Source organism: Bacteroides stercorirosoris, from assembly GCF_900142015.1.
Lineage (GTDB): Bacteria > Bacteroidota > Bacteroidia > Bacteroidales > Bacteroidaceae > Bacteroides > Bacteroides stercorirosoris.
This window is the reverse complement of the sequence record NZ_FQZN01000002.1, coordinates 1-57,671: the sequence shown is the minus strand read 5'-3', so window position 1 is coordinate 57,671 and position 57,671 is coordinate 1. Positions and strand designations below refer to the sequence as shown.

Annotated in this window: 51 protein-coding genes and 2 pseudogenes (1 of these 53 running past the window's edge); 11 read left to right on the top strand and 42 right to left on the bottom strand. The window is 41.1% G+C overall.

From position 1 onward, the window contains the following. Nucleotides 1–251: the end of an RluA family pseudouridine synthase gene (locus tag BUC01_RS01750; protein ID WP_369862964.1), read on the top strand. 595 nt of this gene lie to the left of the window's left edge; 251 of the gene's 846 nt are visible here — the last part of the coding sequence; its start codon lies beyond the left edge, outside the window; the stop codon is at nucleotides 249–251. Between the two features lie 28 nt (nucleotides 252–279). Here BUC01_RS01750 and BUC01_RS01745 read toward each other — a convergent pair whose 3' ends face one another. The 3 genes from BUC01_RS01745 to araJ are packed head-to-tail and all read right to left on the bottom strand — an operon-like array spanning nucleotide 280 to nucleotide 2,325. Beyond that, on the bottom strand, nucleotides 280–687 hold the full coding sequence (locus BUC01_RS01745; RefSeq protein WP_073312655.1) for a hypothetical protein: 408 nt from the start codon (nucleotides 685–687) through the stop codon (nucleotides 280–282). Between the two features lie 11 nt (nucleotides 688–698). Then, entirely contained in the window at nucleotides 699–1,124 is a 426-nt protein-coding gene (locus tag BUC01_RS01740; RefSeq protein WP_025835922.1) for a hypothetical protein, read from the bottom strand. A gap of 58 nt (nucleotides 1,125–1,182) precedes the next feature. Beyond that, nucleotides 1,183–2,325, bottom strand: a complete 1,143-nt coding sequence (gene araJ, locus BUC01_RS01735) for an MFS transporter AraJ (RefSeq protein WP_073312536.1) — start codon at nucleotides 2,323–2,325, stop codon at nucleotides 1,183–1,185. 118 nt (nucleotides 2,326–2,443) lie between these two features. Between araJ and BUC01_RS01730 the strand changes: the two genes are divergently transcribed. Further along, entirely contained in the window at nucleotides 2,444–2,983 is a 540-nt protein-coding gene (locus BUC01_RS01730; protein WP_025835920.1) for a glutathione peroxidase, read from the top strand. Between the two features lie 123 nt (nucleotides 2,984–3,106). Here BUC01_RS01730 and BUC01_RS01725 read toward each other — a convergent pair whose 3' ends face one another. The 21 genes and pseudogenes from BUC01_RS01725 to BUC01_RS01625 all read right to left on the bottom strand — a co-directional run bounded on the left by BUC01_RS01725 (nucleotide 3,107) and on the right by BUC01_RS01625 (nucleotide 25,482). Further along, on the bottom strand, nucleotides 3,107–4,246 hold the full coding sequence (locus tag BUC01_RS01725; RefSeq protein WP_025835919.1) for a DegT/DnrJ/EryC1/StrS family aminotransferase: 1,140 nt from the start codon (nucleotides 4,244–4,246) through the stop codon (nucleotides 3,107–3,109). A gap of 101 nt (nucleotides 4,247–4,347) precedes the next feature. Then, nucleotides 4,348–4,938 carry a sugar transferase gene (locus BUC01_RS01720; protein ID WP_025835918.1) on the bottom strand — a complete coding sequence of 197 codons (591 nt, stop codon included), beginning with the start codon at nucleotides 4,936–4,938 and terminating at the stop codon, nucleotides 4,348–4,350. Between the two features lie 11 nt (nucleotides 4,939–4,949). Next, entirely contained in the window at nucleotides 4,950–5,936 is a 987-nt protein-coding gene (locus BUC01_RS01715) for a glycosyltransferase family 2 protein (protein WP_025835916.1), read from the bottom strand. Beyond that, nucleotides 5,936–7,216: a nucleotide sugar dehydrogenase gene (locus BUC01_RS01710; protein ID WP_073312534.1), complete on the bottom strand. Its 1,281-nt coding sequence runs from the start codon at nucleotides 7,214–7,216 to the stop codon at nucleotides 5,936–5,938. Before BUC01_RS01710 ends, BUC01_RS01715 begins: the two co-directional genes overlap by 1 nt. 58 nt (nucleotides 7,217–7,274) lie before the next feature. Next, entirely contained in the window at nucleotides 7,275–7,820 is a 546-nt protein-coding gene (locus tag BUC01_RS01705) for a glycosyltransferase (RefSeq protein WP_025835915.1), read from the bottom strand. Then, entirely contained in the window at nucleotides 7,817–8,851 is a 1,035-nt protein-coding gene (locus BUC01_RS01700; protein ID WP_073312532.1) for a glycosyltransferase, read from the bottom strand. Before BUC01_RS01700 ends, BUC01_RS01705 begins: the two co-directional genes overlap by 4 nt. After that, the gene (locus tag BUC01_RS01695) at nucleotides 8,848–10,206 is read right to left on the bottom strand and encodes a hypothetical protein (protein ID WP_025835332.1); all 1,359 of its coding nucleotides are present in this window, start codon (nucleotides 10,204–10,206) and stop codon (nucleotides 8,848–8,850) included. The genes BUC01_RS01700 and BUC01_RS01695 overlap by 4 nt, the downstream gene beginning before the upstream one ends. Further along, the gene (gene murJ / locus BUC01_RS01690) at nucleotides 10,203–11,729 is read right to left on the bottom strand and encodes a murein biosynthesis integral membrane protein MurJ (RefSeq protein WP_034524729.1); all 1,527 of its coding nucleotides are present in this window, start codon (nucleotides 11,727–11,729) and stop codon (nucleotides 10,203–10,205) included. Before murJ ends, BUC01_RS01695 begins: the two co-directional genes overlap by 4 nt. A 44-nt stretch (nucleotides 11,730–11,773) precedes the next feature. Further along, entirely contained in the window at nucleotides 11,774–13,051 is a 1,278-nt protein-coding gene (locus BUC01_RS01685) for a hypothetical protein (RefSeq protein ID WP_073312530.1), read from the bottom strand. A gap of 53 nt (nucleotides 13,052–13,104) precedes the next feature. After that, entirely contained in the window at nucleotides 13,105–13,836 is a 732-nt protein-coding gene (locus BUC01_RS01680; protein ID WP_025835338.1) for an SDR family NAD(P)-dependent oxidoreductase, read from the bottom strand. An 11-nt stretch (nucleotides 13,837–13,847) separates the two neighbouring features. After that, nucleotides 13,848–15,194 (bottom strand): Gfo/Idh/MocA family oxidoreductase, encoded by a 1,347-nt coding sequence (locus BUC01_RS01675; RefSeq protein WP_025835339.1) that lies wholly within the window; start codon nucleotides 15,192–15,194, stop codon nucleotides 13,848–13,850. A 6-nt stretch (nucleotides 15,195–15,200) separates the two neighbouring features. Further along, on the bottom strand, nucleotides 15,201–16,493 hold the full coding sequence (locus BUC01_RS01670) for a glycosyltransferase (protein WP_073312528.1): 1,293 nt from the start codon (nucleotides 16,491–16,493) through the stop codon (nucleotides 15,201–15,203). Nucleotides 16,494–16,637: 144 nt separating this feature from the next. Then, nucleotides 16,638–17,933 carry a hypothetical protein gene (locus tag BUC01_RS01665; protein ID WP_025835344.1) on the bottom strand — a complete coding sequence of 432 codons (1,296 nt, stop codon included), beginning with the start codon at nucleotides 17,931–17,933 and terminating at the stop codon, nucleotides 16,638–16,640. Between the two features lie 13 nt (nucleotides 17,934–17,946). Continuing rightward, nucleotides 17,947–18,984: a porin gene (locus BUC01_RS01660; RefSeq protein ID WP_139261784.1), complete on the bottom strand. Its 1,038-nt coding sequence runs from the start codon at nucleotides 18,982–18,984 to the stop codon at nucleotides 17,947–17,949. A gap of 89 nt (nucleotides 18,985–19,073) precedes the next feature. Next, the gene (locus BUC01_RS01655) at nucleotides 19,074–20,351 is read right to left on the bottom strand and encodes an ATP-grasp domain-containing protein (RefSeq protein WP_025835346.1); all 1,278 of its coding nucleotides are present in this window, start codon (nucleotides 20,349–20,351) and stop codon (nucleotides 19,074–19,076) included. Between the two features lie 168 nt (nucleotides 20,352–20,519). Next, complete coding sequence (locus tag BUC01_RS01650) at nucleotides 20,520–21,473, bottom strand: hypothetical protein (protein ID WP_025835348.1); 954 nt, start codon at nucleotides 21,471–21,473, stop codon at nucleotides 20,520–20,522. Further along, the gene (locus tag BUC01_RS01645) at nucleotides 21,470–22,678 is read right to left on the bottom strand and encodes an ATP-binding protein (protein WP_051568872.1); all 1,209 of its coding nucleotides are present in this window, start codon (nucleotides 22,676–22,678) and stop codon (nucleotides 21,470–21,472) included. The genes BUC01_RS01650 and BUC01_RS01645 overlap by 4 nt, the downstream gene beginning before the upstream one ends. 15 nt (nucleotides 22,679–22,693) lie before the next feature. After that, entirely contained in the window at nucleotides 22,694–23,803 is a 1,110-nt protein-coding gene (locus BUC01_RS01640; protein WP_025835351.1) for a DegT/DnrJ/EryC1/StrS family aminotransferase, read from the bottom strand. 4 nt (nucleotides 23,804–23,807) lie between these two features. After that, nucleotides 23,808–24,218: pseudogene (locus tag BUC01_RS25725) on the bottom strand (N-acetylmuramidase domain-containing protein). Between the two features lie 151 nt (nucleotides 24,219–24,369). After that, nucleotides 24,370–24,858: a UpxZ family transcription anti-terminator antagonist gene (locus BUC01_RS01630; protein WP_025835353.1), complete on the bottom strand. Its 489-nt coding sequence runs from the start codon at nucleotides 24,856–24,858 to the stop codon at nucleotides 24,370–24,372. Between the two features lie 75 nt (nucleotides 24,859–24,933). Then, nucleotides 24,934–25,482 (bottom strand): UpxY family transcription antiterminator, encoded by a 549-nt coding sequence (locus BUC01_RS01625; protein WP_025835355.1) that lies wholly within the window; start codon nucleotides 25,480–25,482, stop codon nucleotides 24,934–24,936. Nucleotides 25,483–26,184: 702 nt separating this feature from the next. Here BUC01_RS01625 and BUC01_RS01620 point away from each other — a divergent pair. Both BUC01_RS01620 and BUC01_RS01615 read left to right on the top strand, forming a co-directional pair. After that, the gene (locus BUC01_RS01620) at nucleotides 26,185–26,490 is read left to right on the top strand and encodes a hypothetical protein (protein ID WP_244895724.1); all 306 of its coding nucleotides are present in this window, start codon (nucleotides 26,185–26,187) and stop codon (nucleotides 26,488–26,490) included. A 180-nt stretch (nucleotides 26,491–26,670) separates the two neighbouring features. Continuing rightward, nucleotides 26,671–26,985, top strand: a pseudogene (locus tag BUC01_RS01615) (SH3 beta-barrel fold-containing protein). Nucleotides 26,986–27,201: 216 nt separating this feature from the next. On the opposite strand, the gene BUC01_RS25720 reads toward BUC01_RS01615, so the two are convergent. After that, nucleotides 27,202–30,324 carry an ATP-binding protein gene (locus BUC01_RS25720; protein WP_244895723.1) on the bottom strand — a complete coding sequence of 1,041 codons (3,123 nt, stop codon included), beginning with the start codon at nucleotides 30,322–30,324 and terminating at the stop codon, nucleotides 27,202–27,204. A gap of 251 nt (nucleotides 30,325–30,575) precedes the next feature. Between BUC01_RS25720 and BUC01_RS01605 the strand changes: the two genes are divergently transcribed. The 5 genes from BUC01_RS01605 to xpt all read left to right on the top strand — a co-directional run bounded on the left by BUC01_RS01605 (nucleotide 30,576) and on the right by xpt (nucleotide 38,115). Next, the gene (locus tag BUC01_RS01605; RefSeq protein WP_025834594.1) at nucleotides 30,576–31,793 is read left to right on the top strand and encodes an exonuclease SbcCD subunit D; all 1,218 of its coding nucleotides are present in this window, start codon (nucleotides 30,576–30,578) and stop codon (nucleotides 31,791–31,793) included. A 22-nt stretch (nucleotides 31,794–31,815) separates the two neighbouring features. Beyond that, the gene (locus BUC01_RS01600; RefSeq protein WP_025834593.1) at nucleotides 31,816–35,235 is read left to right on the top strand and encodes an AAA family ATPase; all 3,420 of its coding nucleotides are present in this window, start codon (nucleotides 31,816–31,818) and stop codon (nucleotides 35,233–35,235) included. Between the two features lie 70 nt (nucleotides 35,236–35,305). Then, nucleotides 35,306–36,160, top strand: coding sequence for a type I methionyl aminopeptidase (map, locus tag BUC01_RS01595; RefSeq protein ID WP_025834592.1), 855 nt, complete (start codon nucleotides 35,306–35,308; stop codon nucleotides 36,158–36,160). A 2-nt stretch (nucleotides 36,161–36,162) separates the two neighbouring features. Further along, nucleotides 36,163–37,521, top strand: a complete 1,359-nt coding sequence (locus BUC01_RS01590) for a DNA recombination protein RmuC (RefSeq protein WP_025834590.1) — start codon at nucleotides 36,163–36,165, stop codon at nucleotides 37,519–37,521. A 27-nt stretch (nucleotides 37,522–37,548) separates the two neighbouring features. Then, on the top strand, nucleotides 37,549–38,115 hold the full coding sequence (gene xpt, locus BUC01_RS01585) for a xanthine phosphoribosyltransferase (RefSeq protein WP_073312526.1): 567 nt from the start codon (nucleotides 37,549–37,551) through the stop codon (nucleotides 38,113–38,115). Between the two features lie 79 nt (nucleotides 38,116–38,194). Here the strand turns inward: xpt and BUC01_RS01580 are convergent, their stop codons facing one another. From BUC01_RS01580 to lepA, 5 genes are all read right to left on the bottom strand, one after another. Further along, nucleotides 38,195–39,892: a M56 family metallopeptidase gene (locus BUC01_RS01580; RefSeq protein ID WP_025834588.1), complete on the bottom strand. Its 1,698-nt coding sequence runs from the start codon at nucleotides 39,890–39,892 to the stop codon at nucleotides 38,195–38,197. A 30-nt stretch (nucleotides 39,893–39,922) separates the two neighbouring features. Further along, nucleotides 39,923–40,291: a BlaI/MecI/CopY family transcriptional regulator gene (locus BUC01_RS01575; RefSeq protein ID WP_025834586.1), complete on the bottom strand. Its 369-nt coding sequence runs from the start codon at nucleotides 40,289–40,291 to the stop codon at nucleotides 39,923–39,925. Between the two features lie 142 nt (nucleotides 40,292–40,433). Continuing rightward, nucleotides 40,434–41,753: a Na+/H+ antiporter NhaA gene (nhaA, locus tag BUC01_RS01570; protein ID WP_025834585.1), complete on the bottom strand. Its 1,320-nt coding sequence runs from the start codon at nucleotides 41,751–41,753 to the stop codon at nucleotides 40,434–40,436. A gap of 56 nt (nucleotides 41,754–41,809) precedes the next feature. Further along, nucleotides 41,810–42,988, bottom strand: a complete 1,179-nt coding sequence (locus BUC01_RS01565) for a cation:proton antiporter family protein (RefSeq protein WP_025834583.1) — start codon at nucleotides 42,986–42,988, stop codon at nucleotides 41,810–41,812. Between the two features lie 106 nt (nucleotides 42,989–43,094). Beyond that, complete coding sequence (gene lepA / locus BUC01_RS01560; RefSeq protein ID WP_025834581.1) at nucleotides 43,095–44,876, bottom strand: translation elongation factor 4; 1,782 nt, start codon at nucleotides 44,874–44,876, stop codon at nucleotides 43,095–43,097. 198 nt (nucleotides 44,877–45,074) lie between these two features. Here lepA and BUC01_RS01555 point away from each other — a divergent pair, with 198 nt between their 5' ends. Beyond that, nucleotides 45,075–46,010: a fimbrillin family protein gene (locus tag BUC01_RS01555; protein WP_159106533.1), complete on the top strand. Its 936-nt coding sequence runs from the start codon at nucleotides 45,075–45,077 to the stop codon at nucleotides 46,008–46,010. Nucleotides 46,011–46,059: 49 nt separating this feature from the next. Further along, a complete protein-coding gene (gene pdxH / locus BUC01_RS01550) occupies nucleotides 46,060–46,704 on the top strand; it encodes a pyridoxamine 5'-phosphate oxidase (RefSeq protein WP_025834578.1) in 645 nt (214 codons plus the stop codon). A gap of 93 nt (nucleotides 46,705–46,797) precedes the next feature. On the opposite strand, the gene BUC01_RS01545 is transcribed toward pdxH, so the two are convergent. The 12 genes from BUC01_RS01545 to BUC01_RS01495 form a co-directional block, all read right to left on the bottom strand. After that, entirely contained in the window at nucleotides 46,798–46,998 is a 201-nt protein-coding gene (locus BUC01_RS01545; protein ID WP_009128350.1) for a winged helix-turn-helix domain-containing protein, read from the bottom strand. A 255-nt stretch (nucleotides 46,999–47,253) separates the two neighbouring features. Continuing rightward, nucleotides 47,254–47,715 (bottom strand): C-GCAxxG-C-C family protein, encoded by a 462-nt coding sequence (locus BUC01_RS01540; RefSeq protein WP_073312524.1) that lies wholly within the window; start codon nucleotides 47,713–47,715, stop codon nucleotides 47,254–47,256. Between the two features lie 16 nt (nucleotides 47,716–47,731). Continuing rightward, the gene (locus tag BUC01_RS01535; RefSeq protein WP_025834573.1) at nucleotides 47,732–48,496 is read right to left on the bottom strand and encodes an exodeoxyribonuclease III; all 765 of its coding nucleotides are present in this window, start codon (nucleotides 48,494–48,496) and stop codon (nucleotides 47,732–47,734) included. Nucleotides 48,497–48,568: 72 nt separating this feature from the next. Then, the gene (locus BUC01_RS01530; RefSeq protein WP_073312522.1) at nucleotides 48,569–49,831 is read right to left on the bottom strand and encodes an Nramp family divalent metal transporter; all 1,263 of its coding nucleotides are present in this window, start codon (nucleotides 49,829–49,831) and stop codon (nucleotides 48,569–48,571) included. Between the two features lie 129 nt (nucleotides 49,832–49,960). After that, on the bottom strand, nucleotides 49,961–50,206 hold the full coding sequence (locus tag BUC01_RS01525) for a TIGR03905 family TSCPD domain-containing protein (RefSeq protein WP_025834572.1): 246 nt from the start codon (nucleotides 50,204–50,206) through the stop codon (nucleotides 49,961–49,963). Next, nucleotides 50,206–50,943 carry a YebC/PmpR family DNA-binding transcriptional regulator gene (locus BUC01_RS01520; RefSeq protein WP_025834570.1) on the bottom strand — a complete coding sequence of 246 codons (738 nt, stop codon included), beginning with the start codon at nucleotides 50,941–50,943 and terminating at the stop codon, nucleotides 50,206–50,208. Before BUC01_RS01520 ends, BUC01_RS01525 begins: the two co-directional genes overlap by 1 nt. A 38-nt stretch (nucleotides 50,944–50,981) precedes the next feature. Then, a complete protein-coding gene (gene pheT / locus BUC01_RS01515; RefSeq protein ID WP_025834568.1) occupies nucleotides 50,982–53,444 on the bottom strand; it encodes a phenylalanine--tRNA ligase subunit beta in 2,463 nt (820 codons plus the stop codon). A 162-nt stretch (nucleotides 53,445–53,606) separates the two neighbouring features. After that, nucleotides 53,607–55,166 (bottom strand): replicative DNA helicase, encoded by a 1,560-nt coding sequence (gene dnaB / locus BUC01_RS01510; protein ID WP_025834567.1) that lies wholly within the window; start codon nucleotides 55,164–55,166, stop codon nucleotides 53,607–53,609. Between the two features lie 175 nt (nucleotides 55,167–55,341). After that, the gene (locus BUC01_RS25365) at nucleotides 55,342–55,437 is read right to left on the bottom strand and encodes a smalltalk protein (protein ID WP_009128363.1); all 96 of its coding nucleotides are present in this window, start codon (nucleotides 55,435–55,437) and stop codon (nucleotides 55,342–55,344) included. 28 nt (nucleotides 55,438–55,465) lie between these two features. Further along, nucleotides 55,466–55,972 carry an HU family DNA-binding protein gene (locus BUC01_RS01505; RefSeq protein ID WP_025834566.1) on the bottom strand — a complete coding sequence of 169 codons (507 nt, stop codon included), beginning with the start codon at nucleotides 55,970–55,972 and terminating at the stop codon, nucleotides 55,466–55,468. Nucleotides 55,973–56,418: 446 nt separating this feature from the next. Beyond that, nucleotides 56,419–57,006, bottom strand: a complete 588-nt coding sequence (locus tag BUC01_RS01500) for a sugar transferase (protein ID WP_025834565.1) — start codon at nucleotides 57,004–57,006, stop codon at nucleotides 56,419–56,421. Further along, a partial coding sequence (locus BUC01_RS01495) for a DegT/DnrJ/EryC1/StrS family aminotransferase (RefSeq protein WP_175560850.1) occupies nucleotides 57,006–57,671 on the bottom strand: 666 nt, incomplete at its 5' end. The genes BUC01_RS01495 and BUC01_RS01500, both read right to left, overlap by 1 nt.

Sequence of the window (57,671 nt, the reverse complement as noted above, 5' to 3'; positions counted from 1 at the left end):
GTGCCAATGGCTATTCTCTCGTAGAACTGAATCTTGAAACGGGACGCAAAAATCAAATCCGCGTACATATGCAGGATTTGGGACATCCTATCGTTGGTGACGGACGCTACGGACTGGAAGATGTCAATCCTATCGGACGCCTGGCACTACACGCTTTTAAACTCTGTTTCTATCATCCGATAACGGGAGAGTTGATGCAGTTTGAAACACCTTATCCGAATGACTTTAAGAAGTTGTTTCTGAAGAAATAAAAAAAGCGGAACAAATGTTCCGCTTTTTTTAATATCTATATAATGTAATTGGTCCATCTCGTAGTCCATCTACATATAGTACACCGGACAACTCATCTCCAAAGACATATACATCATATATTTCCAGCAAAGGATAATCATTACCATAATCCAACGAAAGAATACCACCATTTATCACCCAACGAAAAGGTAATGAATATATAATTTCCCCATTTGGGTCATCATAATAGCATTGCGCATCAGTTCCAAAACCGTTCCCATCAAAATACAGCCCACTTTCCAACGGCCCATATCTGTCAGCAAATCCCAGATCTCCCACCCATTCATAACCAACAATACGATCAAAAACAGTTTCATCATCTTCACACGAAGTTAAACCTATTATAATACTTAAACATAGGAAAAGCGACTTCGTATATTTCAATATATTATTCATCAGCATACATTTTATTTATAATAACTTGCATCAACAAACATCACAACTATTCCATCCAATTTACCTGAGAGATTATGTTCACGCACCCACACATTATCAAAAAAGACACGATCATCAGCACCATAATCCAGTATCAAACCTTCCATAGTCTTATCTATCCAAGACCAATCAAAACGGTAAGAACTCTCATAAGGTTTACGCCCATCTTTCGGATTATACTTAAAGGTTTCTTTACCACTACCATTTCGCGAAAATTCAAGATAATGCTCACAAACCTCATTATTATCAGTCTCATACTCCTCTACCCAGATCTTACTACATAGCTTTTCATCACTATTCCTCAAATAATCATCCGTATAATATTCATCGCCGCACGACGATAACCCTACGACAATCATCAGTAAAAAAAGTATTTTTCCAACATTCAAAGTTTTCATAATTTATATCGTTTAGTTAATACTTGCGGACAAAAATACAAAAACATATCGTAATGTTTTAATATTTCGCCTGATATTTCTTGTAGAAGATCAGAAACAGAGTAAAACCAATCAAAGCAAAAGGTACTCCTGCCAATGCCGGATAGCGATAACCGGCACTAATAGCCACTCCACCGGCATAAGCCCCAATTGCATTACCCAGATTGAATGCCACTTGCACACAAGCCGCTCCTAACATCTCCCCTCCCTTAGCCACACGGATGATCAATACCTGCTCCGGACTGGACACTGCAAACAAACCTGCCGTGCAAAGACACATCAACAATGCGGATAACCATGGATAAGGCGACAAGAAAAATATCAGCAACAACACGATACAAATCATCGCTTGTACAACAGTTCCCACTTTCCCGGGAGTATAGCGGTCAGATAGCCGACCACTAATTAAATTCCCTACCACCATACCGAAACCGGCCAATACCATCAACCCGGTAATGCTCTCAGCACTGAATCCGGAGACATTCGTCAGCATTGGATTGATATAGCTATACCAACAGAAGACACCTCCATTCCCTAATGCCGTCGCACCCAGGATAAGCCAGGGAGCCGGTGTCTTCAGAAAACGGAACTGCCCTTTGAACCCCGTATCTTTCAATCCTTCTACATGAGGCACCCAGCGCCAGATATAATAAAGAATAATCACTCCCCAACAGCCTACCAACAAGAAAGTAACCCGCCACGAAATAGAATTGCTCAATGATGTACCCAGTGGAACCCCGAAAAGATTGGCAATAGTCATCCCTGCTATCATAATCGAAACGGCTTCTGAACCTTTCCCCTTATCAGCCAGTTTCTCCGCCACAATGGAGGCAACCCCGAAGTATGCACCATGAGGAAGCCCGGAAACAAAACGCGCCAGCAACAACACCCAATAATTAGGCGCCATTGCCGCACAGATATTCCCCACCACAATCAGTGTCACCAATGCTAATAGGATGTGTTTCAATGGATGCTTACGGGCCAAAATCAAGGTAGGCGCTCCCACGCAAACCCCTAAAGCATATGCAGAAATAAAATGCCCCGCAACGGGAATACTGAGACCCAGGTCCTTAGCCACATCGGGTAGAATACCCATCATGACAAATTCGGCAATCCCCAATCCCAAGGTGCCGAATGCTAATGCGATAAGACTCTTCTTCATACCTATTTTTACCTAAAAAACTAATCTTTTTACCGGGGTGCAAAGGTAGTACTTTTTTCATCTCAGTGATAAACTATTCAAGACTACATTTTGTTTTATAGATAAACAGAATACGAAAATGAAAACAATTATTATAAGTATATTTATGGCAATGACAGCAATCGCCTCCCAGGCACAGCAAAAGAGTTTCTATGACTTCACAGTCAAGACTATTGATGGAAAAGACTTATCCCTTTCCACCTTTAAAGGTAAAAAAGTGCTGGTGGTCAATGTCGCTTCCAAATGCGGATTCACTCCGCAGTATGCCAAACTTGAAGAGTTATATACCAAATATGGAAAAGATAATTTTGTAGTTATTGGTTTCCCGGCCAACAATTTTTTGAATCAGGAACCTGGAAGCAACGAAGAAATCAAAGAATTCTGCACGTTGAATTACGGAGTCACCTTTCCGATGATGGAAAAGATTTCCGTTAAAGGAAAAGATATTGCACCTTTATACAAATGGCTTACTACAAAAAGCGAAAATGGGGTTCAGGATGCCAAGGTAGGCTGGAACTTTCACAAATTTCTGATAGATGAAAACGGAAAGTGGGTAGCCTCGTATGGTTCGACAACAGATCCGCTATCAGAAAAGATAGTGAGCTGGATTGAAGAATAACTCCTATATCCGCCAATTTCAAGTTATTCAAATAAGAAGTCAGCCTATTGACAAAAAAGCCGGAACAACCCATTAGAGAGCATTCCGGCTACCAAAACAACACTATAAATAGTCTGGATATCGTTATTTCTTACAGCACCTTTTTATCTGTTCCACAATATAGGCCACATCTTCATCCGTCACCCAAGGACCGGCAGGAATACATAAACCCATATTAAACAAACGTTCAGAAACACCATTCACATAACGGGGGTTATGGGCATAAACAGGCTGAAGATGCATAGGCTTCCATAAAGGACGAGTCTCAACCCCTTGCTCATCCAGTTTACAGCGGACCTCATCATAGTTAGTACCCGTCTTAGCAGGGTCTATCAAGATAGTAGACAGCCAGTAATTAGCGTTGAAACGATCATCAGGATTAGACTTCAAAGTTATTCCCTCAATACCTTCAAATGCCTTTGCATAAAGGTCATGTACATGACGGTGATGCGCAATATGCTCATCCAATACAGTCATCTGACCACGACCGATACCCGCACAGATATTACTCATACGATAATTGTAGCCAATCTTTTCATGCTGGTAATGAGGGAAAGGTTCACGAGCCTGCGTAGCATAAAACATCGTTTGCTTCTTGGTGCTTTCATCAGGAACAATCAAAGCGCCACCACCCGAAGTAGTGATCATCTTATTACCATTAAAAGACAACACGCCAAAGGCACCGAACGTACCACACTTCTGTCCCTTAAACTCAGACCCTAAAGCTTCCGCAGCATCCTCCAGCACTGGAATATCATATTTAGCAGCTATTGCGCAAATCTCATCAATCCTGGCAGGCATACCATAAAGGTGAACCGGAAGAATAGCTTTAGGTTTCTTACCTGTCTTCGCGATTCTGTCCTTAATGGCTTCTTCCAGCAAAACAGGGTCCATATTCCAGGTATCTTCCTCGCTGTCTATAAACACGGGAGTTGCCCCCTGATAAGCAACAGGATTGGCTGACGCACAGAATGTAAACGACTGGCAGATCACCTCATCACCGGCTCCTACACCAAGTTGAATTAATCCCAGATGGATAGCTGCCGTACCAGCAGACAAAGCAACCACTTCCTTATTCTGTCCTACAAAATGTTTCAGTTTTTCTTCGAAAGCATTTACGTTGGGTCCCAAAGGAACAACCCAGTTAGTATCGAAAGCTTCCTTTATAAAAGCCTGCTCCTTGCCGCTCATGTGAGCAAGGCAAAGATAAATTCTCTTGTCCATTGAATTATTTGATTAAAAAACGATAAATAGAAAAGTAAGAGTATAAAAAGAAAGGTTATTTATGCCATAGATAATAAGGCACAAATAACCATTTTATGAAATTACAAATCTTTTCCAAATATTGTATAAATAATGATTTTAATATCATTCCAGAAAGACCAGTGATTCAAATATTCTATATTAATTCTCACTTTATCAGGAAACAGTACCTCGTCATTGTATTTTTGAGGATCTTCCTGTTGCGCTAATAATTCTTCTTCATTTCGGTATTTCAAACTAGCAGGTCCAGTGATACCTGGTTTTAACAATAGTACCCTTCTATTTTCACCTTCTAATTTATCAGCGTACCCCGGTACATCCGGTCGAGGACCGACAAAACTCATATCACCTATCAATACATTCCATAATTCAGGCAATTCATCCAATTTATATTTCCGCAATTTTGCTCCTAAAGGAGTAATACGACTCTCTCCTTGTACGGAGATTGAACTACCGGAATGGTTGATCATCATGGAACGAAACTTATACATGGTAAATAGTCGTCCGTGCTGCCCCACTCGCTTTTGAGTAAAAATGACAGGACCATCTGGCATTTTGATACGAATTAAAATGCCAACTAGTAATAAAACAGGAAACAAAAAAAACAAACCGAAAAGCGATACACCACGATCAAAAAACACTTTCAATAACATATCTAAAGTTTTTATCCCTTTCTACATATATTCAGTATCCCCATAAATGATCCCCAGCCATACGATAAATGTAATACAATAAAAGAACAGAACAGATAGTAAAAATTCAACTTTCTATTCAGACTAAGTGATAAACATATTGTAGATATACAAAGTGTGTATAGCAATAATGACAATAAAGTTACCAACACTAATGGCATATAAAATATAGATAACACTGTTGGCAGTAAAAGTGAAAGTAAAAAGAACAATGGAACAAAATGTCTGACGGACAATGAGCGGAACTGCTTAGTATAATATACAGTCAAGATATTCCATTTCCCATTCCCAAAATTATTCCTAGCCAATCCTTTAAAAGTTTCACGTGCCAAATAAGTACAGTATGTATCAGGAACTATAAAAATGCATCCACCGCCACGAATTATACGCTTATTCAGTTCTATGTCCTGATTTCGTATTAGTCTTTCATCATAGTCCCCATACTTCTCAAACACTTCTCTGCGCCAACAACCAAAAGGAACAGTATCTACATTCACTGCCTTGTCAACTCCCAACCGAAAAGTAGAATTACCAACACCAAACCTGTTACTTAATACCTCCTTTATGGCAAGCGTTTTTGAATTCCGATTTAGCACATCCGTCCGACAAGCCGCCCCCACATTATCCGCATTCAGTTCAAAAAGTTTTTTCTCCAAAACCGAGAAATAATTTATAGGATATTGAGCGTGGGCATCCAAACGCATTATCACATCACCTTTAGCTACCTTAATGCCTATATTCATTGCAACCGGGACTATTCGCTTTATGTTGTCAACCAAATGGATAAATGGATACTTCGTGGCATAATCCCCAATTATACCTCGAGTACCATCCTCACTCATACCATCCACGAATATTATTTCAAGTCTTTCCTTCGGATAGTCTTGAAGCAAAATAGATTGAATACAGACATCAATATATTTTGCTTCATTATATACCGGACAAACAACAGAGAGCATTACAATCTTCCGTCAATCATTTCACGATTCAGCATACCTTTCACATCATACACCACCCCATTCTCACATTTCAGGAAAGCACGTATATCCTCCTGTTTGAAGGCATCGTGCGCCACACCAAGAATCACGGCATCAAACTTACCTTTCAACTCCTCTAAAGATTTATTAGTCAGTTCAATCTCATATTCATACTTCACGTGCACGCCATTCGCCCACGGGTCATATACAGTGATGTTAGAAGTATATTCACTCAATGTAGAATAAATATCCACAATCTTCGTATTACGAATATCCGGACAATTCTCTTTAAATGTGATACCCAGCAACAGAATCTTCGCATCCTTCACCAGTACCCCTTTCTTGTTCATCAGCTTGATAACCTGATTAGCCACATAATCCCCCATACCATCGTTTAATCGACGAGCCGCTGACATCACTCGAGGAAGCACACCATATACCTGAGCCTTCTGAATCAAATAATAGGGATCCACACTGATGCAATGCCCCCCCACTAAGCCGGGTTTCAATTTGATGAAATTCCACTTGGAAGCGGCGGCATCTATCACATCGTTGGTATCAATGCCCATGGCATTAAAAATCTTAGCCAGTTCATTCATGAAGGCAATATTCACGTCTCTCTGCGAGTTCTCAATAATCTTCGAAGCCTCTGCCACTTTTATAGATGGTGCTTTATGTGTACCATTTACCAAAACAGAATTATACACCTCGTCCACGATGTCCGCAATTTCCGGTGTAGAACCTGAAGTCACTTTCTTGATTTTCTCCACTGTATGCTCCTTGTCACCCGGGTTGATGCGTTCGGGAGAATAGCCGGCAAAGAAATCCGTATTAAATTTCAAGCCGGATACCTTTTCTACTACGGGTAAGCACTCCTCCTCCGTTACTCCCGGATAAACCGTTGATTCATATACCACAATATCCCCTTTGGATATAACCTTACCCACCGTCTCGCTGGCACCCCACAAAGGCTTCAAATCTGGACGGTTATTCGTATCAACAGGAGTAGGTACAGCCACCACATAGAAGTTGCAATCCTTAATATCTTCAAGCTTTGTAGTGCAGATAAAACCATTATTTTGAATCGCATCCTGCAACAATTTATCCGCTACTTCCAATGTTGCATCATGTCCACCCATCAAGGCGTCCACACGCGCTTGGTTCATATCAAAACCTACTGTTTTATACTTTGTTGAGAAAAGACGAGCCAAAGGAAGCCCTACGTAACCGAGACCGATTACGGCAATTTTAATGTTTTGCATAATGATATGATTCGTTTGTATAAAAAAACTATTTTGAACATCTATTTAATTACTGATTTTATTTATTCAAGTTTATGGAATTACCAACATACCCTTGCAACCGCTGTTTTGCATATTCTACTGAATAATACTCACTCGTCCAATAAGCATGTTTCGACATTTGTAATCTCAGATGTTTGTCAAAAAGTATAATTTCTATTGCTTTCAAATAAGATTTTGCATTAAAAGTGTCACAAAGAAATCCATTTACACCATCTATAATAAACTCATCATTATATTTCCAATCAGATGCTATAATTGGTAATCCTACGGACAAAGCCTCAACCAAAATACCCGGACATCCTTCACCTTCATAATGTGACGGAAAAATCAAGACATCATATTGTTTCAATGTAAGCACTACCTCAGACGGTTGTAACTCACCTTTATACTCAAACATTGGATTATCTGATAAGTAGATATCAAAATAGTCATCCTTTTTCTGACCATAAAAATCAATCTTAACCATCTTAGAAAGACCTGAAGCACAAAGACATTTCGAAACTTCAACCAAAGTATCTAACCCCTTACTTTGTTCAATACGAGATAAAAAACAGATTATCAAGCTGTTACCCCCCCCGCAAAAGATATTATTCTATCTAATATAGGAGGCTGAAACTCTTTGCGTTTTATAAGAGCGTTAGCCTGCATAGTATGTAATAACCGTCTGTCCCTTTCTAGTAATATTACTTTATCTATCAATTTTTGCTGTCCATTCTCAAACGGAATGATAAATCCACTCCGTCCGTCCTCCACAAATTCATGAGAATGTTTCCATTCAGTAACAATCACAGGAATACCAGAGATATAAGCATCTACTACAGAACCTGGGAGACCTTCGGTAAAGTAATGTGTAGGAAGAAGCATCACATCATACTGGCTGATTGTATTATAAATCTCTGATGGTTGCAAGACACCCATATAATCCACAAATGGATATTTTGTAATGTTTTCCTCAAAAAATATTCTATCATCTTCAGATATGGGTCCAAAAAAAGTGATTGAAAACTTATCTTGTAGTTTATTTTTGGCGATATAGTCTGCAAGATCGAAAATCCAGTCCAAGCCCTTCATTTTGTTGACACGTGCCATAAATACCAGTCTCAACTTCTCTGAGTCGAAACGCTCAGGATCGAATTCAAAAAAACGGAAGTTTGGAAAGATATCCACATTTTGAAGGTGATAATATTGTTTCAACTCATTTTCCAAACGCTGTGTTTCGACATGAATACCTGCTATACGTTTGAGCATAAAACGATGAACAGGCATTTCTAATAAAAACTCTTTCAGCCATCCCCCTACCACAAAATAATGGATTTTAAAACGAAAGACAACAGATAAGCAGAAGACAAGAGGGAAAAATGATTTCAGATTATTTTGAGCCGGAAGATAAAACAGCATCCTACAGCAAATCATCTTCCAGAGTAACTTGACTATGCCAAGCCTGCGATATTTAATATCTTCTGTATCATAATAATCTACCTCTCCTTCCACCTGTTCTCTGACCAGTCTATAAACGTCACGGGTCTTTACAGTTTGTCCATCAAGCTGATTGGTACAATAACCGAAATAACCTACTACCAATGTCTTACTCATTTCCTGTACTTCGTGCTGTTGAATGGAGAAAGAGATAACTTCATATAACGGTTTATCATTATATTGTAAATACGATATCCATTCTTTCCGTCAAAAGTTTCAATATATTTATCAAATAGTTGTTGCCTGTCTGATTGCTTCGGGTCTTCAGAACTTCTTACCATTTCAAAAAACTCTACCACTTTTTCGTCTGAATTAAGTTTGTAATACTTCTCAACAAGTTCTGGATTATTAACCTCTACATCCATATCATATCTCAGAGGAATCCCAATCGGCTTATTAGCAGCCAATACAAAATAAATCAAAGAACAATTAACATCCACCATACAAGCATCAGCTATATGCAAACCTATCAAGTAATCACTGGTTGTATCCCAGACTATATTAGGACTATTTTTACAGAAATCTACAAATATTTCATAATCTTTTATAGACCAAAAAGTTCCTACTAACTCATGAATCAAAGATGGATGTAATCTGAATATAAAGCCCATATCCTGATGTCTTTTACAGTAATCCATAATTGTCTTGAAATAAAGGTCAAAAGTTACTTCATCAGAAACACCATGCATCCTAATACCATGGTCAGTCATCAACATTATGGTTTTCTTACCCTTCAATTTTTCCCATCCTTTAGGATAAAAGACTGGAGAATTAAATTTTCTATATACCAAATCAAACTGGGCTGGTGATATTCGTTCTATTTTATCCCGCCCTATGGCATCTATCAAACGATTGTAACAAAGATTGCCAACACAACACATATCCGCATTATAGCGTTGCAGATTCATGCGTTTCACTGTTCGGTCACCAAACCATATCGATCCTATGCCCAAAGGCACAAGAGCAACATATTTAGAGAATTCCCTTATTTGTGCCAGTTGTGGAGGATAGATTATCTCCAAATGATAAAGTACTGATATATCAGGGCAATCTTTACTTAAATCATAATTATAATCCTCCACATACTTGAACTTTAAATCCTGCATTTGCTTTATCATACCGTAAGGAGAATTCCCAAAAAGCACGATAAGAAGATCAAAACGTTCGTCATTTCTGAAACTCTCACAAACTGTCTGAATCACACTGAATGTTGATTCACTACAATGAAAAAATCGTATCTTTATTTTATCTTCAGAATTTAAAGAACTTTTAAAGTGGTTATTGTCATCAAGTTCAGTTACACTCACAACATTGCTCACAGCCAACCGGGTTCGCATATCACTACGATACTTCCTACCAGTCTCTTCATTAAGGATTTGTGCCGAACCCTTAAAGAATGATTCAATCTTAACTCCAATAGAACAATGTGCTATTTTCATCAACCCTTTTCTATAAAGTATTTTTAATGTCATTTTGATATTTTATTTTTTATTTTCAACGTCAATGTTTTAAGTTCAGTAAGTTTAAGCATATGAAGAACTCCTAAATATGTACAAAAACATACTACCGTAGCGACTACTAACACATAAAAATGACTTCCGATTTTTATGTATAACACGGCACAAGTCAATATTGCCGATATAATGGCGGCAATGCCTACTTTTGTAAAAAAAACATAGCAGTCTTTCCACGAAACATTTTCAAAAACAGAGCTTATCCTATTGAAGTAGAGAAAACAAGAAACCATATGTGAAATACTTGTTGCTACTGTTATACCTAATATACCCCAAAATCCTGACAACAGAATAGTTAATGATATATTTATCGTTATCGCAATCATACCGATTGCCATTGGAATCCGTGTGTTTTCTATGGCAAAAAAGGGACGCTTGGCAACCACCATTACGATACGAGGTACAAAACCTATGGCATACCCTATTAAAGCTTGGGAAGTGACAAATACACTTTCTGAATTAAACTTACCGCGTTCAAATACAAAAGAAACGAGATGATCTGCACAAAATATGGTAACGATGCTGATAGGAATAACCATTAAAGATATATATTTTATAATCTTTTTCAACTCATTTATCATCTCATCATATCGCTTTTCGATTACAAGTGCTGAAAAAAATGAGAGAAGAACAATTGTCGTAGTTTGCATAAACAAGGCAGAAACAACATCATTCAACGTACCGCTGTATGACAAACCCGATACATACCCTACACCCTGCTTTGTCGCGAGATATTGATCCACCAGCGCATTTATCTCCCCTACGGCTTCTCCTAATAATAAAGGAAGAATTAACAAGAATAATTTCTTTATATTTATATCTTTCGAATAAGAAAAACGTCTGAATTTTAATACCCGCCGAACACAAATATACAGCACGGCTGTTTGTATCAGATAAGCAGCCCAAAAACCAATGACAACCGCATTTACGCCAATCTGATCAGAAAGAAATACAATAAATACAATAAGTGTCAAATTTTGCACACACCCCATCAATGCACCAGGAATAAATTTCTTATGCGCATTCAATACACAAGTAAATATTGTTGTGATAACGTAAAATATCGCCGCAACACTTAGTTCTCTAATATAGAATGTCAACAAATCAACCTCTTTATCTGTATAATTTGATGCCATTAATGATGAGATATAAGGTGATATTATAAAAATCACAGCTATCACAATGAAAGAAAAAGGCAACATTGAACACAATAAAGCCGAAATAAACCTATTACCGTTTTCCGCATCATCTTTTCTTGCCGTATTGTACATAGTAAGCCCTACAACTGCCAAGCAAGAAAATATTGTAAAGACAAAATTATTAACAATAGTGTTTGCCAAGTAAAACATATCCACTTCTACAGACGTACCAAAATATGCCGCTAACATAGCACTTTCAACAAATCCCACTATTTTGGATACGATAATCACTATCAGTACTCCCATAGCAGCGGAAGTAATGGTTTTATTTTCTTTATTCAATACCATTATTCAACACGAAAAAATGTCACATTTAATTAATTGCCTTAATAAGCTTGCATTTGTGCCTTGTCTTGATAAAGGGAACAAATGACGTAAGACAAAAGGAAAATTCCAAGTGGGCTAAAGAATTCCGTACTAATAAAAAACTCAAATACAATAAGAAACAGAATGATTGCTACATAAGTTTTTTTAGAGCGAATAGTTTTTAATGCCAACTTACCAAACACACCAAAGTACAATGCCACACCAAGTATGCCCGATTTATAAAGAGCACAATAAAATTGACTATCTGTTACATTCACATTTTTGATCGAAAATTCTCCTAAACCGGTCAACCAATACTTAGCTATTATAGCTTTCATAGCATTTACAGCCCCATCTTCACCAAATCTTGTTTCGAGAGATCCCCCAATGTTACCCTCTGTCAAAAATTGGAGATAATAATCGAGATATAAAACATCACCTAATAAATTATAAAGCACCACCACGATAAAAACCAAAAAGAAAATAACCACAGGCAGTTTATAATCTTTCTTGGAAGTACGAATCCAAAACAATCTAATAATTAAACAAAATACCAATACAGCTACTCCCCCCAAAAAGAAACGCTTCGAACTTGAGCACAACCCCACAAACAGACTACACAACACCATAAGAATAGATCCCCATTTCAAGTCCTGAAAGTATTTTACTGTAAAAACTCCTATTCCAAGCATACTCAAAGAACCAACTAAAGAAGAAGTGGTAAATGTGCCATGAAGACGTCCAATAGAGCCTCCTCTTTCAAGTGTAGATTCAAGACTTCCCGTATTCCCCATATTTCCAAACAATCGCATCCATGTCTCCAAAACTCGATCTGGACTCCATATTTTCAACAAGTTAAACTCAATACATAACACTACACTATTAATAAGGATAATACAGGTCAAAATGAATATAAATCGATCTCTAAAAACACTTGTCTTTGACAATACATTAATAATAAACAAAGATTTCACAGTACCAACGATGGCAAAAACTGCTACTCCACCTTTTACGTTATACAAAGTTAAACTAAGCACTGTAGCGAATAATGTTAATAAGAAAACCCAAACAAAAGGACTCATAGCAGAGGATATATCATAGTTACAATTATTATATTTTTTATGCCACATATATAAGAACGGAAGAAACACATAACTATATTGCAATGACAAGCCACCCCAAAAAAATACCGGACAGCAAACAAGTAGAACACAAAAAAGCACAATCCCTTTGGCTGCATCCTTACACAAAAGTTTGTAATTAACTACCGATATTATTAATCCCCAAATAATATTCATATAATCTATTCGGCTATTTATCGTTCTATTGCCATTTCCACTTTACTAAATACTTATACTCTTCCACTGTTCAATTTATAATCGTAGCTATATGCACCTTCAGCTCTAAAGTCACTATTGTAACGAAATAACACCTCCTTGAAAATTTCTTCGTATTTAGGTATGAAGAGATCTTCTTTTTTCATCATACGATTAATTATCTCTTCCGCAAACGGACGAGTTAGCGATAAATCATTCTTCCCACCGGAAAAATTAGTACCTTTCAGAGAACCTGGCGAAACATTTAATATTTGATTGGTAAATCCACCTTTAAGTAATTCCACATTCAAACTTTCTATGAATATCTTTAAAGCGGCTTTTGACGCACCATAAACAGAGAAAAAAGGAGAGGACATAAATCCGGATATGCTCACTAAAACCGTACAATAAAAATCCTCATTAGACTTCATCCTATTATAGAAATGCTTGATAATGCGCATTACTCCAATGGAATTGATTTGCATGGTTCTCACCAGTTCGTCTTCCGATAGATTCTCAAAAAGCGAAAGTTTACCTACACCTGCTGTAATCACCAACTTATCGACATCAGTAAAACTATCAAAAATTGAATAATCATCAAATTGCAAATCAAAAGGAATGAAATCGATGTTTCTTGATAACAAAGTATCAGGACAAACCTTATCTATTATCGTCACTCTTCCAGTCTCTGACAGAGTTAGCGCTATTGCTAAACCTATACCATTACTACCGCCTACAACAAGAGAATGGTTTTCTCTACTAATCATAGTATTTTCAGCTATTTTAAAATTTTTGTTCTATCCCCCTTTATATACTCCTCTATTATTCCTGCAATGGTCACCGACTCTATCCAACTCAACTTGTAGCTACTGATTCTCCCCTGCACAATCATAGAGACAAATTCTTGGATCTCATAGCGTAAGCCTTCACCTTGCCAAGCATAAAAATATTTTTGATTCAAATTCTGATCTTCATATCGTACTTCAAAATAACTGGTTAACCACCAAGGAGAAGGCACAAGAACATATCCCTTTGTGCCGGAGATTACTAAATTACCTTCGGTCTTCACACCAAGCCCAAGAGTTATAGATGAAGTCGCATTGTCATAGTTAATCACTCCCCGTGTGAAGACATCAACACCATTCACTATTTTAGAATGGAAATTTAACTCGGCATAATCCATTCCAAGCAATTTGACAATAGACATCAACGGAAAAGAAGATAATTCTGTCATACTCCCTCCCGCCTGATTAGCGTCCAACTCTCGTACATCACCGCTAACCAATTTAGACAAGGAAGCTTTCACATCTATTACCTCACCAATCACACCACTCTTCACCAGTACTTGCAAATGGCTCCAAGCAGGGCTGAAGGCTGTTTTAGAGGCTTCGAGTAGTACCCGATTCTTCTTTCGCGCAAGTTCATATAACTCTTTGGCTTCATCACCTCTCAACACCATTGGAATTTCACAAAGCACATGCTTTCCAAATAACAGCGCTTGTTTAATATACCCGTAGTGCGTTAAATGTGGAGAGGCGATATATACCGCATCAACTTTTTCAAGAAAACTGCCAATATCATCGTAACTACCTTTGACGGCAAATTTTTCTGAGAAAATATTCGCTTCAGAAAGTTCCGGATTGTAAACGGCTGTAACTTCCACGCCGTTAACGTATTTACTTTCGGGAATAAACCGTCTGGCTATTCTTCCTGTACCAATGATGCCAATATTAATATCTGTTGTAGTTTTAGCACGAAGCATGGTAGAAGAGATTCCCTCTGTTCGAGGTAAATAAACCACTTTACAATATTCATTTAAGTAATCAAATTTGCCTTTCCAATCCGAACCTATGGCAAATATATCAATCCCAAACTTTTGAATATCATCAATTTTCTGCCCGACATAATCTTCAATAATAATCTCATCCGCATATCCGGTAGCCTTTACTGCATCCACTCTTTCCAACACATTGTTACGAACATTCAGCTTTCCCCTGCCACGATCAAAACTGTCACTGGTAACTCCCACAATCAAGTAGTCACCGAGCTCCTTCGCTCTTCGCAAAAGATTGATATGACCTTCATGCAGAAGATCATAAGTTCCATATGTAATTACCTTTATCATATAGATTTAACAACTACTTTTCTTGTTTCTCAAATTCATCATACTTTGGCTAATTCGGCCTTTTAAGAAAATAGTGAAAAAATATTTGGCTTTCTTTATATAGTCTATCACTATAAGAAATAACAATGTCCTTAGAGGCACCAAATATCGTTTCGTACACTTTGAGAAACCAAAAAGATAGTTCGGATCCACTTCGCGTGAATTATATACAGATTCATAAGACTCAATACACGCCTTTTTGTATTCAAAGTCACTCATGTTTATTACTCTTTCAATATAGGTATCCACAAGATTGCCTGGAGATGTCGATACTGAATAGTCCAAGTATTCAGGTAAATAGCCGTATACTTCACACTCCTCCTCGCAATAATTCCGAGCAGGAATTGACATAATGCCATTAATCGCTCCCACCGACACACCTCCTGCTACGCTTATATTCAAATGAGCATGTTTTATGCAAGCAGGCAATACTTCCGGAGAAACACTACCTAATAATTTTATATCCTTTTGAATATTCGAATTCAATTTTTCTATCTCTTGTATTACCTTAAACCTATGAGGCCCATCTCCCACAATATCTAATCGTATCTGAGGGTATTTTTCCTTTAAGCGACCGTATGCGCGTATTAAACCTAATATATATTGCTTATGAGGAAAATCAAATCTTCCGATAGTTATTATTGTAAAATTGCAACGTTTGATTCGTTTTTCTAATTCATCATAATTCAAAAGAGGCAAAGGCTCTACATACTTTAATAATTTGGTATCCTTATTGCTTATATATACATGATAATTATTTTCTAAAGCGTCTATTTGCTTTCTTGCATAAAAGCACAAATGATTGTTATTTTCCCATTCCTCAAAAACCGTACGCATACATCTATATACTATGAATTTGAGTGGATTGCAAAATATCGCCTCCAAATAATAAGCATCGCCTTTTGTATCAGGAATTCCATAAATTGACTTAATGTTTAAGTCCGAAAAACGTCTCACAATAGTATCTGCTTTCAACTTTGCCATAGTCGTACATGAAAAAATTACAATCTCTTCATCTTTTGATAGATTCAATTTCTCATGTTTAAACCAGAAAAGCAGATTCGAATTGACTTTTACAATTTCCAATCTTGGATCCTTTATAACATCATCGTACATCTTCCCCGTTTGAAATCTAATATTCTGCATCCAAATAACCCGTACCCCATGATTTAGCATATATTTCATTAAATAATAGAGATATTTTTCAATACCACCAATGCTTATCATAATAGGATAATTAACAATAAATGTTCGTTTCATATAAGCGATCCTACTTTAAATGCCTCTTTTATCAATTGATATTTTTCTATTATTAAATAGCTGTCTATCAATATAAGTATTTTCACAGCTATATATTTCTATTCAGTAAGTATCCTTACCTTTATTCGATTATAATTACAAATATTATTCGACATTTTTTCTGCAATCTTCTTCATCAGGTTCTTTGTTACAAATCTTGATATATTCATTTTCTGTGATGGTTCCTGATTTATTATAGTCAACTTTACCTATTGCAAATTTGACTGAATAGATAATTGCCTTTACAAGATAAGGTATAAAAACTAAACAAAAGATCATTGTAAATAACTTAGAAGAGCCTGTATAAAGGATAATTATATTAATCAAACCTATAATCCCCATTATAACAACCAAGAAAAGATTGGGCTTGAGATTAAGTTTCCGATTCGTAAATATACGAATCAGGTCATTTAGCAATGTCTTTGAGGCAGAATCCAGTGATGTTACAGCAAACCCCAGCATGGTAAAAGCTGTTAGGGTATATATCATCCAACCACGTGAGAATGATAAGGTATATCCTGTTGCGGCACTCACTAAATGCCATATAGACGTAAGGATAATCAATGATATCGTACCATATCTGATAATATTTTTCACACTATATCCATTGCTACAATATGCCACAAATCGACCGCAGAATATGGACCACGACACAACAGTTGCCTCAAAATACCACCAATATGGATTACTCAAAAGTTCCTTCCAAGGCTCATCATTTATCATCCCTTGGAAAGGAAGTATTTTGCCAGTGTCTATGTTTTCGCTATCCAAAGTAGTAATCGTTGTGAACAAGGTTATCGTTGTAATCAAAAACATGTAAATATTAATACGTGAATACTTTACCAGTAAATTGAATTTTACCGATAGAGCGGCAAGAACTATGAATGTAATTATAATAGCCAAAATAGAAGATATACGGATTAGTTCACTGTCAATATTTAACGGTAGAAGAATAGTGGTTGCAGCCATAGGAATTGAAGTAGAAAGCCCCACAACTATTGAAAGGGAATTTAATATCACACTTGATCTTTTTTTGTAAGTAGCTAAACTGTATATGCCTGCTGTTATCATAATAGTTGTTTGTCCAAGCGTGTAGAACAAGTCAGCATTCCAGGTACCAAAAGTGTTTTGAAGCTCAATAGGGAAACTACCTACAAGATAAACACCCGTGAAAGTACATGCCAGCATAGCCATATAGCTAAATTTGCTTTTGATAACTTTATGTTGGTCTGCCAGCCAAACCACTCTATTTCCGTGGTCAGACACATATAAGCACACGTTAGCAATAAAACTTAGGAGAAAAACGCCCAAATAGATGGTAAGCATGACCGGATAATCCATTCCTGCGCCCTCAAGCCCATTCATTCTTTGAAAATGGGTAATAATTGATTCAATATTCATAAAGTATTATGTCTTAGAAATAATAGCCAACGTTCAAATTCAACCTTGTATGCCACTTATTATCCGCTCCGGTTGCAAAAGAGTTTTCCCAGTCCGGGCTAATCCATGGTTGATTCTTTGCAGCTACAACATCCGCGTAAATATAAACCGGACCGGTTGACACACTGCACCCCACTACATTCATATAAGAATCATTGAATCCTTTTTTTGCCTTGTGCATATAGCTGTAGTCATTATAAAACTTTATGTTGTCAACCAGCTTGTTTACAAAAGGAACAGTATATGACAGGCAAGCACTATAAGTTTGGCCTTTGTCCGCAACCTGATAGGGCGCGTTAAATGCTACCATTGAAACATAGCCATCTTCTTTTGACTCTTCACAACCATAATCAAAATAGGTTACCTGAGTTTTGAGATTCCAATTCTTCCAATCCAAAACAATATGCATAGCATAAGCAAGGCGTTTATCATTATTCCTTGAATCAATATTATAAGAATTTCCAACAAATCCTGAAATCCCCACCTCATACTTAACATCTGACTCTCCTTTATAAGCAACTCTACCACTTAGCGTATTAGTTTCTTTGCTACGACCAGCCAAGTCGTAAGAATAACGGCGACCAGAAACGACAGAACCTTCCCCATTCAGCAAATCTGAATTTTTAAAGAAAGCCGCATTGAACTGCCAATACTTGGTAACATACTGATAACTAATTCCAAAATCATCGTCATCCTCCAAACCTATATAATAATTTATATTGAAGAAATAACTATTTGACTGGTAAGGTTGAATTCCAAAGGGCACTGTAGTTTGTCCAAATCGTAATTGATTCTTATCATTGAATTTATATCCTATCCAGCCACTCTTAAGCATACCTCCACCGCTTGATTCAGAGTAGAAACGATACTCAGCATGGAACAGCAATTTTCTATATGCTCCATCAACATTCAAACGAAATACATCGTACAAGAAGGAACCACCTTGATTACGGCTATCTGGATTCCAATCGTTATAACGATAATTAAAACGAAGACAACCACCTAATTTCAGTGTAGGTTTTTCTCTTTCCTAAGCACAAACGCTGTTTACAAACAATCCACCCAATAATATAATTATAAACCTTTTAATATTATATTTCATTATTTCCCTTCTAACCCTTCCTTGTAAACTTTACGAAGAAAATCGAAATCAGTATACTTGATTACCATATCCTCACCATCATCATTAATAACTTGAACATTCTTGTTGATTGCATCAACAGTTGATATCATATCCTCTATATTTTCACTGACAAAAGAGAAATTACCAACCCCTCTGTAAGGAACAGCATCATCACCTACCTGTTTTAGAATATCCATTTTCAGGTTTTGTATTTCTTTCAATTTTTCAAGGCCTCTATATTCAACTATTTTTCCGCCCTTATTTGTCCAAAGAATCATTCCTGTCCCACATTTCACAAAAGCACGTTTTTGAGGTTCCGGTAATAGATGCTTAGTTGACAAACCGCGAGCATAGTCAACTATTATTTTTACAACATCACAGTTACACAAAGAATTATAAGTCTCATAAATTTGTTCACCAGAGAGACGATAGCCCATCTCAATTATATAGAAATGACCATCTTCATCTAGTATAACTTGTACCCATACGTACCCCTCTCTACAGCCAACAGCCTTTAAGACCTCCTCTATTTTAGGATTAATTTCCGAAATGAATTTTTCAACATGGTTGGTTGCCGTAGAAGTTATTGTGTAACAGTTCTTCGGCTCTCCCGGTTGCGAATACATTCCGTTAAGTGCAATAAGTCTGATATCACCATCCGCTATCGCATAACCACTCCACCATTCTTCGCCATGTAACATACGTTCAACAATAATCTTATTGTTCTTTGACAGTGAGCGAGCGTACTTATATGCTTTGATCAGTTCTTCTTTATTATAACAATAGCTAATACCGCGGTTTCCACTCATGTCAACAGGTTTACACATTACTGGAAATTGGACCTTATCAAGTTCCTCGTCTGTTAAAGCATCCGAAACTTCGTAATCCGTAGGTATCGGTGCGCCAAGTTTCTTGCAAAGAGCCTTGAAATCAGCTTTGTCACGCGAATAATGCCATGCTTCAGGCGTGCAATAACATGGGAAACCAAGTCGCTTGCACAATTCCATTGTCATTTCCAAATTAAACTCACTTATTCCACAAACAACAGCCGTAACGTTCTCCTCTCTGCACTTCTGTTCAAGCGCATCAAGGTCGCCCGTATTTATCATCCAATACTCATCGGCATCTTTTTTAGCTAAAGAATGGTTGGGATCTAAATAATCTGTTACAATTGTATGCATACCTTGAGATTTTGCATACCTTAGTATCTCGCGGCTTCCTTGACCAGTGCCAAGCATTAATAATTTTTCTTTCATATTTTAGACATTTTTATCACGTTCTATATCATCATCTAATCATATAAAAATACATAACACATCTTCTTTGGCCCGATTAAAAATAGATATTTCACTAATGAAACACAGTTACTAATGCATCTCACTCACTAATTTTTTAGGTGGTTTATTTACTATCTTTTTCAATGCCTATCCTTGAATTATATTTAGGATATATTCCATACTATCCAAATCATAACGTTGATCTATAGGAATAGGAATAAGATTCTTAGCCATTTTATATTCTATTGATTCTGATTCACACCACCCAAAAACATTAGGCCAGTATATGGCAACATAAACCCCATTCTCAATGAGTTTTTTTCTTAAACCGATATCCAATGAATAATAAGGATAAACCATTGGACACTCATATTGATCTTCTGAGAGGGTATTTAATAAATTCATATCTCCCAAAACAGTGTGAAGAATCTCAAAATTTCTCTTTCTATCTTCTTTGATTTTCTCATAATCAACAGAATACATAAGTGCTTCTGTCAAATACGACAATTGACGAATCGGTAATCCTTTTAATTTTGCACTGTTAGCATGAAAATCATCATAGCCGCCCGTTGCTCCCAAATCATATCTTTTCAGAAGATGGCTACAACGGTCATAGGATATATCTCGTTCCTCCACCTCATAATATCCATTAGCATAAGCAATTCCGCCGTCAGGTAACCCCAAAAACTTGCGAGGACTATATATGGTGTTTATGCTCGGAATATGTTCTGTATAAAATGCTTGGGCATTGTCCACTATCAATTGCATACCGTATATTACAGCAAGCCGACGCACATAACTGTCTTTTATGCCAAAATAGTTGGTATATATCAAATATTCACCATGAGCTAATAAAAAATCTTCAACCAGCTCAAATTTTTCATTAATAGAATAAAACTCATACTCTATTTGCAATTTTAAAAGTGGTTCAAGAATAACCTCACAAGTAAAATACGGCAGGTATACTTTTTGAATATTGCCTAAAGAGCGTAATACATATTCCAATGAATTGCGTCCTGTATTTAGGAAAACGCCATCCGCATGCGGTATATCCCCCTTACAACTGAGTTCCAAATTAAAATACCCTCCTATTGCCCTCATGATTTTAATTTGACTTTAATCAACTCATCCATTCTTTCACAAAGCCAGTTCATGCGTGTTGCTGTATCCGAACGTAAAAAGATAATCCCCAATGCCTTTCCAGCCCCATCAAAAGCTTCAACCCTATCACCCCGTTTCTTATATAAAACCTTTCGATATATATAAGGAAGAATTTCATCTGCAAAGTCAATTCTATCATATACTCCATCAATAGAACTGTGAAGGACATATGTCATATAACATCCAGTATTGTTCTTTACATGCAATCCTGGATCGCTACCCATTGCTGCTACCACATTAGCTTTTACTAAATCCACTCCAAAAATGTCAGATAATTGAAGAGGGATCATATTTCCACCGGCACGAGGACCTACTTCCAGAAAATAAATATCGTCATCTTTGTCTAGTAAAACCTCTATATTCAACTCTCCAAAACGAATATCCAAAAGACTTATCAAACGTTGAAGTTCCTCATGAATCCGACGTTCCTGAAAAGCATTCAGTCCTCCCGGTCTCCTTTTTCCAATAGGAATTAGCCCTTTGCCATCCCCTCCCCTCAAACAAGCCATCTCACCATACAAGACAATTTTACCATCCCATACAAAGATGTCGCCACCAATGACAGCAGGGAAACCACGAGTTATGAACTCTTCTATGATCAGTATCTTATTGCGCGAATAAATATCAGCATAAGCTACCGCCGCACCAAGTTCATTGGAATTATCCAACATAGTAACTCCTTTGGAACCAGACGAATCTGTGGGTTTCACCACAATCGGAAAATTAAAGTTTTTAATTGCAGTCATAACAGCATCCAAAGATTGACTTGGATGAAATGTATATACTTGAGGACAAGCAAAATCATGTGTCCGCAAAAAATTACGAAATTTATGCTTGACACCTAAAATTTCCACAGATACGGAGGGATTGGTAGGGAGTCCCAAACGTTCTGCAACTATAGAAGCTGGAAATGCAGCCGGATCAGAAGCATAAGCAAGGATTCCATCAACTCCTTCAGACAGAGCGGCATCATACACAGCATCTATATCTGTAGTACTAATATTATAATATTTGTCTGCCACATATCGTCCGGGATTGTCTGGCAAATAATCACAAAGGACAGTATAATAGCCCATCTCTTTAGCTGTTTCGATAGCAACAACTTGTTGAGCGGAACCACCTAATAACAAGATTTTTTTCACCATAATCCTAATAAACACCTATTTAACAACGCATTGTAATATTTCTGTTATTTCTTTTCCACTCAATCCGCAATACATCGGTAAACAAATCACACTATCTGCTACCTCATGCGCCACAGGTAAATTAACAGGATTAGCCGATTCCAACCCTCTATAAGTAGAAAACTCACTTATCAAAGGATAAAAATACCTCCGTCCCAAAACATTCCGTTCTTTCATCTTGAAATAAAGTTCGTCACGCGTCATACCATATTTTTCAGCATCCACAAATATCGGAAAGTAGGAATAATTGTGACGGATCCCCGGCATATCTTCCATAAATTTTATACCATTCACGCCCGCCAATGTTTCGCGATATTTAATAGCTACCTGTCGACGGGTTTCAATCGCCATATCCACCAGCTTCAAGTTCAACAGTCCGTAAGCGCTTCTCACTTCATCCATCTTACCATTGATACCGGGAGCAACAATAGTTGTCTCACCGGCAAAACCGAAGTTTCTCAAATAATCAATACGCTGTTTCGTTTTTTCATCCTGACATACTAAAGCGCCACCCTCAATGGTGTTGTAGACCTTCGTAGCATGAAAGCTCAATGTGGACATATCACCCTCATTTAAAATAGACCTACCGTTTATTTCCACGCCAAAGGCATGAGCAGCATCATAAATCACCTTTAAACCATACTTATCAGCTATTTCCTGAATACGTTCCGTATCACAAGGCTTGCCATAGACATGCACAGGCATAATAGCCGTGGTTTTAGGAGTAATAGCAGATTCTATCTTTTCAGGATCAATATTACAAGTCACTGGATCAATATCCACAAATACAGGTTTGATGCCGTTCCACCACAAGGAGTGAGTAGTAGCAACAAAACTGTACGGAGTCGTAATCACTTCACCTGTGATACGCAATGCCTGCAAAGCACACATCAGAGGCAACGTACCATTAGTAAAGAGACTAATATAAGGTACTTTCAAATATTCACATAAAGCCTTCTCTAACTCCTGATGATAATGACCGTTATTGGTCAACCACTTGCGATTCCATATATCCTGCAAGTAAGGGATGAAATCGTCCAGTGAAGGGAGTAATGGGGAAGTAACCGTAATTACTTTATTTTCCATTTTACTACAATAAATATATATTTGATTTTTTACTTACGTTTAAGTGCAATTTCAGATATACCGCCTCCAATTTCACATCATATCTATTCTGTGTATAAGCCGGACCGTTATAGTATTTAGCAAACACTCCCCAATCCTTGGATTATAAGGCACGGAGCATCAATGAAGTGTTTTTGATGAAGTTCGCAAAAAGAAGCAGTTACTTGTATTCGCTCTCACACATGTCCTGCACGAAACTTTCTACGCTTGCCTCAGCACAAGCCGCATAATTAAAGCTCATTATCTGAAACATATCCAAACTAGCGTAAGCGTCAGCTGCCTCCCTTTTCTTCAACCGACTCTAGAAGATGTGACCTTCGTAAAGAATGACGGATTTACCGAGAACGAAGAAACCTCCTCTACCATCGGTTTCCACTTGCTGAACGGCCTACAATACTACAAGTTCACAACCCAATATTCGAGAAACTTGATTAAAGTCATCGTCAGTCAAACGCTCAATCTTTGATTTTTCGGTTGTATTCATACTATTGTTTTCAATTATGCACACCGCACATAATATGCGCTAGCTAATCTTCTATATATTCCCAAGGATAAGGATTATCCAACACATTCTGAAATTCAGCAATAGCTTCCTTATATTCGGGAGTAAGCGATGCTGAATCCCAAGAAGCGATAATGGCACGCCCCTCGTCAGCCAAAGGTTCATCGAACACTTCACCATAGCAGGCAGTAAGCAGACGAAGCTTTAATAGTGAAGCTGGAAGAGCATCGAGGATATCCCAACAACGATCCAACACTTCCTGAACATGCTGTTGTTTCTCGCCGTGGTCAATAAACGAGGCATTGTAACCCATCAGCAGTGCAAGGCAGACATTAGCCTGTTCTTCAATGGTAGCCCCTTTGGCACCGGAATTATACAAGGCCGTAGTCAGGCGATAAACTTCACCGTTGCGACGGGACAAGTCATCGCTATAGATGGGACTCCCGTCGATACCCAAATACATCAGCTCGTGCGCTGCACGCTGAAGGGCAGCTGTTTCTGCAGAAAGAGACATAATTATTTTAATTTATGATTTCAGATTTATGATTTATCAACTGGCAACGATCAATCATTGCTCATCAACAGCCAATTATTTGATTACTTCTATAAGATCTGGATGAATCGTAGCAAGCGCAACGGCAATGACACCTTGTATCTCGATAACCACACGGCGATCACGTGCACCTTTCACTTTCAGAAAGACGCCTTCCTGTCCCTCAAAGTCACCGCCCGTGATACGAACTTTCGTACCTTTGGACAAATTCAGTTCATCAGGTTGGAAGTACATGATATGGTCATTATAAGTACCGGCTACAGCAATAAAGCGTTGCATTTCATTGTCGGAGATAATAATCTTCTGTCCGCTACGGGTATCCGTAATGTATTGCAAATAGCTTACCTGTGATTTAATTCGCTTCACCTCGGAAGGACGGGCATGGACAAAAAGTAAATTGTGGACAACAGGAACCAAGGCTCGGACTTTCTTGCCTTTCTTTATACTTATCTTGTATTGCATGGGGACGAAACAACCCAATTTTTCCTTTTCAAGAAGACGCATGGCGTCAGGTTCTCTGCGGTAGGTGGCACGCATCGCATACCATATCTCGGACTCTTTTTCAGTATCTTTTTCCGCTTCCATTCGATGGTTTTGTTCAGAAAAGGGTGTTCCTTCGGGGCTTTGACACCCTTACATACACCTGAGTTTCAATCAATTGCGAACACTTTATGTAAGATATAGCAAGCTTTGTGTTCCTCTTGCCCGTTGATTTTACGTAGTTGGTCATTACCCTGATTTTCTTGCAGGTAAAGAACTATAAACGAAAGCATTATAAGAGAAAAGCGTCTTTTAATCGTTCGTTTAATGGGCGTAAGGATTTAAAAAATTGGGGAAAAGAAAAGAGAATAAAATGAATAGATATTAACGAATATTTTTATTGTTTTTTTATCACTTATAATCAATAAGTTAGCCAATTTATTATCTGATTTCAAAAAGATTTTTTATCAAACATTTTGTCATTAAAGAAAACACGTGTATATTTGCGCCCATTAAACGAACGTTTTTTGAACACTCCCAAAAATAAGATATAAAAAACTATATATCAAATGATTAACCATCATCACAAAATTATTCATTACTATTTTATTTCCCATCTTTTTGTAATCCAACTTTATTTCATATTTTCGCAGTTTTTTTAACCACGTTAATATCAATTAACGGGTATATAATCATTAAAGTCATGACAGAAATTAAAAAAGTAAAAAGCTGAACAAGAATCAGCAGAGAAGTAAATCGTACAAATCTGAAAATCAGAGAAAAGGCGAAAGTAAGAAACAAAACAGAGTGAGTATTGTAGATGAAAGTCTATTACCTCTTCGGGTATATTATGGCAATAACACCCATCTTTATGTAGGTTATCTGAGACACTTCAAATTAGGTGGTTTTGAATGCATGGGAATCAAAACAATCAGTGATTTAACAAAGTGGATATACGGCTTAGAAATGATGCGAAAACACGAAAAAGGAGAACGTATACCATTAAAGTACAGCAGTTTAAGCACAGAGATTGATAAAATATGGGCAGTGATACAAAAAGAAGATACCGAACACATTGATCCATACGGCTACGATGTAACAATAATTCATTGATAGTTTACTCCAAAGAAAGGGCATAACTTTGCCCCCGTCAATCTGACTGTGGAAGGGCTACACCCTTTCACCCGGATGGTGTAGCCCTAACCACAAAAGGGTGTAGCCATCCGGGGCAAAGGGTGTAGCCATCGCAGAAGATTGATTATTAATCATTTATAAACGACTAAATTCATTAAAATGAAGAAACAGATGTTGGGACACCAATCGAATCATGTAACGAAAGACGAAAGAGCAGAGAATCTATGGAAGAAACTTATCAGGCAGGAAACAGATTTATCAGACGAAACTATTGCATGGATGACACGACGCATACTATTGCTGACAGAATACATGCAATATGGATGTGCACTCATAGCCTATCGCAAGCAGAATGGAGAGTTTTATATGGCAAGAACAACTCTCGTATATTACGAAAACTCTTTCCACCGAGAATACGACATTTAACGCATCCAAAACCATGTGGCATACTGGGATATAGAACAGCAGGGATAGAGAACATTCCAGATAGAGAATTTTCTGGAATGGAAACCGATAGTTTAAATGAAGAATGAAGAATTAAAAATGAAGAATGAAGAATAATATATTCTGAAGCTACTCCAAAACTAAAAGCCGATCAGACCAATAGGTCAAAAAGATGACATTGCAATATCTGTCATGCAGAGTCTGCGCTCAGCATGACAGATAATATAAACTGAGCATGAGGCCACCCTACATGAAAATCAATTGTCTTTTCAGCAAGTCGATAATATCCCGCTGCAACTTCTGCGCATTTATGGGCTTGGAAGTATATGCGTCGAAACCGCTGTTCAGGATGCGCTGTTCATCTTCGGCATACACATAAGCCGTCACCGCCATAATGGGAACAGTAGGTGATATCTCGCGTATCATCTGGGTAGCTTCATATCCGCTCTTCTTGGGCATATTGATGTCCATCAATATCAAATGGGGATTATATTTCTTGAATAATTCTACCGCTTCTTCCCCATCCCACGCATGAAGGATATTATATTCATTCTTCAGGATAGATTCGAATAGCTGGAAATTGCTGCGATTGTCTTCGGCTATCAAAATAGTGAGTTTATTCTCTACCTTCTGTATCCGGTGTTCTTTCTGCTCTTTCACCGACTTCAGTTCTACAGGGTGGTACGGAAGAGTAAACCAGAAAGTGGAACCTTCACCCTCTTCCGATTCCACACCTATTTTGCCACCCATGTGCTCAATAATACTCTGGCAGATGGAAAGTCCCAAACCTGTGCCCTGAACAAAAGAATCAAGCTTCACAAAGCGGCCGAACACACTGTCTTTCTTATCAGGAGCAATTCCGCAGCCTGTATCGGTGACATAAAAGTACAGAAAATCCGTATCTTTCAGATGATAGCCAAAAGTAATGCTGCCCTCAGAGGTAAATTTCATAGCATTATTCAGCATATTCGTAACCACTTGTGTCAGCCTGTTCTTTTCAATGCTGACAGAGCAGTCCGGCATTTCCGGCACATAGCGGATAGGAACAGCCGCATTCTTCTGGCGAAGCTGAGCCGATGCCTCCATCTCTTTGAACAAGGCATTCAAGTCTAAATCAGAGAAATTAAATTCGAGTGTGCCCGCCTCTATTTTAGAAAGGTCCAGAATGTCTCCGACGAGTTGCAGCAGCAATGTATTGTTATTCTCGATGATATTGATGTATTCTTCTTTCTCTTCCTGCTCTTCCGCATCTGCCAGAATACTGGAGAAGCCGACAATCGCATTGAGCGGAGTACGTATCTCATGGCTCATGTTAGCCAGGAAAGCCGACTTCAAGCGGTTCGATTCTTCCGCCTTTTCTTTGGCCGTAATCAGGTCTTCTTCCATTTTCTTCCGCCCGGTTATCACGAGAGAGGAACCGATCAGGGTGATCGGCTTGCCGTTTTCATCTCGTTTATCCACCTTTGCCTGAGCCTCAACCCATTCATAACGTGCAACTCCATTCTTACGGACCACCACACGATACTCTTCCTTAATTTTGGAAACATTGCCCTCCGTCAGTTCTTTATATGCTTTCTTCACCCGTTCCCTGTCCTGCTTGCAGATTTTAGCAAAATACTGGTAATCGGGCACAGAGAGCTGTTCTTCATTCATTATACTGTCGTCATGGCTCAATTCCACCGGACGGTTGACGTCACAAAGCATGGTTCCTTTTTCCAGATCCCACTTCCAGGGAACAATATTCGCCACATCGAGAGACATTGACAGTTTATGATTGGCGGAACGCAGCATTTGTTGTGTTTCGGCCAATTCAGTATTGTCGACACAAAATACGTCAACGTAGCCCTGATGCTTGGACGGAGTCAGAATCACATTGAAATAATTACCGCTACCCTCATTGTAGTGTTGAAAAGAAAGTTCCTTCTGGGTAGAAATAACCATACTATACAGATGAATCATCCGTTCAGTCCCCTTCGGGTCAATCTCACTCCCACGCTTTCCTATAACCGGCCCCAGCGACTTAAAATATTTGTCAAAACGGGGATTAGCCTCTACGGTCAGATAATCTACAACCTTGCCTGCCTGATCGAAAATAAGTTGCTGCTTCAGGTAAACAATAGGCATATTCTCGAACAGGCTATGATAGCTCGTCATCAGCTTGATCTGCTCGGCCTGTTTCCTTCTCACTTTATACATCCACCACATCCACATCCACATAAAGAGGAGAACAACAGCCACTATCGTCAATATGACACTATATTTATGTTGTTCCCAGAAAGTGGGCGGCATCATGTAGAAAACAGAATTCGGAGGACATAGTTTCGGCGACAGTCCGGCTTCGACCAGGTCATGATAATTGAACATGGGAATGGGAGTGCCGCAATCAACTATCTGAACTCCTTTCCGGTTTTCACCGGACAAGACATTGCCGACAATCTCAGTTGCTTTTCTTCCGACCGTTTTTTCATCGAAGAAATAGCCGCCCACCAAACCGTTACGCTGTAATCCGGTATTATCCAATGAGAATATGGGGGAAGTAGAGTAATAACTGAGAATCCGGGAAATATTGTTAGTCAGCACCACATTTCCATTCTGCACATCCTGCTGATACCACGAGCAAAACAGTACTCCGCTATTCTCCTCCGCACGGCTTAATGAATCGGCCAGTGCATCAGTGGTCATATCTCCGGCAACATAATTCGTTATCTCCAGTTCCGGAAAGTCCTTGTCTGCAATCTCTTTCAAATCCGAGCGGAACTGGGCACTTATATATCTGGAGTCAGACAGAAATATTAATTCATTCATTTCAGGCATCAAATCCTGCATCAATGAAATCGTTTCTTTCAGATATGCCGGTATATAAAATACGGTCAACGACAGATCTCCTTTATAATCTTTCAGGGGAATTCTTTCTTCCACAGGAATTGCTTCCCGTTTTAAATAGGCTTCCTGCGGACCGACGTAATCTGTTTCGGTACAAAGTATGACCGGAACATCTTTCCATTGTTTTTCGATATCTTCCTTCAGCAAGCCCCAGGAAGCGCTGCCCAACAGTATCAGGAGCTTCGGAGGATTGTCTGCATATTTTTCAAAGAGTCTTTTTTCGTATTCCAACAAATTTTCTACATTCTGCAATTGCATAAATTGGCTTCCCATATGCTCAACATCTACCACAAAAGGGGAATTTTTATGCTGGTAAGAATTATAAATGGGGATAATGAAGTCGTTGCTCCACCGGGAGGAGCCACTATATGCATTGAGAATCAATATTTTGTCTTCATCTCCCGGTTTAAACGCCGAAGAACTTTCACTCAAGGCATTAACGGTGTTTAACAGGAGTATTATTAAGATAATAAATGTCTTGGTCATTTTATGCAAATATTTCATCTAAATCACAGTTTATTCTGCAAGTGTATCTATTCTTTACCGGACACAAGGTAAAAAGGCTGTCTCACAGATGAATTTCATTGCAAAACTAATTAAAAATCAGTGAATTCATAGTTTTAGAAAAAAGTTTTTTGTGCAAAGTCAATCTAATATTTTCCTTTATCAACCCTGTCCGGCCAATTTGCTTATCTCCCATATTCTGCGTACTTTTGAAAGCATAAAACCGTATAAATATGAAAATACTCCATACCAGCGACTGGCACTTGGGACATACACTATATAACTATGACCGCAGCCTGGAGCAACAAGCATTTCTGAAACAACTGGCCCACATCGCAGCGGAAGAGAAACCGGATGCAATAGTAGTGAGCGGAGACATCTACCACTACTCCACCCCATCCGCAACTACACAGAAGATGTACACGGACGGCATGCTCGAAATTCACAGAGCCTGCCCGGAAATGACCATTGTGGTGACAGCCGGCAATCATGACAGCAGTTCCAAACTGGAAATAGACAGCAATCTGTGGAATCACTTCGGAGTGAGAGTGGTGGGAAACATCGAACGGAACCAGGAAGAAGTGAACCTGGAAAAACATATCGTGGAAGTAAAAGACAAAGAAGGAAATCTGAAAGGATACATCATAGCCGTCCCCCACGTATATCCGCAAAACTTTCCGATGCTGGACACGGAGACACCGCGTGAAGAACGGCAGGCTCGCTTTTTCCAGGCATTGCAGGACGAAGTGGAGAAAATGAATGTGAAAGGACTTCCCGTTGTTTTGATGGCGCATCTCTCCATAGAAGGCAGCGACCGGACAGGTCATGACGAGACCGTGGGCGGTATAGAATATGTTCCCATCAGCTCGATGGGTGAAGGATATGATTATCTGGCGCTCGGACACATTCATTGTCCGCAGAACATCAAGGGAAATGGCCGTCACGCACGATATTGCGGAACTCCCCTGCCCGTGAGTTTTGACGAGACTTACCCCCATTCCGTCTCCATCGTCGAAATCCGGCGGGAGGAAGAACCGCAAATAAGAACGGTGGAAATAGAAAACCTCCTGCCGTTCGTCACACTGCCCAAAGAAGCGGTGCCCTTTGAAGAAGCCCTCAAACTACTGGAAGAATACCCGGACGACAAGACTGCTTACATCCGGCTGAACGTTCTGATAAAAGATTATCTGGCACCCGACTGTAACGAGCGGGCATCGAACGCGGCAAAAGGGAAAAACTGCAAATACTGCTACATCAAGTCCAACCGCGAAAAGCAGGCTGCAAACGACAAAACCCGGCATATCTCCATCCAGGAAATACAGGAAATGTCTCCGCTGGAGATAGCTAAACTCTACTATCAGGAAGCGGAAGGAGAAGAAATGGACGAAGAACTCTGCGAACTGATGAATGTCGCCGTGCAAAAGGTGAAGGAAAAGAATAATCTGCGTTAATCCGAATAATCTGTGGTGAATCATGAAACTTCAAAAACTGACTATAAAGAATCTGGCGTCCATAGAAGATGCCGTCATCGACTTTGAGAACGGACCGTTGAGCGAAGAGTCACTGTTCCTCATCTGCGGTGAGACGGGTGCCGGAAAAACAACACTGCTCGACGCTATTTGCCTGTCGCTCTATAATGAAACGCCCCGCATGGAACGTGCAGAAAACGAGAAGTACAAAGATGTGGGGCAAAGCTTCTCTTCCAAGAAAGAAGAGGTGTCCATTAACGACAGCCGCCAACTAATGCGCCGGAATACCAGTGAGGCATGGACCGAACTGGAGTTTACCGGTTCGAATGAGACACCCTATACCGCCAAGTGGTATGTGGCCCGTGCACACCGGAAAGCCTCCGGTGCCATTCAGGACGCAAAGTGGACTTTAGAGAACCGGAAAACGGGTGTCCAACTCATCAAGAAGAATGAAATAAAAGCTGAAATACAAGTTGCCGTAGGACTGACCTTCGAACAGTTCTGCCGTACCACCCTCCTGGCGCAAGGCGATTTCACCAAATTCCTGCAGAGCAAGGAAAGCGAAAAGTCGGACATTCTGGAGAAACTGACAGGCACCGGAATCTATTCCGAAATAGGTGCGGGAATTTACACTATCACTAAGGAAAAACGTACGGATTATGAAAACCAAAACCGGAAACTGGAAGGGATTCACATTCTGACTGATGAGGAAACAACTGAAATTAACGAAACCATGACGGCACTGGATGCCGAAATCAGTGGAAATGCCTTACAGAAGAATACGGCCGTCCTGAAACATGACTGGCTGAAGAGGCAGACAGAACTTGTCCTGAACCAGGAAAAGCAGCAGAAAGCATGGGAAGCGAAAAAGGAGCAACTGCAATCGGATGACTTCCGGCAGAAGGAAATACTGATCAGAGACTGGAACAGCACCGCGGACGCCCGCAACTGGTTCTCTTCTTTGAAACAGCAGCAACGACAGCAGGAGAGCAATATCCAGCAAACCGAAAATCTGAAAGCCGATTTCATCCGCCTCAGCAATGGTTGCATCTGGCTGAAAGATAACATGAAAGAACAACAAGCCAGATTGCTTCTCGCTGAAGAATATCTGAAAACCCATGCCCCGCTTCTCCCCATGTTCGAGCAAAGCCAGTCCATCATTGCCGACCTCAACGCCCTACTTTCTTCCCACTCGCGCATCGCCGCCTATGAGAAGCAGACAGCCGAATTAACCCGGCAACAACCTGCACTGGAGCGGGAACGTGCGGAAAAGGAGGATGACTGCAATCTGAAAAACAAAGAGAACCAAACCAGACAACTGGAAATCGACCGGCTGAATGCACAACTTACCTCTATGAACCGGAGTGCTTTGCAGCAAAAGAAGGACACACTGGAAACTGTCAAGGAGAACTTGCATAAAGCTCAAAATGCCCTGGCGGTATTGAAAGAGAAACAAGAGGCGCTGGATTCAGCAAAAGAATATGAAAAATCGCTGGACAAGAAATTGCAGACTTGCAAGAGCCGGTATGCAGGTTTGAAAGCCAGTTTCGACAATCAGAAGAAAGCATACGATGACATCAGGACACTATATGACAAACAGAAAGAAGCGGTGGAAGAATGGGCTAAAGAAGCCCGTGCCCGTCTTTCGATAGGAGACAGTTGTCCGGTATGCGGCCAGGAGATAAAGTCACTTTGCAAAGATGAAGACTTTCAATCTGTACTTGCTCCTATCCGGCAGTCATTAGAAGCGAAAGAGAAAGAATATAAAGAAGCGGAACAAACTCTGAACGGCAACCGGACAGAGAGTAAGACATACGAGGGAATGATGGCAAGCAGCCGTCTGGCAACGGAGAAAGCGCAGAAAGGATACGACCTTGCCTGTACAGAGGCACAAGACAAATGTAGCCGTTGCCATATCCCGGACATCTCCGACAGCACAAAGGAGACACTGGAAAAGCTGATTCAGGAAAACAAACAGGATATTGAGAACATCAATGCCAAACTGAATGAAGCGCAAACCCTGGCCAGCCATATTTCACGGTTGCAACACCAGAAAGATGAATATCAGCAAGTAGCGGAAACTGCCCGGAAAGCATTTGACGCCATTGATAAGAAGCTGACCGGACTGAAAAATGACATCACCAACAAACGTTCGCTGAAAGAAAATGAAAAAGAAATTATTCATACAACTTTGGAGCGTGTCAGCCCTCTGATTCTCTGGGACGAATGGCAAACTGAATGGAACAGTTCTCCCGTCACATTCATCGAACGCCTGCAAAAGGCAGCCGGAAATTACAAATTGGCACAGGACAGACAAGCCGAGCTGAAAACCGCCATCGCCCTAATCGGCAAAGAACTGGACAGCATATCGGCAACCCGGGAAATCATCTGTGATACATTTCCCGAATGGAAGAGTCTTCCGATAGAGGAAAAACAAGAAATAAAGAATCTGGGAATGGCTTGGAATACGCTGAATTCCCAGGCCGGCGGACTGAAGCAAAATATCCTGTCTGCCCGGAAGAACATGGATGAGCTGCAAGCGAACCTGGCTGCTTTCTATGCCTCGCATCCGGATATTGACGAATCATACATCATCGCATTCTCCGCTTATTCCGGTGAGTACATAGAGCACCTGCGCACCGGACAGCAACGGCTTAAAGAAGAAGAAGTGGCTGTACAGACAGCTTTCAGGCTCGCAACCGGACAGTTGGAAGAACATTTGGGCAAAAAACCTGAAATGGAGGAAAATGAAAGTCTGGAAACTCTGAACAGTCAGATTCATGCTTTAGAGGAAAAGATTACGGCAGAAACCCAAACCATCCTGCGGCTGAAAATACAACTGGAAGAAAATGCGAAGAACATTGCCCAGATAAAAGATGAAAAGAAGCGCGCGGACGAATTGCGGGAAATTTATCTGAAATGGGATCGTCTTTGCCATCACTTCGGTGATGAGAAAGGAAAGAATTTCCGGAACATCGCACAAAGTTTTGTATTGAAAGAGTTACTCAATGGAGCAAATTTCTATCTGCAACGGTTGACGGACCGTTACGAGCTGGAGTGTCAGGCGGGTTCGCTCACCATACTGTTGCGTGACTTCTACCAGGGAGGCGCAGCACGACCGGCCTGCACGCTGTCCGGTGGGGAGAGCTTTCTGGTCTCCCTGTCGCTGGCTCTCGGACTTTCTTCTCTCAGCCGGCATAGTTTGTCAGTGGATACGTTATTTATTGACGAGGGATTCGGTACGCTAAGCAGCGACTATCTGAATACGGTAATGGATACGCTGGAGAAGCTACATCAGATGGGCGGAAAGAAAGTAGGAATCATCAGCCACGTAGAAGGACTGCGGGAACGGATCAAAACTCAGATACAGGTGAAGCGGATTGATAATTCGAGAAGCGAGATCAGGACAGTAACTCTTTTATAAATTAAGAATAATTCTTTCATTCTTTAATTGATATTACGTACTTTTGTAGCTATTATAAATCAAAAAGACAATGAAAAAGTTCGTGAAAGGAGTTCGGTTTACTCCTAAAAACTATTCCGACGAGGTAGAAGAGAAGATTCAACACTATAAGAAAGAAGGTTATAAACTCCCGTCGCGCCATCTGTTGCGTACGGAAGAACAACTGGCCGGTATCCGTGAAAGTGCGAAAATCAACACAGCATTGCTGGATTATATTTCGGCAAACATACGCGAAGGTATGTCGACGGCAGAGATTGACCATATGGTATATGAATTTACGACAGACCATGACGCAATCCCCGCCCCTTTCCTGTACGAAGGATTTCCGAAAAGTGTATGCACAAGTATCAATGATGTGGTATGCCACGGCATCCCAAGTACCAAAGAGTTTCTGCGCAGTGGAGACATTGTGAACGTAGATGTTTCAACGATCTATAAGGGGTATTTCTCGGATGCTTCGAGAATGTATATGATCGGAGATGTAAAACAGGAAATGCAACGTCTGGTGCAGGTGGCAAAAGAATGCCGCGATATAGGTGTGCAGACTGCACAACCGTGGGCCCGGCTCGGAGATGTGGGCGCAGCCATCCAGGAGCATGCAGAGAAGAACGGTTACAGTGTAGTACGTGACCTTTGCGGACATGGTGTAGGCATCAAATTCCACGAGGAACCGGATGTGGAACACTTCGGCAAACGTGGCACGGGTATGCTTATCGTTCCGGGAATGACGTTCACCATTGAGCCGATGATAAACATGGGAACATACGAAGTCTTCATCGACGAAGCGGACGGATGGACTGTGTGCACAGACGACGGTTTGCCCTCGGCACAATGGGAAAGCATGATTCTGATTACTGAAACCGGAAACGAGATATTGACGGAATAAGCATGGAGATTGTTTTTCTAATCATCGGACTGACAGTAGGTGCGGGCGTAGGTTATCTGATAGCCGGACGAAAAAGTGCCGCACTATCAGCACAACTGCAAGCCACCCGCGAACGGGAAGAATTACTGAACCGCACTTCGGAAGAACGTATCGCACGCGAGAAAACCATAACCGCCGAACGACTGACTGAACAGGAAAAATCATTCAACCTCAGGCTGGCAGAACAGCAGAAGCAATGGGAAGAACGTCTGAGATTGCAGACGGAAGAAGCGGAAGCCTTACATAAGCGCATGAATATAGAGTTTGAGAATCTCTCCAACCGCATCTTCCAAAGCAAGACAGAAGACTTTACCAAACTGAATGCCGAACATCTGAACAACCTGCTCCGTCCCTTGGGTGAGAATCTGAAGGATTTCCGGGAAAAGGTGGAACAAGTATACAGCAACGAAGCCAAAGAACGTTTCTCGTTGGGCGAACGCATCAAAGAATTAGTAGAGTTGAACAACCGGCTCAGCGAAGATGCCAACAATCTGACCCGCGCCTTGAAAGGTGACTCGAAGATGCAGGGTAACTGGGGAGAAATGATTTTGGAACGTCTGCTCCAAGCATCCGGCCTGATTGAAGGTGAACATTATTTCCGCCAGGAATTCCTGAAAGACGAACGAGGCGAGGCTATCACCAGCGAAGAAAGCGGGCAGAAAATGCAGCCGGACATCCTGATCAGATATCCCGACGACCGCGAAATGATTATAGACTCCAAAGTTTCCCTCACGGCTTACAGCGCCTATACTTCTGCCGAACACAAGGACGAAAAGGCCCATTTGCTGAAAGCTCATCTACAATCTGTCCGCACCCACATAGACGAGTTGAGTCAGAAAGATTACTCCCACTACGACATCAAGGCACCGGACTTTGTCATGATGTTCATCCCGACCGAAGGAGCCTATTTGCTGGCTATACAGAGCGATACCAATCTTTGGGAATATGCCTACAACAAGAAAGTCGTGCTGATGAACCCCACTAACCTTATCAGTGCCCTGCGTCTATCCCTTGACCTCTGGAAACGGGAAAATCAGGTAAAGAATGTGCAGGCAATCATCAAGCGGGGCACAGCATTGTATGAAAAGATTGTAGGTTTCACCGATACGTTCCTGAGCATCGGAGACAAGCTGACCGGACTGCAAAAAGACTATGACAAAGCGTTTAACCAACTTTCCGGCGGAAACGGCAGCGTAGTAAAACAGGCGGAGATGCTGAGGGGCATGAGTCTCACCCCAAAAAAACGGATATCAGCAAGACTATTGCCTAGAGATGAAGAACCGGAGGAAGAAGAGGAGGAAACAAGCGAACAGATAAAATAAGCATTCAACAAATAAGATATATAAAACATGAAAATCCTAAAAGACCGTATTCTGAAAGACGGGAGATGTTATCCGGGAGGCATATTGAAAGTGGACAATTTCATTAACCACCAGATGGACCCTATCCTGATGAAATCTATTGGCGTGGAATTTGTCAGGCGTTTTGCCTCCACTACAATCAACAAAATCATCACAGTAGAAGCCAGTGGCATTGCTCCTGCCATCATGGTGGGATATTTGTTGGAACTCCCCGTTGTTTTTGCCAAGAAGAAAAAGCCCAGCACAATGGAGAATATGTTGGTTACTTCCGTTTATTCTTTTACCAAACAGCGGTCTTATGAAGTATGCGTCAGTAAGGATTTTCTCCGTCCGGAAGACCGGGTACTCTTTATAGATGACTTCTTGGCTAATGGAAATGCAGCCAAAGGCATTATGGAACTTGTGAAACAGGCGGGTGCCGAATTAGTGGGAATGGGGTTCATCATAGAAAAAGCTTTCCAACACGGAGGAGATGAATTGCGCGAACAAGGCATTCATGTGGAATCTTTGGCGATTATAGAAAGCCTGGAGAATTGCGAAATTAAAATCAGATAAAAATGAGGTTTTACGTATGTGCAGGCGAACAATCATTCGCCTGCACATACGTAAAATGACCTTACTTATTCATAACATTTTATTTGTCATATAAAGTATTACGAATAACTTCTTTCACATCCTCCACTACCCCCATAGCAACATCCTTGTCCAGCTTAAGACTTACCGCAAAATTATCACTGCCTGTAGTAGCTTTATATTCTTTAAGACTCTGCTCCACTTCCCGGAGAGAAGGATTCTTCAGAACCGGACCGGCACTTCCGCCGGAAAACAAAGATATCTGAATTGGCAAGGAAATATCCGTAGCCGTCTTATGTTTAGAACTATAAACTTTAGATTCTCCAAAATGAACTAATATAGGAAATACACTATCCAAACGGGCTTCCGAAACTCCACCCAACTGCCCGGATATTTCACCACGCACTTGCAGATAAGAGTCTTTTATTGTCCGAAGATACGAAGTAATGGCATCTGATGATGAACCACGATCATACCTGACAAGCAAATACGTTGAATAATTCAGATCTCCCTTCGCATATTTCTGATATTCCGCTCTCAACAAGTCGGTAAGCCGGGTCGATAAGGTTGCCACATCATATTCTTTTATCAATTTCTGATTCAGCATCATTTTATTGTTCATATTTACAAAGAAAGAATGAATGGTTCCCGACTTTTTATCAGTTTGGTATACCTTCTTTTCTCCAGCCGCATCTTCAGCTTTCTGCTTGAAAAAGGCTTCTAATTGTACCAGTTCACTTTGGGGAATTGAGCCTTGTTTCACCTCCACAGAAGCCATCGCCTGTTCCACTGTTTTCTTTACTTCCGGCCGCGCAAACGCATAAAGCGTTCCGGCAGCCACCGGCACGAAGAGCAATAGCTTCAAACGTGCCCAATTGTTCGTTCTTCTTTTTAACATCATTGTGATACGGTTTTTAAGTTTACTGTGATTGAAACCGCAAGCCATAGAGTAGAGCCTTGTACCTACGGATTTCTTCACTAATAAAAGTTGATATTGAGTTGCATCGATGCCATGATTGATGACGCTGTTATCTGCCTCATATTCGTGCACTTCCCGGAGTTCGCGCATCAGCAGCCATGCAGCAGGATTGAACCAATGGAGTATGACGAGACATTCCATCCAAAGCAAATCCAATGTATGCCGATGCTGCAAATGCATCTGCTCGTGCAGCAATATTTCTCCGGGATTCTTTTCATAATCTTCCTGAGAAAGCACAATCGTGTTTCCCCAACTGAAAGAGACAATCTTTTCCGGGCAAATGACCAACTTGTACTCCCCGTATTCGTGAGCGGGAAAACGGCGTACAAGCCGATACATACGGATAGTGGAAAGCAAAAGGAAACAAAAAACGACTAACGCCCCCAAAAGGTAACAGCCACTCAGAAGCACAATCACAGAAATAGCAGACATTACACTGCCACGAGGTTCTTTCATGACGTTTCCTTCCTCTGTCCCTCCGGAGAAAATGTCTGTTCTTTCAGACATATATTCCTTACCGGTTCCCTCTCCTGCATCGGCAACACCGGTTTCTTTCTCTGTCAACAGATTTCTGACAGTGGCTACAGGCAACTGTAAAGGTGTATATTGGGAAACATCTATTTGCATCAACGGCAACAATGTGCAAGCTGCCGTCCCTATCAGCAAAAGCAGGCGGTTCGTGCGGAAGAGCGTGTCTCTTCTGAAAAACAGCCTGAATAGAAAATACAGGACGGTCAGGCACAAGGTAGATTCAAATATATAAAATAATATAGCTCCCATGATGTATACATTTATAGAGTATGAGTATCCTTATCCGTTTGCCTTTTTATCCTCGATACGTGCGATCAGGGCTTTCAGCTCATCAACCGACATTCCTTCTTCTTCAATAAATGCAGATACAACATTCGTATAGGAGTTATTGTAATATTGGGCTACCACATCATTCAGCGCAGAGCGCTTATAGTCTTTATCGGACACAGCCGCATAATACTGATAGGTATTGCCATAAGGCCTGTACTTTACAAAACCTTTTTCCTCTAATCCACGTACCAAAGTAGATACAGTGTTATAATGCGGTTTCGGCTCTTCATAAAAAGCCAACAACTCACGGACGAACATCGGCCCGTGTTCCCAAAACATTCGCATGATTTCTTCTTCCTTTGCAGTCAATCGCTTCATAGTCTTTTTCTATTTATCGGGGTGAACAATGCAAAGATAGGAATTAGTTTCAAACAAACAACTATTACTATTAGTTATTAAACTAAAACAAGCAGTAGTTTAACTAATATTACCAGTAGACAGTCAATATACCTTATTATATTTATGCTTTCTTTTTCTTCGGAAGTACCTGGTTCAATACAATATATCCCAATATTCCGGCAATGGCGGTGCCACACAACACGCCGAACTTGGCCTGATTCAGCAATTCCGGATAGACACCGGAGAAAGATAGATTGGCAATGAACAAAGATACGGTAAAACCTATGCCTCCTAATAACGATACCCCGGCAATGTTTCTCCAGTTCATACCCTCAGGCATACGGGCAAGTCCGCTTTTAATAGTCAGCCAGGTAAACAGGTAAATACCCAGGAACTTACCTAAAAGCAACCCCAGCCCAACAGCAAGCCCCACATTTCCTACAACATCCCCGCCCCCACTGAGCACCACTCCCGCATTGGCAAAAGCAAACAAAGGAAGAATTACAAAATTCACCGTTCCATGCAGGTTATCTTCCAAAGACTGCAAAGGACTGATTACACGGTCAGATGCTCTCTCTACCTGCTTCAATGTGGCAATCTGCTCGTTGGTCAAGACAATAGTGTCGGACTGTACCACCGGAAATGAGCTGACAATGGCACGGATACGCCTTATGTATTTACCTGCATCCAGCCGCGGACGGGCAGGAATGACAAATGCCAGTATCACACCGGATATGGTGCTATGAATGCCGGACTGCAAGAACAAATACCAAATGATCGCGCCAAAGAAAAGAAAGAAAATCTTCTGTGTCATGCCAAATTTCCCCATATAATATAGGAATGCGTAAAGTATAGCTGCCACAATCAAGTAACCGTAAGCAACCTCGTTGCTATAGAAAATAGCAATCACCAGAATACCGCCGATATCATCCACCACCGCAAAAGCTGTCAGAAAGATTTTCAGGCTCAAAGGAACCCGCTTACCCAGTAAACTCAATACCCCCAGCGAGAAAGCAATGTCAGTAGCCATAGGAATAGCCATGCCCCGTGTTTCGGGTGTACCGGAAGCCACCAGTAATGAATAGACGATTACCGGAAGTATCATACCTCCGCACGCCGCTATAAACGGCAGAATCGCTTTTCGGAAAGAAGACAACTCCCCCACCAGCAACTCACGCTTTATCTCCAGCCCTACGGCCAGAAAGAAAATCGTCATCAGACAGTCGTTGATGAACTCGATCATCGTCAGATTATGACCGCCATGCGAAAGCAGGTTAAAATCCCCGATACGCAAATGCAGCTCCTGCGACAGGAAACTCTGATATACCGGAGCTAGCGAGGAATTGGCAACAATTGCAGCCAAAATAGCCGTCAGGAACAGTAGAACGCTCGCCACCACATTCAGCGACGAGATGTTTTTCACAGTACGTAGAATAATCATTGTTTATCTGATTTAAGTATTAGCTTTTCAAAGGTGACTCAAGCCGCGTCAATGAGCTATTCCTTATAGCTCATCAACGCCAGTTTTTTAACCCAGAGTACAAATATACCTGTTAATATTAAATTAAGCACAATAGTAAGTACGGAAATTACTAATGCCGGGCCACCCAGATTGTAGCCCAGTGCAATAAAAATAACTCCTGCCCCCACCTCACCACGGGTAAACATACCAATGGAAAGTGCCAGACGCTCACTCAATTTACGGTCGCGGTAGAAGAATACCGGAAACAGCTTACCCACATTGGATAGCAGTGACACCATGATCACATGTATGATAATCAGGACCCAGGGCATCATTTCCTGAGAGCCGGTTACGGAAACCATTCCCGCCGCATCTCCTGAAAGACTGATGCCTTGAAGCGGGGGCATACTCATACCCACCAGGAACATAAAGATGAAAGAGATCCCTGTTGATGCTTTCCGCTCCCAAGCTGTATCAATCTCTTTATGCTTCATGACCATACCCAGAACAAATGCCGGAAGCAGCACTTCAATATGAATGCTGGCTTCTTCGCCATATAAATTCTTCGTAATAAGATATAAGGATTGAGTGGCGGCAAACACCAGAACGGAATAAAGAAGAATAGCTTTCCAATCCTGACGCATATTATATTTACTCAGCTTCTTCCACCCGAAAGAAAGCAGCACAAAGACAATGAAGATAATCACCAATAACTGCCAGCGTGGACCGATCATCATAATCTGCAAAGGAATCATCAGCAGGATAGTGTCCAGGTCATCAAAAATAGCCAGCACCTGAATCTTCTTATAAATCCAACTGGATTTCAAACCGATAGCTGCCAACATCGTAAACAATATACCGGCGGAAGTAGGAGCAGCGAAACGGCTCAGCAACAGATTTTCTTTCCATGCTTCCCAACTATTCCAGTATTCGGGCGGAAGCAAAATAAAGATATAGTAAATGGCGATCAGAAACCAAGGCATAGCTGCCGTAGCCATTGCCACAAAATAATCTTTCGCATAAGTTTGCCAACGGGATTTATCCACTTCAAACTCACGCCCCACATTAATCATAATGAATCCCAGACAGATGTACAACAGCACATTAGACACCGTTTTCACCGTACCATAATCACTACCTGACCATGCAGGAAGATATTGAGCCATAAAAAGGCCTACCACCAGGAAGGCCGAGAACGATAGAACTTTTCTCATTTATTATCAGTTAGAATTTGTCAACATAAAGGGGATTGTCAAGACAGTCCTACAGAAAGAGAACAATCCCCCGGCTAATATGAATCAGCTTTTAGGCTTTTTTATATTAATCTAATTTCAACACCGCAAGGAACGCTTTCTGCGGCACTTCAACATTACCAATTTGTTTCATACGTTTCTTTCCCTTCTTCTGCTTCTCCAACAACTTACGCTTACGGCTGACGTCACCACCGTAACACTTCGCCGTCACATCCTTACGCACTGCCTTAATGGTCTCACGAGAAATGATTTTAGCTCCGATAGCTGCCTGGATGGCAATATCGAACTGTTGTCTTGGAATCAGGTCTTTCAACTTCTCGCACATACGGCGTCCCAATTCGTAAGCATTGTCGAAATGTGTCAGCGTCGAAAGAGCGTCCACCGGTTCGCCGTTCAGTAAAATATCCAGTTTCACTAACTTGGACGGGCGGAAACCACTGGCATGGTAATCAAAAGAGGCATATCCTTTCGAGATACTTTTCAGCTTGTCGTAAAAGTCAATAACGATTTCTCCTAAAGGCATATCATAGTAAATCTCCACACGATTGCCCGAAATGTACTCCTGCTTCACAAGTTCACCGCGTTTGCCCAGACACAACGTCATGATGGGGCCGATATAATCGGTGGTGGTGATGACGGAAGCACGAATGTAAGGCTCCTCGATATGGTCTATCAAAGTAGGGTCAGGCATACTGCCGGGGTTATGCACCTCCGCCATGTGACCTTGCTTGTCGTAAATGTTATAGGAAACGTTCGGCACGGTAGTTATCACGTTCATATCGAACTCACGGTCAAGGCGCTCCTGCACAATCTCCATGTGCAGCAATCCGAGGAAACCGCAACGGAAACCGAAACCTAATGCCAACGAAGACTCCGGCTGGAAAGTCAGCGAAGCATCATTCAATTGCAACTTTTCCAAAGAAGAGCGCAGGTCTTCAAAGTCTTCCGCCTCAATCGGATATACACCGGCGAAAACCATCGGCTTCACTTCCTCAAATCCGGCAATAGCCTCCTTGCACGGGCGGGCTATGTGGGTTATGGTATCTCCCACTTTTACCTCTTTAGAGGTTTTGATACCGGAAATAATATAACCTACGTCTCCTGTACGCAATTCCTGACGCGGCACCATTTCCATCTTAAGAACGCCGACTTCATCGGCATCGTATTCTTTCCCGGTATTGAAGAATTTCACTTTGTCTCCTTTGCGGATCACTCCGTTCACAATCTTGAAGTAAGCGATGATACCACGAAAAGAATTGAACACAGAGTCGAAAATCAAGGCCTGCAACGGAGCTTCCTCATCACCTTCGGGATGAGGAATACGCTCGACAACTGCCGCCAGAATTTCTTCCACACCCATGCCTGTCTTGCCGGATGCGCGAATGATCTCGCTGCGTTTGCAACCGAGTAGTTCCACTATTTCATCCTCCACCTCTTCGGGCATGGCACTCGCCATATCGCATTTGTTGATAACCGGAATGATTTCCAAGTCATGCTCAATTGCCATGTAAAGGTTGGAGATGGTTTGCGCCTGTACACCCTGCGAAGCATCTACAATCAGCAATGCACCCTCGCAGGCGGCAATAGAACGGGACACTTCATAAGAGAAGTCAACGTGTCCCGGAGTGTCAATCAGATTCAGAACATATTTTTCACCCTTGTATGTGTACTCCATCTGAACGGCATGACTCTTAATGGTAATCCCTCTCTCTTTCTCCAGATCCATATCATCGAGCATCTGTCCTCCGGTCACCTGTATCGTATTGGTAAATTCAAGCAAACGGTCGGCTAAAGTAGACTTACCATGGTCAATGTGGGCTATAATGCAAAAGTTACGTATATTCTTCATCTATATTTTATCCTATAATCGATTATCTAATTGTATTCACTCTGTTTTTTCGTGCGCAAAGATAATGCAAACCGAAAGCAGTACAAAATAAGCTTGCCTATTTTTAACACTAAGGTGCAGCTTATCTTCACTTTTGAGCAAAACTATTCTATCATCACACTGTTATGTATGGATATTAACCTAAACCACATAAATAAAATGAGAAAGTATATTATTTTTGCATGCACCCTTTTGGTGCTTGCCGGATGTTCTAAAAACGAAATTACCATTTATGGTTCGGCTCCCGGAAACGGAGAGTCCGGTCAGGGAGAGACGTCAAATAACGCTGAAGCACTCATCACATTTTCCGCTTCACTTGAAAACCGGAAAGTGACCAGATCCATGTCGCCTATGCCTAAAGGGTTGGCCAGCCAGATTTACGCTTTCAAGACATCGGACAGCAATTTCAGGGAACCACTTGCCGAAGGTTTGTATACCACTTCTTCCGCAGGCATATTGACGGGACAGGATGGATATAAAATGTATTTGAGTAATGGTACATATAATATGTATGCATTCTCTACGAATTCTTCAAGCTATCCTCCCGTCATCACCAATGGAGTGTCCGCCCCTTTAAAGAATGGCGTCGATTATCTGTGGTGGGAGAATCTGCAACAAGACATCATGGCTTCACAAATCCATATGCCTATCGTATTTCAGCACGTAGCTTCCCAGGTAGTTATCGACCTGTCAGCCGGTGAAGGGCTGAAACTTGACAGTCTGGTTTCGGCAAGTATTCTTCCGCCAAGCCCGGGTGCCAGCCTCGACTTGCGTACAGGTATCATCGAAGCCACCACCACCTACGACACCACTCCGCTCAGCATGGGCAAAAACGGCCTTCTGGCACAAGCCATCGTCCTGCCGACACGCGCCACGAGCCCCATGGCAATAACATTAAAGGTACTGGCAGATGGAGAAACCACTCCCCGAACCTACACTGCCGACATCCCCATCCCCGGCAAACTGGCAGGAGGATTCTCATACGTATTCAGTGCCATTATAGACGGGAATTCCGTATCATTCCCCAATGTAAGCATCAAGGACTGGACAGAGGTCGACGAATCCGGCAACCCTATTTACCCGATACAGAAATAAAAAGAATAACTAACCTATATCACTACGATACAACAACAAAGGCAAAAATATGAAAGCCAGAATATCCGAAATCAGGAAAGAATATACCAAAGGCAAGTTGACACAATGTGTCATCAACGACAATCCTTTCAAGCAGTTTGAAGAATGGCTCAATGAGGCCATCAACAGCCGGGAAGATGAACCTACGGCTATGATAGTGGCAACTGTTTCAGCCGAAGGACATCCTTCCACGCGTACCGTTCTGCTGAAAGGATTAGAAGATGACAGATTCATATTCTTTACGAACTATGAGAGCCGCAAAGGCAGGCAACTGGCAGGCAATCCGTACATCTCCCTCTCTTTTGTGTGGCATAAGCTCGAAAGACAGATACACATTGAGGGCAAGGCGGAGAAATGCTCCGATACAGTTTCGGATACTTACTTTGCAAGCAGACCGTATAAAAGCAAGATCGGTGCAAGAATATCCCCGCAAAGCCGGGTTATAAACAGCCGTATGGAGATTATGCGGGCTTTCGTGAAAGAGGTCTTCAAACTGGCAGGACATGAAATCAAGCGTCCCGATAACTGGGGTGGATTTGCAGTAACCCCTACCCGTTTCGAATTTTGGCAGGGACGGGAGAACCGTTTACATGACCGCATCCTGTATACCCCACAGGAAAATGGCAACTGGAAGCAGGAAAGACTTGCCCCCTGATCAATCCGGAAGGGTGAAATACAAAAAAGAAGCGTTGATAACATATATAATGTATCAACGCTTCTTTTTATAAGATAAATGTCAATCTCTCTCTTAAACCAACTTAACAAACAGTTCGCCTTCTACTTCCTGAGTAGAGATTTTTTCTTCTCTCAATAACCAGCCAAGGCCCAAGAACAAATCTTTGTCTACCAACTTTGTTGCTTTCTTGATTTGTTTAGCAGTTAAACCTTCAGTCTCATTCAGTGCATTCCAAATTTTTCCTGCAGTTTCACCAGCTTTTTCTTTTAACATTTTCTTTTTGTTTTTAGTTATACATGCTTTCATCTAAATTCTCTTAGAGAAGAGGTTCAGATTTTATTTCAGGGGCAAATATAGTTATTTTTATGTTATATAACACGTTATTATCTGTTTTTTTGCATTATATGTCATAAAAAGAGCATTTTTTCAGCGAGTAAGACCAAAAATAATAATCCATTCTATCAAAACAGACCGTCTGTTGAAAGCAAACAGATGGTCTGTTCGGGTCAAATAGACCATCTGTTCGGACTAAACAGACCGTCTGTTTTCAAGATACTCAGCCCAGATGCGGGCGGCCTCCTCTACCATCCTGACACAAGGGCGTTTAGCATAATATTGTTCGGTACGTTCTTCGGGCATTGAAACTCCTTCGGGCTTTTTAAGACCTAACAGTTCGGCACAGATGGTAGAACCGTTGCGTTTCTTGAACTCAGCGGCCAATTCCTGCACCACGGCATAGTTGGCGCCTTTTCCTTCACGGTCCTTAGGATCTGTTGCACCGGTCTCCAGTCCTGCAAGCAAAAACATGCCGCACGCCGCACCACACGTTTGCCTCATACGACCTATACCACCTCCGAAAGAAGCAGCCATTCGTGCCGCTTGTTCCTGCGTAAATCCATACATATCGGCAAAAGCGAGCACAACGGACTGGGAACAATTGAAACCACTCTTAAACAGTTCTGCCGCTTTCTCTATTCTTTCCTCAAACATGGTTCTCCTCCCTTTCTTATTCCTCTATTTCCAACAACATGGGACAGTGGTCGGAATGGACAGCATCATTGAGTATGCGTGCTTCCTTCAACATCGGACGGACGGGTTCGGTCACCATACAATAATCAATACGCCACCCCTTGTTTTTCGTGCGGGAATTGAAACGATAGCTCCACCAGGTGTATTCCTGTTGTTCGGGATGCAACAAACGGAAAGTATCAATAAAGCCGCCATTCAGAAAGCGTGTCATCCATTCCCGTTCTTCCGGCAAGAAACCACTGTTCGTGGCATTGCGAATGGGGTCATGGATGTCTATAGGTTCATGGCAAATATTATAATCTCCACAGAGAATCAGTTTCGGACGTGATTTCCGTAATTCCGTCACATATTCCTGGAATTTCTCCAGCCATACCATTTTAAATGCCTGGCGCTCGTCTCCACTCGTCCCTGACGGATGATATACACTTACCACAGATATATCTCCATAGTCAGCACGGATGAAACGGCCTTCATTGTCGTACTCTTCTATGCCCATGCCATACTCTACATGATCCGGTTCCCGCTTCGTAAGAATTGCGACTCCGCTATATCCTTTCTTCTGTGCAGAATACAGATAGTGTTTATATCCCAATGCTTTCAGAGCTTCTTCCGGATACTGATCCGGTTGTAATTTTGTTTCCTGGATGCATACCACGTCAGCCTGTTCCTGTTCCAGCCATTCGGGTAAACCTTTACTGACCGCTGCACGCAATCCGTTTACGTTGTATGTAATAATCTTCATATCATTTATTATTTTGCATTATATCTTTATATTCCAATATATGTATTTGATATTCAATCAAATATTCCCGTATCATGACAATTCGGATATCAATAACATGATATTCAATACCGTCACAATGCCAGCAATAGCGTAGAGCACAAAACTGCTCCATTTACTGTTGACGTATTGCCCCATTACCTTGCGGGAAGATGTCAGTCCCACTTGCAGGAAAACGGTAAACGGCAACTGTATACTCAGTACCATCTGCGAAATCAGCAGCCCTTTGAAAGGGTCACCAATAAAGAATATCAGCAGCAGCGCAATACCTAATGAAAGAATAACACCTACCTGCGAGTGGCTATCCTTGATATGGTAAGACTCTCCGAAGATACCGGCAAAAATAGAGCCTGCCGCCATACCGCTGGTAATGGTGGAAGATATACCCGCCATCAGCAATGCCAGGGCAAACACTATGGCCGCACTGTTTCCAAGCAAGGGTTCCAACAAAGACTTAGCCTGTTGCAACTCTTCAACCTGAATGCCGCTTTTAAAGAAAGTAGCGGCAGCCAGCAGTATCATGGCGCTATTGATGGCCCATCCTACAATCATAGAGAAGAGTGTATCAAACAATTCATATTTCAACACTTTCCGTATAGAAGAATCATCCTGCTTATTGTATTCGTGGCTCTGAATCACCTCCGAATGCAAAAACAGGTTGTGTGGCATTACAACCGCTCCCAGCACACTCATAATAATCAGCATACTTCCTTTCGGAAAGGCCGGTGTCACCCATCCTTCCACAGCCAACGGCCAGTCAATCTCCACCAGGAAGAGTTCGTAAATAAAAGAAAGTCCGATAACAGAAACAAATGCGATAATGGAACGCTCTATTTTTTTATATGAGTTTGTGAAAAGCATAATCACGACAAAGATTGTCGTTAATATTGCCCCCCAGATTATCGGAATATCAAAAAGCATTTCCAACGCAATGGCTCCTCCGAGAATCTCAGCAAGCGAAGTCGATATGGAAGCAAGCACCGCAGTACCCAGAATCGGGCGGGACACCCATTTAGGAGTGTATTTTGTAGCAGCTTCCGACAGACACAAACCCGTAACAATGCCCAAGTGGGCCACATTGTGCTGCAATACAATCAGCATTATCGTTGATAGAGTCACTACCCACAACAAGGAATAACCAAATTCCGAACCTGCCGCAAAGTTAGAAGCCCAGTTTCCCGGATCAATAAAACCAACCGTTACCAACAAACCCGGACCGATATATTTAAACACGTCCAGACCACCCAGATATCGTTTGTGGTCTCGTCGTTTCAAGTCTTTCAGAATATTTTTCATTGTTCGATATTTTAATGGCGTAAAATTACGAAATAATAACAAGCGAACTATGTTTTCAGTTCAAAAAAGAAGCCCCGGCATTTTGAAATACCAGGGCTGACTATGTTTCCTTAAAGTACGGTGAGCGGGTTAGAATCCCATTTCATGCAGTGCTCGACACAACTGGTCCGGACAAGAGGTGGAACGTCTTCCACAACGGATTCCTTCCAGACGGGAAAGCACATCCCCCACAGGCATTCCTTTCACTAATCGGGAAATGCCTTGTAAGTTACCGTTGCAACCTCCCCAAAATGCAATATCTGTTATTATATTATCTTCTATTTCCAATTCGATGTGAGAACTACACGTACCTTGAGTTTTATAAGTATACTTCATTACTCTTCACTCTCCTCCGGCTTCATGTTGGTATAAACCGTTTGTACGTCATCAAATTCTTCGAGGCGTTCTATCATCTTATCGAGAGTCTCACGCTGCTCGGGAGTAACCTCTTTCGTATCGTTCGGGATATAGGTAAATTCACCACCGACATCTTCGAAGCCATATTCTTCCAGATGCTTCTGAATAGCAGCATAGCTCTTCGGATCTCCATAAATAGTGATTGTACCTTCTTCTTCATCCTCTTCGAACTCATCATCTACATCGTAGTCAATCAAGTCGAGGATAAGTTCTTCCATGTCCACACCGTCTTTTTTCTTGAAAGTAAACATACACTTATGGTCGAACAGGAAAGCCAATGAACCCATAGTTCCCAAGTTTCCACCAAACTTATTGAATACGGAACGTACATCAGCAACAGTACGGGTGGTGTTGTCGGTCAAAGTATCTACAAATACGGCAATACCGTGAGGGCCGTATCCTTCGTATGTCATTCCTTTGTAATCACTCTGGTCCTTACCCATTGCATTCTTGATAGCGCGGTCGATGTTATCTTTCGGCATGTTTTCACGCTTACAAGTAGCGATAACAGAACGCAGCGTCGGATTATTTTCCGGTTCCGGGCCACCAGCCTTTACAGCAATAGCAATTTGTTTACCCAGTCTTGTAAAGGTCTTCGCCATGTGACCCCATCTCTTCAATTTGGCAGCTTTTCTATATTCAAACGCTCTTCCCATTGGTTTTATGTTTTAAATATTAATTATTTAATTATTAATTAGCGCAGCTTTGCATCCAGTTTTTCTTCCAGATTCTTCACAAGTTTCGACATGATTTTATCAATCATCTTATCGTTCAATGTCTGTGTCTCGTCTTGCAACAAGAAGCTCACTGCATATGATTTCTTGCCTGCTTCCAGATTTTTGCCTTCGTAAACGTCGAAGAGGGACACTTCTTTCAGCAACTTTTTCTCTGTATCGTAAGCTATCTTCTCTATTTCTGCGAATTGCACCTTTTTATCAAGCAACAAGGCAAGGTCGCGTTTCACAGCAGGGAACTTGGAGATTTCCGTATAACTGATTTTCACGGAACGGATGGCTTTCATCAACTCTTTCCAGTTCAAGTCAGCGTAATACACTTCATTGTCAATATCGAAAGCTTTCAGAATCTTCTTCGTTACGATACCGAAGGTTGCAAGACGCTTTCCGCCTTTCGTCTGAACAGACAAGGCAGTTGCATAGATGTCATCCGTCAGATTACCTATCACCAGATTTCTCATATTCAGCCCCAGACGGAGGAAAATATTTTCTACGTAAGCTTTCAGTTCATATACAGAACTTTCTTCATCGGTATGCGCCCATGAGTTGGAGACTTTCTTACCTGTTACCCACAAACCAAGATGATAATTCTCGGTATAGGCAGCCAATGACTTTTCCGGATTCTTCTTCTCTTCGTTGAAATAGTAGCAGTTTCCGAATTCGAAGAATTTCAAGTCGGCATTCTTACGGTTGGCGTTGTGAGAGATACTTTCCAAACCACCGAATAATAAGGTCTGGCGCATGGCATTCAGATCCGTGCTCAACGGATTCAGCAGCATCACCAGATTCTTGGAAGGATAGGTTTCCATTCCGTCGTAATAAGCGGCACGGGTCAATGAGTTATTCAGAATCTCATTGAAACCACAACCCACCAACTGTTCAGCTACGAGATTTTGCAGTTTATTCGACTTATCATGTTCCCCCTTCGTAGTCAAGCTTGACTTCAGCGTAGACGGAATCTCAACATTATTATATCCGTAAATACGGAGAATATCTTCAATGACATCACAATCGCGCTGCACATCTACGCGATAAGGCGGTACAGCCAACGTCAAACCTTCTGCCGTCTCATTGGTTATTTTCATTTCCAGACTGGAGACGATGCTCTTGATAGTATCCACCGGAATAACTTTACCTACCAATGAATTTACTTTTTCATAAGCCAGCTCTACCACGAAATCCTGGGCGGGAGCAGCACATATATCCTTCACCTCAGAAGAGATAGTGCCACCGGCCAGTTCTTTCACCATCATAGCAGCCAGTTTCAGACAGTAAATAGTGATATTGGGGTCAATACCTCTTTCGAAACGGAAAGAAGCATCCGTATTCAATCCATGACGGCGGGCGGTTTTACGCACCCATGTCGGATGGAAATAAGCACTTTCCAGGAATACGTCCTTAGTGGTTTCCGTAGAACCGGAGTCCAGGCCACCGAATACACCGGCGATACACATAGGTTTCTCCTGATCACAAATCATCAGGTCGCGATCAGACAATTTACGTTCTACACCATCCAGCGTAACAAACGGAGTACCTTCGGGCATGGTTTTCACAATAACTTCGCCACCTTTTATTTTATCCGCATCAAAGCAATGCAGCGGTTGACCGAACGCATGAACAATATAATTCGTGATATCTACCACATTATTAATAGGACGCAGCCCGATAATACGGAGTTTGTTCTGCAACCATTCCGGACTTTCCTTCACCGTCACGCCTTTCACCGTCACACCGGCATAACGAGGACACGCTTCACTGTTTTCCACTGTAACCTTGATGTCCAAATCATGGTTTTCAACAACGAAAGCATCTACCAATGGCTTTTTCAAGGAGGTCGGTTTATTATTCTGCACCAGGTAAGCATACAAATCACGGGCTACACCATAGTGCGAACAAGCATCGGCACGATTCGGAGTGATATCTACTTCCAGTACATAGTCGCTCTTGATGTTATAATAGTCTTTGGCGAGAGTACCCGGAACCGCATCTGCCGGCAATACGATGATACCTGCATGATCCGTACCGATACCGATTTCGTCTTCTGCACAAATCATTCCGTTAGACTCTACGCCACGGAGTTTTGACTTCTTAATCGTAAAACATTCATCCCCGTCATAGAGTTTAGCACCCAAAGTGGCAACCACCACTTTCTGACCGGTAGCCACATTCGGCGCACCGCATACAATCTGCACAGGTTCTCCCTGTCCCAGATTCACAGTAGTCACGTGCATGTGGTCTGAATTCGGATGAGGAATGCATGTCAACACTTCACCGATAACGAGCCCTTCCAGTCCGCCTTTAATCGTCTGTACTTCTTCTACACTTCCTGTTTCCAAGCCAATAGAAGTCAGTGCAGCCGCAACTTCTTCCGGTGTCAAATCGAAATCGACATACTCTTTCAACCAATTATAAGAGATATTCATATCATTATTTTTTTATTGTTTTCAAAAGTGACCCGCAAAATTACAAAGTTTTTTTGGATGACAGGGAATTATCTGATAAGAAAATAATAAAAAGAGCCGAAACTACTTGATAAAAAGTAATTCCGGCTGCCTATTAAAATACTTCCATAAATTATCCCGAACTCAGAACGGCAACGGTCCATCCGTCCCCACTCCTCCGAATGGATTGTCCGTTTGAGGGGCAAAGTCAACCGGAGGCGGTATACTACCATCACTTGCAGCATTCATCTTTGAACCTATTAGTCCGCCACCGCCATCTACCGGCTGCGGAATCATCATATCATCCTCCGGATTCTGGAAACGGGTATACTGACCAATAAAACGCAGTCTTACATCACCTACCGCACCATTACGATGCTTGGCGATAATAATTTCCGCCATACCGCGTAAATCCGTACCATCTTGCGAAGTATAAATCTTATAATACTCAGGACGGTGAATGAAACATACCATATCGGCATCCTGCTCAATGGCTCCCGATTCACGCAAGTCACTCAACTGCGGACGCTTACCTTCTTCACCCTCACGATTTTCCACACCACGGTTCAACTGCGATAGGGCTATAATCGGGATGTTCAGTTCTTTCGCCAACCCCTTCAACGAACGTGAAATGGTACTTACCTCTTCCTGACGGCTACCGAACGACATACCACTCGCATTCATCAACTGAAGGTAGTCGATAATAATGATTTTCACCCCATGTTCGCGCACCAGACGACGAGCCTTCGTACGAAGTTCAAATACTGATAACGAAGGCGTATCATCTACATACAATGGGGCATCCAAAAGGTCACGTAACTTATAATCCAACTGTTGCCACTCATAATCCGCCAACTGTCCACTCTTGATTTTCTCACTCGGAATCTCGCACGCATTGGAGATCAAACGATTCACCAACTGTACGTTACTCATTTCAAGCGAGAACACAGCCACCGCATTCCGGTAATTCACAGCTATATTCTTCGCCATAGAAAGCACGAACGCCGTTTTACCCATGGCAGGACGTGCAGCTATAATGATAAGGTCGGATTTTTGCCAACCGGAAGTCATCTTGTCAAGTTTGGTAAAACCACTCTCCAGACCACTTAAACCATCGGTACGGGCAGCAGCTGTCTGAATCAACTGATAGGCTTCGGCAATTACAGGATTAATCTGAGTATAATCCTTTTTCATGTTCTGCTGGGAAATCTCGAACAACCTTCCCTCAGCCTCCTGCATCAGGTCATCTACGTCCAGAGTTTCATCAAAGGCTTTACTCTGCACATTACTGGTAAATGTAATCAGTTCGCGGGCCAATGCCTTCTGTGCGATGATACGGGCATGATATTCAATGTGTGCCGAAGAAGCAACCTTACTACTTAACTGGGTAATATAGAACGGACCACCCACTTCTTCCAAATCTCCGCGTTTGGCAAGCTGTTCTTTTACAGTCAGGATATCCACCGGCTTCTGGTTCACGGCCAGGTCGGTGATAGCGGAATAAATCAATTGGTGCCGGTGCTCATAAAAAGACTCCGGACGTAGAATTTCACTTACCAACGAATAAGCGTCTTTCTCTATCATCAATGCTCCCAATACAGCTTCTTCCAACTCCGGTGCTTGTGGCTGAATACGTCCATAATCAGTTACCGGCTGCACTTTTGTTTTAGAATTACTTCGGGGAGTTCTTTTCTGTTCTGCCATCTCTTGAATGCTACAAATTATAAATTACCGATACCCTCTCCACTGATACTTTTCAGAAAAAGGGGATGGCAAAGATAATGCTTATTAATCAAAAACACCCCTATTCTACCAAACAAAAAAAAGAGCTATTCCCGGTTTTTCGGAAATAGCTCTTTACATCAAATCAAACTTATTCTTAAATAGTCATTGCCTGTCCGCCAATCACACCGGCTACGGCGCTGGCTATGGCAATAATCACTTTCAATATCACATTCCAACTCGTTTTCTTCATAGCGATCTCTTAATTTTTAATTATCAATTTATCCAAGCGGATTCTCGTCTACTCCACCACCGGGCGTATTGCCCGAACCACTATCCGAGCCACCCCCTGAAGGAACATTCGATAATCCTTTCAGGTAATCATCCAGACTCACCAAATCCAGTTTCTCACCGGCACGGGTAGCTGTTTTGGTTATCTTCAGCTCTCTATTGGCCTGGAAGCAGATACGGACACTTTCCACACTTTTGGCAGTCACATCTTCAGTTTTGTCTTCCCCTTTAGATTTAGCAGACAGCATAAACACGCCCAATCCTGCAATATTTACCGTTTTACCCTCCAACAATTGTTCTTTCAGCTTTTCCACGAAGTTCTGCATCGTACTCCGGATATCACCGATAGAAAGTGAAGAACGGTCCTGCATCTTTTGGGCAATAAATGCCAAGTCTACACTTTGTCCTAATGTTATTAACTGTGGGAAATACTTCTTGGGAGAATCCTCAACCCGAGGGTCTGACGGTCTTTCCACCGTTCTAAAAATTACACTCATACTTTTTTCTTTTAGAGATTTAAATTTTGTTTTTAATTCACTTCGCTGATCAACGATGCTGCAAAGGTGAAGATTTAATCTCTAATAAAAGAAGGAAAAAGGGTGGAAACAAAGGTTTTTCGGAGAAAAGTTATAAAGCTCTGACTGTGTGAATATTAGAAATATAAGTACTTTCATTTTTCTACAGAACACAAAATATCTAGTAAAGAACCTTATATCAATTGTACTCCCCTACAATAAGTGCAATCGTTTTTTATATCACATATTTTTTACATATAACCTGTTTACTTTAATCATAACATCAATTATACTTATAAAAAAGATTCCAAAATCTCTTTAATGTAAGTTTTAAAGTCCTTATTTTTTCATGAAGGTACACACATATTATTTCTTCCAGATGTTATATGGAACAAATAACCATCTTATTATCACAATGAAGTGTCTTATCAACGGACAATGTTCCATATCGTCAAAAATATAATTTTGAAATATTCCGCCACTGACCGATGCTCAATATACTTCATATTATAGCGTATCTTGTCCGGAAGTATCAACTCTACATACACTTTATCCGCATCATCAGCTTGCCCTAATATCGTATTTTCATCCACATATTCAATGGACGCATAATCGGTTATTCCAGGACGCACGGACAAAACCTTTCTCTGTTCTTCCGTATATAAATCGACATACTTACGAACTTCCGGACGGGGACCGACCAAACTCATATCACCTTTCAGGACATTAAACAACTGAGGCAATTCATCCAACTTGTATTTACGGATAAAATAGCCAATACGGGTAATACGAGGATCACGCCCACCTACCGTTATCAAGCCTTGTTTATCCGAACCAATACGCATCGAACGGAACTTATAGACATAAAAGTCCTTGCCATTAAGCCCGACACGCAATTGCTTATAAAAGCCACCGCCTTTACTCTCAAGACGAATGGCAACATACAAAAGCAAGAAAACAGGAGACAGGAACAGGATGCCTAAAAAGGAGAAAAGGATATCAAAGAAGCGAATCATCATTTATCACCGGTCACTTTATCATATGCGGACTTTACAGTCTTAATTATGAAGGATAATTGTTCTTCATCCAGCTGCGGATAAATAGGCAAGGAAATCTCTCCCTTAAAGTTCTCATAGGCTTGAGGATAATCCTTTATATCATATCCTAATGAGTTAAAGAAAGAGAGCATCGGCATCGGGATAAAATGGACATTCACAGCAACTTCGCTTTTGGCTATCTCATCAATCATATGATCACGCTGTTCTTCAGTAAATCCTTTGATACGCAACGCATAGATGTGGTATGAGCTCTCTTTTTCTCCGTCCACAGAAGGTGGCAGAACAGCCCAGTCACAATCCGCAAATCCTTTCGAATAGGTGTTGAAGACTTTTTTACGCTCTTTCAGCAGTTCCGGATATTCCCGTATCTGAGCCAAGCCTATAGCCGCATTTACATCAGCCATATTTATTTTCATTCCCAAACCGACTATGTCGTAACGCCAGCCACCGGCTTTGGATTTAGAAAAAGCATCTTTAGTCTGACAATTCAGGCTCATCATACGGAGTTCTTTATAAAGTTCCGCATTATCAAAGGGGGCAGGAAGATTCAGACAGATGGCGCCTCCTTCCGCAGTAGTAACGTTCTTTACAGCATGAAGAGAAAAGATGGCAATATCCGTTTC

Excerpts from the sequence above, each read along its gene's own strand:
- BUC01_RS01745 (WP_073312655.1), bottom strand. The coding sequence starts at position 687 with ATGAATAATATATTGAAATATACGAAGTCGCTTTTCCTATGTTTAAGT.
- BUC01_RS01740 (WP_025835922.1), bottom strand. The coding sequence starts at position 1,124 with ATGAAAACTTTGAATGTTGGAAAAATACTTTTTTTACTGATGATTGTC.
- araJ (WP_073312536.1), bottom strand. The coding sequence starts at position 2,325 with ATGAAGAAGAGTCTTATCGCATTAGCATTCGGCACCTTGGGATTGGGG.
- BUC01_RS01730 (WP_025835920.1), top strand. The coding sequence starts at position 2,444 with ATGAAAACAATTATTATAAGTATATTTATGGCAATGACAGCAATCGCC.
- BUC01_RS01725 (WP_025835919.1), bottom strand. The coding sequence starts at position 4,246 with ATGGACAAGAGAATTTATCTTTGCCTTGCTCACATGAGCGGCAAGGAG.
- BUC01_RS01720 (WP_025835918.1), bottom strand. The coding sequence starts at position 4,938 with ATGTTATTGAAAGTGTTTTTTGATCGTGGTGTATCGCTTTTCGGTTTG.
- BUC01_RS01715 (WP_025835916.1), bottom strand. The coding sequence starts at position 5,936 with ATGCTCTCTGTTGTTTGTCCGGTATATAATGAAGCAAAATATATTGAT.
- BUC01_RS01710 (WP_073312534.1), bottom strand. The coding sequence starts at position 7,216 with ATGCAAAACATTAAAATTGCCGTAATCGGTCTCGGTTACGTAGGGCTT.
- BUC01_RS01700 (WP_073312532.1), bottom strand. The coding sequence starts at position 8,851 with ATGAGTAAGACATTGGTAGTAGGTTATTTCGGTTATTGTACCAATCAG.
- BUC01_RS01695 (WP_025835332.1), bottom strand. The coding sequence starts at position 10,206 with ATGACATTAAAAATACTTTATAGAAAAGGGTTGATGAAAATAGCACAT.
- BUC01_RS01685 (WP_073312530.1), bottom strand. The coding sequence starts at position 13,051 with ATGAATATTATTTGGGGATTAATAATATCGGTAGTTAATTACAAACTT.
- BUC01_RS01680 (WP_025835338.1), bottom strand. The coding sequence starts at position 13,836 with ATGATTAGTAGAGAAAACCATTCTCTTGTTGTAGGCGGTAGTAATGGT.
- BUC01_RS01675 (WP_025835339.1), bottom strand. The coding sequence starts at position 15,194 with ATGATAAAGGTAATTACATATGGAACTTATGATCTTCTGCATGAAGGT.
- BUC01_RS01670 (WP_073312528.1), bottom strand. The coding sequence starts at position 16,493 with ATGAAACGAACATTTATTGTTAATTATCCTATTATGATAAGCATTGGT.
- BUC01_RS01665 (WP_025835344.1), bottom strand. The coding sequence starts at position 17,933 with ATGAATATTGAATCAATTATTACCCATTTTCAAAGAATGAATGGGCTT.
- BUC01_RS01655 (WP_025835346.1), bottom strand. The coding sequence starts at position 20,351 with ATGAAAGAAAAATTATTAATGCTTGGCACTGGTCAAGGAAGCCGCGAG.
- BUC01_RS01650 (WP_025835348.1), bottom strand. The coding sequence starts at position 21,473 with ATGAGGGCAATAGGAGGGTATTTTAATTTGGAACTCAGTTGTAAGGGG.
- BUC01_RS01645 (WP_051568872.1), bottom strand. The coding sequence starts at position 22,678 with ATGGTGAAAAAAATCTTGTTATTAGGTGGTTCCGCTCAACAAGTTGTT.
- BUC01_RS01640 (WP_025835351.1), bottom strand. The coding sequence starts at position 23,803 with ATGGAAAATAAAGTAATTACGGTTACTTCCCCATTACTCCCTTCACTG.
- BUC01_RS01630 (WP_025835353.1), bottom strand. The coding sequence starts at position 24,858 with ATGTCTCTTTCTGCAGAAACAGCTGCCCTTCAGCGTGCAGCGCACGAG.
- BUC01_RS01625 (WP_025835355.1), bottom strand. The coding sequence starts at position 25,482 with ATGGAAGCGGAAAAAGATACTGAAAAAGAGTCCGAGATATGGTATGCG.
- BUC01_RS25720 (WP_244895723.1), bottom strand. The coding sequence starts at position 30,324 with ATGACCAAGACATTTATTATCTTAATAATACTCCTGTTAAACACCGTT.
- BUC01_RS01605 (WP_025834594.1), top strand. The coding sequence starts at position 30,576 with ATGAAAATACTCCATACCAGCGACTGGCACTTGGGACATACACTATAT.
- BUC01_RS01600 (WP_025834593.1), top strand. The coding sequence starts at position 31,816 with ATGAAACTTCAAAAACTGACTATAAAGAATCTGGCGTCCATAGAAGAT.
- map (WP_025834592.1), top strand. The coding sequence starts at position 35,306 with ATGAAAAAGTTCGTGAAAGGAGTTCGGTTTACTCCTAAAAACTATTCC.
- BUC01_RS01590 (WP_025834590.1), top strand. The coding sequence starts at position 36,163 with ATGGAGATTGTTTTTCTAATCATCGGACTGACAGTAGGTGCGGGCGTA.
- xpt (WP_073312526.1), top strand. The coding sequence starts at position 37,549 with ATGAAAATCCTAAAAGACCGTATTCTGAAAGACGGGAGATGTTATCCG.
- BUC01_RS01580 (WP_025834588.1), bottom strand. The coding sequence starts at position 39,892 with ATGGGAGCTATATTATTTTATATATTTGAATCTACCTTGTGCCTGACC.
- BUC01_RS01575 (WP_025834586.1), bottom strand. The coding sequence starts at position 40,291 with ATGAAGCGATTGACTGCAAAGGAAGAAGAAATCATGCGAATGTTTTGG.
- nhaA (WP_025834585.1), bottom strand. The coding sequence starts at position 41,753 with ATGATTATTCTACGTACTGTGAAAAACATCTCGTCGCTGAATGTGGTG.
- BUC01_RS01565 (WP_025834583.1), bottom strand. The coding sequence starts at position 42,988 with ATGAGAAAAGTTCTATCGTTCTCGGCCTTCCTGGTGGTAGGCCTTTTT.
- lepA (WP_025834581.1), bottom strand. The coding sequence starts at position 44,876 with ATGAAGAATATACGTAACTTTTGCATTATAGCCCACATTGACCATGGT.
- BUC01_RS01555 (WP_159106533.1), top strand. The coding sequence starts at position 45,075 with ATGAGAAAGTATATTATTTTTGCATGCACCCTTTTGGTGCTTGCCGGA.
- pdxH (WP_025834578.1), top strand. The coding sequence starts at position 46,060 with ATGAAAGCCAGAATATCCGAAATCAGGAAAGAATATACCAAAGGCAAG.
- BUC01_RS01545 (WP_009128350.1), bottom strand. The coding sequence starts at position 46,998 with ATGTTAAAAGAAAAAGCTGGTGAAACTGCAGGAAAAATTTGGAATGCA.
- BUC01_RS01540 (WP_073312524.1), bottom strand. The coding sequence starts at position 47,715 with ATGTTTGAGGAAAGAATAGAGAAAGCGGCAGAACTGTTTAAGAGTGGT.
- BUC01_RS01535 (WP_025834573.1), bottom strand. The coding sequence starts at position 48,496 with ATGAAGATTATTACATACAACGTAAACGGATTGCGTGCAGCGGTCAGT.
- BUC01_RS01530 (WP_073312522.1), bottom strand. The coding sequence starts at position 49,831 with ATGAAAAATATTCTGAAAGACTTGAAACGACGAGACCACAAACGATAT.
- BUC01_RS01525 (WP_025834572.1), bottom strand. The coding sequence starts at position 50,206 with ATGAAGTATACTTATAAAACTCAAGGTACGTGTAGTTCTCACATCGAA.
- BUC01_RS01520 (WP_025834570.1), bottom strand. The coding sequence starts at position 50,943 with ATGGGAAGAGCGTTTGAATATAGAAAAGCTGCCAAATTGAAGAGATGG.
- pheT (WP_025834568.1), bottom strand. The coding sequence starts at position 53,444 with ATGAATATCTCTTATAATTGGTTGAAAGAGTATGTCGATTTCGATTTG.
- dnaB (WP_025834567.1), bottom strand. The coding sequence starts at position 55,166 with ATGGCAGAACAGAAAAGAACTCCCCGAAGTAATTCTAAAACAAAAGTG.
- BUC01_RS25365 (WP_009128363.1), bottom strand. The coding sequence starts at position 55,437 with ATGAAGAAAACGAGTTGGAATGTGATATTGAAAGTGATTATTGCCATA.
- BUC01_RS01505 (WP_025834566.1), bottom strand. The coding sequence starts at position 55,972 with ATGAGTGTAATTTTTAGAACGGTGGAAAGACCGTCAGACCCTCGGGTT.
- BUC01_RS01500 (WP_025834565.1), bottom strand. The coding sequence starts at position 57,006 with ATGATTCGCTTCTTTGATATCCTTTTCTCCTTTTTAGGCATCCTGTTC.